The 56,121-nt window shown below is 67.6% G+C and carries 52 protein-coding genes and 1 tRNA gene (2 of these 53 cut by a window edge); 21 read left to right on the top strand and 32 right to left on the bottom strand.

Features of this window, described 5'->3' with window-relative positions; genetic code table 11:
* Positions 1-4,055, bottom strand: partial view of an Ig-like domain-containing protein gene (locus ACFFU4_RS09950; RefSeq protein WP_377069610.1) — the 5' portion only. 2,230 nt of this gene lie to the left of the window's left edge; 4,055 of the gene's 6,285 nt are visible here — the first part of the coding sequence; it begins with the start codon at positions 4,053-4,055; its stop codon lies off the left edge, out of view.
* Positions 4,056-4,361: 306 nt separating this feature from the next.
* On the opposite strand from ACFFU4_RS09950, the gene ACFFU4_RS09945 reads away from it, so the two are divergent.
* Positions 4,362-6,503 (top strand): hypothetical protein, encoded by a 2,142-nt coding sequence (locus tag ACFFU4_RS09945; protein ID WP_377069608.1) that lies wholly within the window; start codon positions 4,362-4,364, stop codon positions 6,501-6,503.
* Between the two features lie 19 nt (positions 6,504-6,522).
* Here the strand turns inward: ACFFU4_RS09945 and ACFFU4_RS09940 are convergent, their stop codons facing one another.
* The 7 genes from ACFFU4_RS09940 to ACFFU4_RS09910 form a co-directional block, all read right to left on the bottom strand.
* On the bottom strand, positions 6,523-8,196 hold the full coding sequence (locus ACFFU4_RS09940; RefSeq protein WP_377069606.1) for a CAP domain-containing protein: 1,674 nt from the start codon (positions 8,194-8,196) through the stop codon (positions 6,523-6,525).
* A 213-nt stretch (positions 8,197-8,409) separates the two neighbouring features.
* Positions 8,410-8,541: a hypothetical protein gene (locus tag ACFFU4_RS09935; protein WP_377069604.1), complete on the bottom strand. Its 132-nt coding sequence runs from the start codon at positions 8,539-8,541 to the stop codon at positions 8,410-8,412.
* Between the two features lie 445 nt (positions 8,542-8,986).
* Positions 8,987-9,550: a hypothetical protein gene (locus ACFFU4_RS09930; protein WP_377069602.1), complete on the bottom strand. Its 564-nt coding sequence runs from the start codon at positions 9,548-9,550 to the stop codon at positions 8,987-8,989.
* Entirely contained in the window at positions 9,543-11,513 is a 1,971-nt protein-coding gene (locus ACFFU4_RS09925; protein ID WP_377069600.1) for a DNA gyrase/topoisomerase IV subunit B, read from the bottom strand. Before ACFFU4_RS09925 ends, ACFFU4_RS09930 begins: the two co-directional genes overlap by 8 nt.
* A gap of 159 nt (positions 11,514-11,672) precedes the next feature.
* Positions 11,673-12,293 (bottom strand): class I SAM-dependent methyltransferase, encoded by a 621-nt coding sequence (locus ACFFU4_RS09920; RefSeq protein WP_377069598.1) that lies wholly within the window; start codon positions 12,291-12,293, stop codon positions 11,673-11,675.
* Between the two features lie 22 nt (positions 12,294-12,315).
* Positions 12,316-13,056: a CDP-alcohol phosphatidyltransferase family protein gene (locus tag ACFFU4_RS09915; RefSeq protein ID WP_377069596.1), complete on the bottom strand. Its 741-nt coding sequence runs from the start codon at positions 13,054-13,056 to the stop codon at positions 12,316-12,318.
* Entirely contained in the window at positions 13,053-13,730 is a 678-nt protein-coding gene (locus tag ACFFU4_RS09910; protein WP_377069594.1) for a phosphatidylserine decarboxylase, read from the bottom strand. Before ACFFU4_RS09910 ends, ACFFU4_RS09915 begins: the two co-directional genes overlap by 4 nt.
* A gap of 108 nt (positions 13,731-13,838) precedes the next feature.
* Between ACFFU4_RS09910 and ACFFU4_RS09905 the strand changes: the two genes are divergently transcribed.
* The 4 genes from ACFFU4_RS09905 (at position 13,839) to ACFFU4_RS09890 (ending at position 16,665) form a co-directional block, all read left to right on the top strand.
* Positions 13,839-14,777 (top strand): aldo/keto reductase, encoded by a 939-nt coding sequence (locus tag ACFFU4_RS09905; RefSeq protein ID WP_377069592.1) that lies wholly within the window; start codon positions 13,839-13,841, stop codon positions 14,775-14,777.
* Positions 14,774-15,433, top strand: coding sequence for a DUF938 domain-containing protein (locus ACFFU4_RS09900; RefSeq protein WP_377069590.1), 660 nt, complete (start codon positions 14,774-14,776; stop codon positions 15,431-15,433). Before ACFFU4_RS09905 ends, ACFFU4_RS09900 begins: the two co-directional genes overlap by 4 nt.
* A 72-nt stretch (positions 15,434-15,505) precedes the next feature.
* Positions 15,506-15,847, top strand: a complete 342-nt coding sequence (locus ACFFU4_RS09895) for a carboxymuconolactone decarboxylase family protein (RefSeq protein ID WP_377069588.1) — start codon at positions 15,506-15,508, stop codon at positions 15,845-15,847.
* A gap of 80 nt (positions 15,848-15,927) precedes the next feature.
* Positions 15,928-16,665, top strand: coding sequence for a GH25 family lysozyme (locus ACFFU4_RS09890; RefSeq protein WP_377069586.1), 738 nt, complete (start codon positions 15,928-15,930; stop codon positions 16,663-16,665).
* A 30-nt stretch (positions 16,666-16,695) separates the two neighbouring features.
* Here ACFFU4_RS09890 and ACFFU4_RS09885 read toward each other — a convergent pair whose 3' ends face one another.
* Complete coding sequence (locus ACFFU4_RS09885; RefSeq protein ID WP_377069584.1) at positions 16,696-19,203, bottom strand: GcvT family protein; 2,508 nt, start codon at positions 19,201-19,203, stop codon at positions 16,696-16,698.
* A 193-nt stretch (positions 19,204-19,396) separates the two neighbouring features.
* On the opposite strand from ACFFU4_RS09885, the gene panB reads away from it, so the two are divergent.
* Both panB and panC read left to right on the top strand, forming a co-directional pair.
* A complete protein-coding gene (gene panB / locus ACFFU4_RS09880) occupies positions 19,397-20,221 on the top strand; it encodes a 3-methyl-2-oxobutanoate hydroxymethyltransferase (protein WP_377069582.1) in 825 nt (274 codons plus the stop codon).
* A complete protein-coding gene (gene panC, locus ACFFU4_RS09875; RefSeq protein ID WP_377069580.1) occupies positions 20,218-21,063 on the top strand; it encodes a pantoate--beta-alanine ligase in 846 nt (281 codons plus the stop codon). The genes panB and panC overlap by 4 nt, the downstream gene beginning before the upstream one ends.
* A 205-nt stretch (positions 21,064-21,268) precedes the next feature.
* On the opposite strand, the gene ACFFU4_RS09870 is transcribed toward panC, so the two are convergent.
* The gene (locus ACFFU4_RS09870) at positions 21,269-22,261 is read right to left on the bottom strand and encodes a P1 family peptidase (protein WP_377069578.1); all 993 of its coding nucleotides are present in this window, start codon (positions 22,259-22,261) and stop codon (positions 21,269-21,271) included.
* 151 nt (positions 22,262-22,412) lie between these two features.
* Between ACFFU4_RS09870 and ACFFU4_RS09865 the strand changes: the two genes are divergently transcribed.
* The gene (locus tag ACFFU4_RS09865; protein WP_377069576.1) at positions 22,413-23,621 is read left to right on the top strand and encodes an aminopeptidase P family protein; all 1,209 of its coding nucleotides are present in this window, start codon (positions 22,413-22,415) and stop codon (positions 23,619-23,621) included.
* A 38-nt stretch (positions 23,622-23,659) separates the two neighbouring features.
* Here ACFFU4_RS09865 and ACFFU4_RS09860 read toward each other — a convergent pair whose 3' ends face one another.
* The 4 genes from ACFFU4_RS09860 to ACFFU4_RS09845 are packed head-to-tail and all read right to left on the bottom strand — an operon-like array spanning position 23,660 to position 27,167.
* On the bottom strand, positions 23,660-24,802 hold the full coding sequence (locus ACFFU4_RS09860) for a saccharopine dehydrogenase family protein (RefSeq protein ID WP_377069574.1): 1,143 nt from the start codon (positions 24,800-24,802) through the stop codon (positions 23,660-23,662).
* 3 nt (positions 24,803-24,805) lie between these two features.
* On the bottom strand, positions 24,806-25,861 hold the full coding sequence (locus ACFFU4_RS09855; RefSeq protein ID WP_377069572.1) for a saccharopine dehydrogenase: 1,056 nt from the start codon (positions 25,859-25,861) through the stop codon (positions 24,806-24,808).
* A gap of 11 nt (positions 25,862-25,872) precedes the next feature.
* On the bottom strand, positions 25,873-26,499 hold the full coding sequence (locus tag ACFFU4_RS09850) for a glutathione S-transferase family protein (RefSeq protein ID WP_377069570.1): 627 nt from the start codon (positions 26,497-26,499) through the stop codon (positions 25,873-25,875).
* A gap of 17 nt (positions 26,500-26,516) precedes the next feature.
* The gene (locus tag ACFFU4_RS09845) at positions 26,517-27,167 is read right to left on the bottom strand and encodes a histidine phosphatase family protein (RefSeq protein WP_377069568.1); all 651 of its coding nucleotides are present in this window, start codon (positions 27,165-27,167) and stop codon (positions 26,517-26,519) included.
* A gap of 190 nt (positions 27,168-27,357) precedes the next feature.
* Here ACFFU4_RS09845 and ACFFU4_RS09840 point away from each other — a divergent pair.
* Positions 27,358-27,433: transfer RNA gene (locus ACFFU4_RS09840), tRNA-Thr, on the top strand.
* A gap of 294 nt (positions 27,434-27,727) precedes the next feature.
* On the opposite strand, the gene ACFFU4_RS09835 is transcribed toward ACFFU4_RS09840, so the two are convergent.
* The 4 genes from ACFFU4_RS09835 to ACFFU4_RS09820 form a co-directional block, all read right to left on the bottom strand.
* Positions 27,728-28,801, bottom strand: coding sequence for a BMP family ABC transporter substrate-binding protein (locus ACFFU4_RS09835; protein WP_377069566.1), 1,074 nt, complete (start codon positions 28,799-28,801; stop codon positions 27,728-27,730).
* Positions 28,802-28,821: 20 nt separating this feature from the next.
* Entirely contained in the window at positions 28,822-29,736 is a 915-nt protein-coding gene (locus ACFFU4_RS09830; protein ID WP_377069564.1) for an ABC transporter permease, read from the bottom strand.
* Positions 29,736-30,818 (bottom strand): ABC transporter permease, encoded by a 1,083-nt coding sequence (locus ACFFU4_RS09825; RefSeq protein ID WP_377069562.1) that lies wholly within the window; start codon positions 30,816-30,818, stop codon positions 29,736-29,738. Before ACFFU4_RS09825 ends, ACFFU4_RS09830 begins: the two co-directional genes overlap by 1 nt.
* A 135-nt stretch (positions 30,819-30,953) precedes the next feature.
* A complete protein-coding gene (locus ACFFU4_RS09820) occupies positions 30,954-32,471 on the bottom strand; it encodes an ABC transporter ATP-binding protein (RefSeq protein WP_377069560.1) in 1,518 nt (505 codons plus the stop codon).
* 132 nt (positions 32,472-32,603) lie between these two features.
* On the opposite strand from ACFFU4_RS09820, the gene dnaE reads away from it, so the two are divergent.
* Complete coding sequence (dnaE, locus tag ACFFU4_RS09815; RefSeq protein ID WP_377069558.1) at positions 32,604-36,104, top strand: DNA polymerase III subunit alpha; 3,501 nt, start codon at positions 32,604-32,606, stop codon at positions 36,102-36,104.
* 151 nt (positions 36,105-36,255) lie between these two features.
* Entirely contained in the window at positions 36,256-36,687 is a 432-nt protein-coding gene (locus ACFFU4_RS09810) for a hypothetical protein (RefSeq protein ID WP_377069556.1), read from the top strand.
* On the opposite strand, the gene ACFFU4_RS09805 is transcribed toward ACFFU4_RS09810, so the two are convergent.
* On the bottom strand, positions 36,627-37,106 hold the full coding sequence (locus ACFFU4_RS09805) for a GNAT family N-acetyltransferase (protein ID WP_377069553.1): 480 nt from the start codon (positions 37,104-37,106) through the stop codon (positions 36,627-36,629). The two genes, ACFFU4_RS09810 and ACFFU4_RS09805, sit on opposite strands and share 61 nt — an antisense overlap.
* A gap of 158 nt (positions 37,107-37,264) precedes the next feature.
* Between ACFFU4_RS09805 and ACFFU4_RS09800 the strand changes: the two genes are divergently transcribed.
* Positions 37,265-40,738, top strand: coding sequence for a chromosome segregation SMC family protein (locus ACFFU4_RS09800; RefSeq protein ID WP_377069551.1), 3,474 nt, complete (start codon positions 37,265-37,267; stop codon positions 40,736-40,738).
* A gap of 379 nt (positions 40,739-41,117) precedes the next feature.
* On the opposite strand, the gene rpmE is transcribed toward ACFFU4_RS09800, so the two are convergent.
* From rpmE to ACFFU4_RS09745, 11 genes are all read right to left on the bottom strand, one after another.
* Complete coding sequence (rpmE, locus tag ACFFU4_RS09795; protein ID WP_377069549.1) at positions 41,118-41,339, bottom strand: 50S ribosomal protein L31; 222 nt, start codon at positions 41,337-41,339, stop codon at positions 41,118-41,120.
* 11 nt (positions 41,340-41,350) lie between these two features.
* The gene (rplS, locus tag ACFFU4_RS09790) at positions 41,351-41,734 is read right to left on the bottom strand and encodes a 50S ribosomal protein L19 (protein WP_377069547.1); all 384 of its coding nucleotides are present in this window, start codon (positions 41,732-41,734) and stop codon (positions 41,351-41,353) included.
* Positions 41,735-42,038: 304 nt separating this feature from the next.
* Positions 42,039-42,833, bottom strand: coding sequence for a tRNA (guanosine(37)-N1)-methyltransferase TrmD (gene trmD, locus ACFFU4_RS09785; protein WP_377069545.1), 795 nt, complete (start codon positions 42,831-42,833; stop codon positions 42,039-42,041).
* Positions 42,834-42,837: 4 nt separating this feature from the next.
* Positions 42,838-43,341 (bottom strand): ribosome maturation factor RimM, encoded by a 504-nt coding sequence (gene rimM / locus ACFFU4_RS09780; protein WP_377069542.1) that lies wholly within the window; start codon positions 43,339-43,341, stop codon positions 42,838-42,840.
* 25 nt (positions 43,342-43,366) lie between these two features.
* Positions 43,367-43,996, bottom strand: coding sequence for a 5,6-dimethylbenzimidazole synthase (bluB, locus tag ACFFU4_RS09775; RefSeq protein WP_377069540.1), 630 nt, complete (start codon positions 43,994-43,996; stop codon positions 43,367-43,369).
* Positions 43,997-44,014: 18 nt separating this feature from the next.
* Positions 44,015-44,380, bottom strand: a complete 366-nt coding sequence (gene rpsP, locus ACFFU4_RS09770; RefSeq protein WP_377069538.1) for a 30S ribosomal protein S16 — start codon at positions 44,378-44,380, stop codon at positions 44,015-44,017.
* Between the two features lie 48 nt (positions 44,381-44,428).
* Positions 44,429-44,728: a chorismate mutase gene (locus ACFFU4_RS09765; protein ID WP_377069536.1), complete on the bottom strand. Its 300-nt coding sequence runs from the start codon at positions 44,726-44,728 to the stop codon at positions 44,429-44,431.
* 95 nt (positions 44,729-44,823) lie between these two features.
* On the bottom strand, positions 44,824-45,432 hold the full coding sequence (locus ACFFU4_RS09760) for a GNAT family N-acetyltransferase (protein ID WP_377069533.1): 609 nt from the start codon (positions 45,430-45,432) through the stop codon (positions 44,824-44,826).
* Complete coding sequence (locus ACFFU4_RS09755; RefSeq protein ID WP_377069531.1) at positions 45,429-45,989, bottom strand: GNAT family N-acetyltransferase; 561 nt, start codon at positions 45,987-45,989, stop codon at positions 45,429-45,431. The genes ACFFU4_RS09760 and ACFFU4_RS09755 overlap by 4 nt, the downstream gene beginning before the upstream one ends.
* A gap of 60 nt (positions 45,990-46,049) precedes the next feature.
* The gene (gene ffh, locus ACFFU4_RS09750) at positions 46,050-47,549 is read right to left on the bottom strand and encodes a signal recognition particle protein (protein ID WP_377069529.1); all 1,500 of its coding nucleotides are present in this window, start codon (positions 47,547-47,549) and stop codon (positions 46,050-46,052) included.
* Positions 47,550-47,748: 199 nt separating this feature from the next.
* Positions 47,749-48,249 (bottom strand): hypothetical protein, encoded by a 501-nt coding sequence (locus ACFFU4_RS09745; RefSeq protein ID WP_377069527.1) that lies wholly within the window; start codon positions 48,247-48,249, stop codon positions 47,749-47,751.
* Positions 48,250-48,441: 192 nt separating this feature from the next.
* On the opposite strand from ACFFU4_RS09745, the gene ACFFU4_RS09740 reads away from it, so the two are divergent.
* A complete protein-coding gene (locus tag ACFFU4_RS09740) occupies positions 48,442-49,329 on the top strand; it encodes a LysR family transcriptional regulator (protein WP_377069525.1) in 888 nt (295 codons plus the stop codon).
* A gap of 9 nt (positions 49,330-49,338) precedes the next feature.
* On the opposite strand, the gene ACFFU4_RS09735 is transcribed toward ACFFU4_RS09740, so the two are convergent.
* Together ACFFU4_RS09735 and ACFFU4_RS09730 are read right to left on the bottom strand one after the other, a co-directional pair.
* On the bottom strand, positions 49,339-50,313 hold the full coding sequence (locus ACFFU4_RS09735) for a glycosyltransferase family 61 protein (protein WP_377069523.1): 975 nt from the start codon (positions 50,311-50,313) through the stop codon (positions 49,339-49,341).
* Positions 50,303-50,638 (bottom strand): ArsR/SmtB family transcription factor, encoded by a 336-nt coding sequence (locus tag ACFFU4_RS09730; protein ID WP_377069521.1) that lies wholly within the window; start codon positions 50,636-50,638, stop codon positions 50,303-50,305. The genes ACFFU4_RS09735 and ACFFU4_RS09730 overlap by 11 nt, the downstream gene beginning before the upstream one ends.
* 178 nt (positions 50,639-50,816) lie before the next feature.
* Between ACFFU4_RS09730 and ACFFU4_RS09725 the strand changes: the two genes are divergently transcribed.
* The 8 genes from ACFFU4_RS09725 to hflK all read left to right on the top strand — a co-directional run.
* Positions 50,817-51,230, top strand: a complete 414-nt coding sequence (locus ACFFU4_RS09725; RefSeq protein WP_377069519.1) for a universal stress protein — start codon at positions 50,817-50,819, stop codon at positions 51,228-51,230.
* A 201-nt stretch (positions 51,231-51,431) separates the two neighbouring features.
* Complete coding sequence (locus tag ACFFU4_RS09720; protein ID WP_377069517.1) at positions 51,432-51,773, top strand: AtpZ/AtpI family protein; 342 nt, start codon at positions 51,432-51,434, stop codon at positions 51,771-51,773.
* The gene (locus ACFFU4_RS09715) at positions 51,763-52,545 is read left to right on the top strand and encodes a F0F1 ATP synthase subunit A (RefSeq protein ID WP_377069515.1); all 783 of its coding nucleotides are present in this window, start codon (positions 51,763-51,765) and stop codon (positions 52,543-52,545) included. Before ACFFU4_RS09720 ends, ACFFU4_RS09715 begins: the two co-directional genes overlap by 11 nt.
* Positions 52,546-52,646: 101 nt before the next feature.
* A complete protein-coding gene (locus ACFFU4_RS09710; protein WP_104020126.1) occupies positions 52,647-52,883 on the top strand; it encodes a F0F1 ATP synthase subunit C in 237 nt (78 codons plus the stop codon).
* 91 nt (positions 52,884-52,974) lie between these two features.
* Complete coding sequence (locus ACFFU4_RS09705; RefSeq protein ID WP_377069513.1) at positions 52,975-53,520, top strand: F0F1 ATP synthase subunit B'; 546 nt, start codon at positions 52,975-52,977, stop codon at positions 53,518-53,520.
* 5 nt (positions 53,521-53,525) lie between these two features.
* The gene (locus ACFFU4_RS09700) at positions 53,526-54,086 is read left to right on the top strand and encodes a F0F1 ATP synthase subunit B (RefSeq protein WP_377069511.1); all 561 of its coding nucleotides are present in this window, start codon (positions 53,526-53,528) and stop codon (positions 54,084-54,086) included.
* A gap of 141 nt (positions 54,087-54,227) precedes the next feature.
* Positions 54,228-55,583: a glutathione-disulfide reductase gene (gene gor / locus ACFFU4_RS09695; RefSeq protein WP_377069509.1), complete on the top strand. Its 1,356-nt coding sequence runs from the start codon at positions 54,228-54,230 to the stop codon at positions 55,581-55,583.
* Positions 55,584-55,651: 68 nt separating this feature from the next.
* Positions 55,652-56,121: the 5' end (the start) of an FtsH protease activity modulator HflK gene (gene hflK / locus ACFFU4_RS09690; protein WP_377069507.1), read on the top strand. Its footprint extends 694 nt past the window's final position; the window shows 470 of its 1,164 coding nt (coding positions 1-470); it begins with the start codon at positions 55,652-55,654; its stop codon lies off the right edge, out of view.

The raw sequence follows: 56,121 nt of genomic DNA, 5'->3' as shown, positions 1-56,121 counted from the left end.
GTCCGCGTCACCGGTGCGGACCGGTTGCCCGCCGCGTCTATGACCACCACGGCGAAATCCACGGGTCCCTCGCCATTGGCGACCGGGAAGAAGACCGGAACCGGTCCGCTTTCAAAACCGATTCGCCATGACCCGTCCGCCTGAACCGTGGCGCTGCCGACACCAAAATCGTCGATATCTCCGAAACCGCTGCCTGCGAAGGACAATTCGACAGTGTCGCCTGCCTGCGCGTTCGTTGTGCTGCCGATGAATTCGATGCCGTCGGTGCGCGCAGCGGCGTTCAGGAAGCCGTCATCGCCGGGATCGTCGGAGCCGGCGATGTTCTCGCGGATGATGTCGAAACTTATGCCGGGTGCCGTGAGATCGGCGGAGAGGGTTTCGCTTGCCTGCGGGGCCGCGATCCCGTCATCGTCCGAGACATCCGCCGTGATGCTCACGGACGCGCCGTCGGCTGGCAGATCGGCTTGCAGCAAGGTGACCTGCCACGCGCCGGTCGGGTCAGTCTGAACGGTCGGCAGCGGCGTTCCGTCAACGCTCACGGTGACGTCCTGCCCCTCTCCGACCCGCTCGGTCGACCCGGAGATGGTGACATCGCCACCGCTTTCCTCGGCGTTGATCACGTTGTCGCCGGTGATCGGGTCGATGGTGATCGAGGGGGCGTTGAAATCGGCGCCGATCATGCTTGTGGCGGGTGTGGTTGCCGGGTTGCCTGCGACGTCGGTGACGGTGGCAGTGACGGAAATGCCGTTCAGAGTTCCGTCGCCCGCATCGGCTTGCGTCTGAAGGGCCTCGATCACGCTTTGCGGGACATCCACACCCCAGAAATTCGGCAGCCCTGCGGGCAGGCCACTGCCGAGCACGGAGCCGGTGAAGGTCTGCCCGTTGAAGGTCAGCGTGACCTCCTGGCCGACCTCGGCATCGGTGGTGCCGCTGATCTCCAGGTCGCCCTGCACGTCGAGCAGACCGATCTCGTCGTCTCCCGAGATCGCATCGATCAGGATCTCGGGCGGGGTGACGTCGAGGGTCACGGTGCGCGTCACCGGGTCGGAGCGGTTGCCCGCCTCGTCGACGGCGACGACGATGAAGTCCTGCACGCGGTCGCCCGCCCCGGCGGGGAAATTCGAGTCGACCACATTGCCGGTGAAGCCCAGCGACCAGTTTCCATCGGAATCCACGTTTGCGATTGACGGGAATTGGTCACCAGCCCCGAAGAAGATTTCCACGGTGCCGTCCGTCGCGCCGGTTGCGTGCCCGGACAAATCGATACCGTTGGCGAGGGCGTCTTCGTTGAGGAAATTGTCGGTATCATCCCCCGGAGAGACGGATTCGGCGATGGTGTCGAAAAACACCTCGGGCGCGGTGAAATCCGCGGTGATCTGGGCCGTGGCCTGCGGGGCGGGCACGCCGTCGCCGTCGGTGACATCCGCCGTGATATCGACAGTCGCGCCATCCGTGAGGCCGGCGTCTGTCGCCTGTTGCGGGGTTAGCGAGGTTTGCCAGAAGCCGCCGGATATCCCGACGCTCAGTTCCAGCGATCCGACATTCAGCGTCACTTCCTGCGTGTCGGGCACGTTGTTGACGGTGCCGGAGAAGATGATGTTTTCGCCAGCCTCCGTGGCGTTGACGATGTTGTCGCCCGCGATGTCGTCGATGGTGATCGAGGGGCCGTTGAAATCGGCGTCGATGGTGGTTTCGGCAGGCGCCGTCGCCGCGTTGCCCGCGAGATCGGAGACGGTGACGGAGACAGGAATGTTGCTCAGTGTTCCGTCACCGGTGTCGGCCTGCGTCTGAATGGCCACAACGGCGCTTTGCGGGACGGTCACGGACCACGCATTCGGCTCGGCACCGCCGAGGCTGTTGCTGATGACGGAGCCGTTGAAGTCCTGCCCGTTGAAGGTCAGCGTGACCGGCTGGTTCACTTCGGCGGAGGTGGTGCCGGTGATCTCGAGATTGCCCTGCACGTCGAGCAGGCCGATCTGGTTGTCGCCGGAAATGTCGTTAAACGAGATGGTGGGTGCGGTGAGGTCGCGGTTGAAGCTTTGCTCGTCCTCGGGGGCCGCGTTGCCCGCCGCGTCCGATACGTTGGCGGTCACCTCAATGGTGCCGTCGCCGCTGAACTGAGCAAGCGTGGTGTCGGGAATGACGACCGACCAGTCGCCATTTCCGTCTACATCGGCGAGATAGAAATCACCGCCGCCGCCGGGAACGAGGATGCCGCCGTCGAAAAGCCGCACTTCGACCTGTTGGGTGTCTTCGACGCCGGTCGTGGTGCCGGAGATGGTGATGCCCGCGTCCTGCTCCGCGAGGTTGAGGGTATTGTCGTCGCCCACGCCCGTGTCGGTGATGGTGACGGCCGGCGCTTCGAGATCGGCGTCGAGTTCGAGCGGGGCGGCGGACTCCTCAAGGCCGGACTCGTCGTCGGTGACATCTGCCTCGATCGTGACCGGGCCGTTTTGCGGGAAGGTGCCGCCGTCGCCCTGATCGACGATGACTGACCAGTCGCCATTCGCGTCAACGGTGACGGGACCGGCAAGCGGCTCGCCATTCACCGTGACGGTGACGGTGCTGCCCGGGGCCACGCGGTCGGTGGTGCCGGAAATCTCGAAGCCGTCTGCGCGTTCTTCGATATTGAGGGTGTTGTCGCCGTCGGCGGTGGGGATCGGGTCGATGGCGATCGACGGACCGGTGAAATCGGCGGCGATGCTGGCGGGCGGGGTGGTGGCCTCGTTGCCCGCCTCGTCCGTGACGCTGGCCGAGACGTTGAGGGTGGTCGGCCCGTTGCCGAGGCCGTCGAGGAAAGCCTGGTCGTCAATTTCAACCGTGAAGGCTCCGCCCGCGACGGTCCCGGCGAAATCCTGGCCGTTGATCGTGACGGTGACGGGCTGGCCGTTCTCCACATCCTCCACAGTGCCGACAACCTCGAAGCCGCCCACGCGGTCGGCTGCGGTGATTTCGGTTCCGGCGTCGCCCACATCCTTTCCGGCGATGGTATCGAGGGTGATCCCGGCGCTGAGGTCGGTGGTGAAACTGTCCGTCGCCTCGTCCGCCGTGTTGCCCGCGGCATCCTCGACATTGGCGGTGATGTTGACGGTGGCATCGTCCCCGAGCCCTGCGAGGCTGCCAGCCGGAACGGTGACACTCCACTCGCCACCCGACGCTGTGGCGGTGAATTCCTCGGCCCCCACCGTGACGGTCACGGTTTGCCCGTCCTCGGCATCGGTGGCGCCGGAGATGGTGATGCCCGCGTCCTGCTCGGTGATGTTGAGCACACCATCGCCACCCACGCCGGTATCACCGATCGTGATTTCCGGTGCCACCGTGTCAACGACAAAGTCCTGCGTGGTGCTGTCGAGCTCTTCGCCACCCTCGTCGAGCGATCTGACGGTCACGGTCACGTTGCCTTGCGGGGGCGAATCGTCGCCAAGGTCGGGAGTGGTCCAGTTGCCGTCTTCGTCCGGTTCGACTTCGAAAAACGTTTCCCCGCCTTCTTCGTCGGTGATCGTGACCTCGATCGTGGTGGTGCCCTCGGGCGGCGTGATGCCCGTGTTCTCGCTGTTGAAACCGCCGCTGATTCCAAGGACCTGGGACTGAAAGCTTTCGCCGTTGAGCACCGGTGGCGGCGCCGAGCCACCGTCGCTGCCGCCACCGCCGCCGGCGGCTGCCGCGGCCACGGCTGCGCCGCCAAGCCCGGCGGCAATGGCCCCGCCGCCCAACCCGCCGCCCTCGGCCGCGGCCATGACGTCTGCCGCCACCTCGACGATGCGGTCGCTGACCAGAACGTCGCCCGCATCGGTGATTCGCACGTCGCTCGCCGGGACCGAAACGGTCATCCCGTTGGACATCTGCAATTGCACCGAGCCGTCGTCCATGACCTGCACATCGCTCACCCCGGCGATTCCGTCGGCCCTGACGAATTGCTGCGCGGCCTGCGCGGCGGCCACCATCGGCAGGCTCAGGACCGTGCCAAGCAGGCCCGTGGCCGCCATGGCCTTGCCGTTCAGGCGGCGTGCGATCCAGTCCCGCACATAGGCGCGCCGATCCGCGTCGGTTGCCACGCGGGAGGGTTCATTATGCTTGGAATTGGAAATCTCGTTCACGACAGCCTCACAAGTTTATGCCCGACAGGAAACAACGTCTGATACATCTGTTTCGCGTGCGGGGATTGCCATTTCAAGGTAAAAAGTCCCCCCGGGTACCTTCATCCGCGAGTTGTGGCGTTTGCGCCAATCCAGGCACTTGAGGCGTTTGTGCCAATTCAAATAAATGTGAGCGGAAAGTCCTCTCCGCGACCATGATTCCGGGCCGTCCCGTGCCATCCGGGCCGTTCAGTTTCTCCGCAACGCGTGTTTGCGGAGGGTGGCATGCGCCTGCATTTCGAGGGCGGCTCGACCGTGGGAGACGATCTTCTGGACGTGGGGATCGAGGCGCTTTCCGCGGTCGATATCGCCGGGACCATGATGGTGATCGCCGCCACCGGCGCCGGGGGCGGGATGAGCGTCCGGCGGCTGCGGCCCGACGGCACGCTCGAGGTCGCAGACAGCGCGCGCTTCGATGGTGCTTTCGGCGGAAACATCAGCGCCCAACTCGCTGTGCTTCAGGACGGTGGTGCCGGGGCGCAGGTGGTGCTGGGCGGGTCGGCCACTGGCCTGTTTGTCCTGCCGGTCGATACGGACGGGCGGATCGGGGACAGGATCGGCTCCGGGCCGTTGACGGACGGGCCCGCCGCGGTGGTCACTCTGGCGCATCTCGCCGGTGCCCCGGGCGGGGATATCCTCGCGCTCGCCGGTGCTGCCGAGGAGATCGCGGTTTACCGTGCCGCGGCGGATGGCGGGTTCGAGCAGATCGCGTCGCTGCCCGGGCAGAGCGCGGCGCTGGCGCTGGGCTCCTCGCAGCAGGGGACGGTACTGTTGAGCGCCGAGGCGCTGCTCGACCGGGTCACGGGGGTTGTGCTGGATGACGCAGGCACCGCAACCGTCACCGGCACGGGCGGGCCCGACGAGGGGCTGGGCATCCATGCCGCCACCGCGCTGCTCCTGACCGAGGCACATGGTCAGGACTTCGCGATCCTCGCGGCGGCCGGCAGTTCCTCGCTCAGCGTCCTGCAGATGCGGGCGGACGGGACGTTCGTGCTGCGCGATCACCTGATCGACAGCCGGGGCAGCCGGTTTGCCGATGTCCAGGACATCGCCGTGGCGGAGGTGGCCGGGCAGGTCTTTGTCGTTGCGGGGGGCGGCGATGACGGGATCAACCTGCTGACACTCCTGCCGGACGGGCGTCTGGTGCATCTCGATGCCATCGCGAACGGACCGGCGGGCGGGCTGGACGGGATCACCCGTCTGAGCATGACACAGGCGCAGGGCGCGCTGCAGATCCTTGCTGCCACGCAGGGCGATGCCGGTCTGGCGCACCTGACCGTGCCGATGGCCGGTATCGGCACGGTGATCCGTGGCGGCGGCACGCTGACCGGCACTGCGGGGCATGACCTGATCGTGGCAGAGGCGGACGGGGCGACCATAGACGGGGGTGCGGGCGACGACATCCTGGTCGCCGGCCCGGGCGGAACCACCATGACCGGTGGGTCGGGGGCGGATCTCTTCGTGCTGCACCGGGTCGGTGGTGAGGTCCGCATCACCGATTTCAACCCACATCTCGACCGGCTCGACCTGTCGGATTTCAGTTTCCTGCGCAACCCGGAGCAATTGGCGGTGATCGCGCGGGAGGGGGGCGCGCGGCTCACCTTCCGCGACGAGGTGATCTTGCTGGACAGCCACGACGGCAGCGGGCTGGAGCGGGCCGACCTGTTCGATCTTGCCTTTGACGGCCCGGACAGGCTCGGGGTTGTGACCGTGCGGGACCAGCCTGCGCCGTCCGATGACCCGGACCCGGACCCGGGCGCCGTCCCGGACCCGACCCCCGGCCCGGACCCGGCACCCGGTCCCGCCCCCGACCCGGCACCGCCGCCGAGTCTCGAAAACGACCGGCTTCTGGTGATCGACCCCGACGGCCTCAACCCATGGCTCACCGGCGCGCAGGTGCGCTTCGTCCCCGATGATGGCCCGCCACTCTTGGTGAGTGCCGATGCGCTGGGCCGGTTCGACCTGTCGGCGGCGGCGGGGCAGAGCGGGATGCTGCACATCTCGCGCGACTATTCCCCAGGCGATCCGGGCATCGGTGTGGCCGACGCGCTGGATATCCTGCGGCTTGCCGTGGGTCTCGCGCCGGCCTTCGGGCCTGCCACCCCCTACGATCTGATCGCAGCCGATCTCGACCGCGACGGCGCGGTGACGGTGGCCGATGCGCTGGATACGCTCCGCTTTGCCGTAGGGCTGCAAACGCCCAGTGCGCCGGAATGGGTGTTTATGGACGCGGCTGCCGATATGTCGATGATCGCGGAAGGCGGTGCACCACCGACCGAGGGGATGCGTCTCACGCTGCCCGTGCCCGGCGAGCCGGGATTCGAGACCACGGCGATCCTACTCGGGAATGTCGACGGCTGGGCCTGAGCCTGGCGCGACACCCTGTTCAGACCGCCAGCGTCGCCCCCGGATCGCCGAGGATCACCAGCGTCAGCTCCACATGCGCGTCCGCGGTCAGCCCGTCGAGCTGAACGCCGCCGGAATAGCTGACATCCGACGGTGTCAGATGATCCAGCGGTTGATCGGACCCGAGCAGAACGGCGTCGCCCACGCCATCGGCCCCGAGACCCACCGCCACACGCAGGACATCGAGCGCGTCACTGACCCCGACCTGACCGGAGCGGTCCACATCCGCCGCGATCAGGTCATGCGGCGTGGCCGGCCCGAAGGACGGCGCGAGGCCGACGGCGAGCCGCAGGATATCGAGCGCGTCGGTCACGGTGGGCTGGGCGTGGGGCCCGTTGCCATCGGCAAGGTCGAGATGACCGGTGGCCCCGTCCGGCAGGTCGAAGCCGAAAGCGCCACCGGCATCGGTGAGCGTGTCCAGCACGGTGCCGTCCGACAGCGTAAAGCGCAGCCCGGCCTCGCCGACCGCGGTGCCGTCCGCCGCGCGGAGCGTGCCGCCAAGCGCAACCGTGCCCGTGGCGGGCGGCCCGATCGTCTGCGTCTCGTCGGCAAACCGCAGGAACGTGATGTCCGTCAGCAGGTTGGTGCCATTCGTGTCCGGCCCGCCGCGCAGGTCGGCCACCTCCGTGCGGCCATCGGCCAGGGTGGTGATCCGGTATTCCGTGCTCAGGCCGGTGAACACGGCCGTATCCGCCCCGCCGCCGCCGATCAGGGTGTTGTCGCCACCTCCAAGATGGAACTGATTGTCGAGCGCGTTGCCGGTGACCGAATTGTCCACCGCGCCCAGCATCTCCACGTCGGTCGCGCCCGCCCCCAGCACGATATTGCCGGAGGTCAGGATGCGGTTGCCGTCGACCAGATCGAGCTTCACGTTGTCGCCCGACATGTCCACGATCAGCTCGATCGCCCCCGCCCCGTCGCCGAGTGTCACCGCGACCGCCGGGTTGCTGTCGAGCGCAAGGCTGTATCCGCCCGCGGCCCATGTCGTCGTGACAGCCCCGCCCGCGGCGACGGGTGCGGCCCCCACCCCCTCGCCGACGGAATAGAAGCCGTCCGCGTCCTGATCGTCATAGACCACGCCGGTAAGAAAGACGCTGCTGCCCGACAGGCCGAACTTGTGGGTCAGCATCGACGTGTTCCAGTCGCGGACCACGCCGTCGCTGTCTGCCGCCGTGAACACCCCCAGGCTCTGCGCCACGCCAGTCTCGCGGAAATTACCGTCGAACATGTTCACGCGGTGGCCGGGGCTGGCGTAGAGGTCGCCGAAGTGGGGTCCGATCGCGGCCTCCGTATCGAGAGCGCCGGTGGTGTTGACCATCGCGAGGTTCTCGCCCCAGGCCCAGTTGCCCTCAAAGACATAGCCCGCCGCGATCATGCGATCCGCGGGATTCGACCCGCCCGCGCCGGTATGCGCGAACGTGTCGGTGTCGAGCATCCATTGCCCGTGACCCGCCGCCGCCTGCTGTATTTGCGCGTTGGGGGCGAGCGCCTGAACCGGTGCCGGGCCGATCTCTTCCAGCCCCTGGCCCGGATCCGGCAGACCTGCGTTCAGGTCGATCCCCTGACGCGCGGCCTCGGCCAGCGGATCGAGCCGCGCCCTGTTCACCAGTTCGAGGAAAAGCTGTTCATTGGCGGTGAGCATTGCGGCAGACATGTCCTTTCGACCGAAACGGTACCTTCACATGCGATTGTCCTGAGGAATGACAAACGATCAAGGCCATTATCGGGCGAGGATGCGGAAACGGACAAGCAGAATGCGCGCGCACGCGCCGGAAACCGCCGAGCGCAGGCCGCGCGTCTGCCCGCATCGCCGGAGGGGACGGCGCGCGGGACGGGTATCACACCGCCCCGCGCGTGGGGGTCGGTGTTACTTGACCGCTTTGCCCCCGATCACGGGGGCGGTCTTGCCACTGTTGGAATTCGCGGTGGCGAGGACCTTGGGCTTTTCCTTCTTCGGCTTCTTGGCCTCGCGGTTGTTCTGGCTTTTACCTTTGGACATGGGAGCGTCTCCTGAAAGATCCCGTCCGGGCGGGATGCCGGGCCGGTCCGTGCTCAGGGGATCAGGGGAGCCTGACAGGGTCAGGGCGATGAGCCCTCGGGCGCAGCAGGCACGGCGCGGGGCCGGTGCTGCATCGTGGAAGATAAGCGGGCGGGGGCGTGGCGGCAAGAGGGGTGATGGGGCATTCGCCCGCACCCGTCATCCCCGCGAAGGCGGGGATCTCGTGGAGCCTGTCGCGCCCTGTCCGCGGAAGGGGCAGCCGCGCGGTCGACGGGCCGTCACGCCAAAGGCGTGTCGATTATCAATGACGTACCTCCGGTGCGACGGGCGACCCGGCGATTAGCTTAGGTACTTCGTTTATGCGAACAAGGCGGGTGAATCCCAACGAGATCTGGGCGATGTTGGAAGGAATCTGTTGTGCTGACACCCATCCTACGTTTTCGGGTTATTCATCAAGCCCAATACAATTGCGAAGAGCATTCATCATGTCAAAGTAAGTCTGTTGGAATTTCTTAGAGGATGCGATAGTATTTTCTTGAAACATGTCATCATACGCCGCTTCCCACTTGTAGTTGGCATGTATCCGGCGATCTGCCATGCCATTGGCAATCCAAGCTTGTATTTTTGCGTCTTCACCCCATCCAGTGAACGTCGTGAACGCCAAGTGAATAAATTCGTTATAAAGTTCGTAGAAATCATCAGATAGCAAGTGCCTATAGATATTTACCTTTTTGTCCAAGTTTCGCTTAGTCGTGAGCACATCTTGGGGTGATATATCTTTCCAGTAACCGAGAAAGGTGCAGAAGCAGAAAACTTTATTCAGGTCTGGCGCTATGTCATCATACAGCTCAATTCGCTTTTCAGTAATTTTTCTACTCTGCCATTGAGCATTGTCGATACTCTTCAGTCTTTGATTGAGAAAGTATCCAACGAAAGCGACTGTTATTGGAGTCAAAATACTTATTACTAACTTGGCGGCATCCAAAGAATACTCGGCCGGGTTAAACATCCAACTCCTCCACGAACCTCGCATTCTCCGAGATATACTGGAACCGCAGTTCCGGTTTTTTCCCCATCAGGCGCTCCACCAGATCACCCGTCTGCCCCGGCTCGTCCTCGTCGATGGTGACGCGGATGAGTTTGCGGGTGGCCGGGTCCATCGTGGTTTCCTTGAGGTCCTTGGCGTCCATTTCGCCCAGACCCTTGAAGCGGCTGGACTCGATCTTGCCGCCATTCTTTCCCTTGGGGCCCCCCAGCCCCTTTTCCATCCACAAATCACGCTCGGCCTCGTCGAGGCAATAGACCCGCTTTGCCCCCTGCGTCAGCCGGTAGAGCGGCGGGCAGGCCAGATACAAATGCCCCGCGTCGATCATCGGGCGCATCTGGGTAAAGAAGAAGGTCATCAGGAGCGCCGCGATATGCGCGCCGTCGACATCGGCGTCGGTCATGATGATGACCTTGTCATAGCGCAGATCGTCGAGGTTGAATTTCGTCCCCAAGCCCACGCCGAGGGCCTGCGTCAGGTCGTTGATTTCCTGATTGCTGCCCAGTTTCGACGAGGCCGCGCCCAGCACGTTGAGGATTTTGCCCCTGAGCGGCAAAAGCGCCTGCGTCTTGCGGTCCCGCCCCATCTTGGCGGAGCCGCCAGCCGAATCCCCCTCGACGATGAACAACTCCGTGCCGTCGCGGGTGTTCGACGTGCAATCCACCAGCTTGCCGGGCAGGCGCAGTTTCTTGGTGGCGGTCTTGCGGGCGGTTTCCTTTTCCTGCCGCCGACGCAGCCGTTCCTCGGCGCGCAGCACGAGGAAATCGAGAATCGCGCCGGCGGATTTCGTGTCGGCGGCGAGCCAGTTGTCGAAATGGTCGCGCACCGCGCCCTCGACCATGCGCTGCGCGTCGGTGGTGGCCAGCCGGTCCTTGGTCTGGCCGACGAATTCCGGCTCGCGGATAAAGCACGAAACCAGCGCGCAGCCCCCCGATATGAGATCCTCGCGGGTGATCTGCGCGGCCTTGCGGGTGTTGCTCAGCTCGCCATAGGCCTTGATGCCCTTGAGGATCGCGGCCCAGAACCCGGCCTCATGCGTGCCGCCCTCGGGCGTGGGGACGGTGTTGCAATAGGACTGGATGAAGCCGTCGCGCGCGGGCGTCCAGTTGATCGCCCATTCGACCTTGCCGGGCACGTTGTACTTGTCGCGGAAATCGACCGTCCCGGCAAACGGGCGCGCGGCATAGGTGGTGGCACCACCCAGCGTCTCGTTCAGGTAGTCGGCAAGACCGCCGGGGAATTTGAACGTCGCCTCCTGCGGCGTCTCGCCATCGGCGATCTCGGTTTTCCAGCGGATTTCCACGCCGGAGAACAGGTACGCCTTGGAGCGCGCCATCCTGAAGAGCCGCGCGGGCTTGAGCGTGAGCGTGCCGAAGATCTCGGGGTCGGGGTGAAAGGTGACGGCGGTGCCGCGCCGGTTGGGGGCCGCGCCCACCTTTTCCAGCGGGCCCTGCGGCAGGCCGCGCGAGAATGCCATGCGATAGAGTTCGCGGCCCCTCGCCACCTCGACGCTCAGGTGATCGGAGAGCGCGTTCACCACCGAGGAGCCGACCCCGTGCAAGCCGCCCGAGGTCTGGTAGCTGTCGCCCGAGAACTTGCCGCCCGCGTTGAGCGTGCAAAAGATGATTTCCAGCGCGGTCTTGCTCGGGTCCTTGGGGTGCGGGTCGATGGGGATGCCGCGCCCGTTGTCGCGCACGCTGACATGGCCGTTGGCGTGCAGCTCCACCTCGATCCATGTGGCGTGCCCCGCCACCGCCTCGTCCATCGAGTTGTCGACGATCTCGGCCACCATGTGATGCAGCGCGCGGTCGTCCTTGCCGCCGATATACATGCCGGGACGCAGGCGGACATGCTCCATGTCCTCCAGAACCTGGATCGAGGAGGCGTCATACTCGGATTTCGGGGTGGGCGAGAGAAGATCGTTCATGCCGCTGCTCTTTGTTTTATGGCTTGGGCGGCAGTATGGCAGAGCGCGCGGAGCGGGGGAAGTGGGCGCGGTGGCGGGCGTCGGCCGGATACCCGTATCCGCGAGTGTCCGGCACACGCCGCGCCGCCGGGGGGCGGACCATGCCGCCGGTCCCGGGGATCAGTTCATCCGTTTTTCCAGAACCAGAAAGGTCATCATCCCCATCGGCGGCAGGTCGCGGCGGGCGACGACATGCAGGCGCGGGTCGCACAGCACCGTGTCGATCTCGAAATCCGAGTGCCAGCCCAGCACACGCTCCAGCGGCGCGGCGGCGCGTGCAAGCCCCGCCCAGACGCCGCGCTCGTGGCGGAAATGGTTGGTGATGACGACCTGCCCGCCGGGGCGCAGCACGCGGGCGATCTCGGCCATCACGCGGTCGGGTTCGGGCACCACCGACAGAACGTGCATCGCCGCCACGGTGTCAAAGCTGTCATTGGGGAAATCTAGGTCGCGCGCATCCATCTGCCGCAGTGCCGCGACATGGGCCAGCCCCAGCCTCGACACCCGCGCCCGCGCCTTGCGCAGCATGTCCTCGCTATAGTCCACGCCGGTGACGCGCAGCCCGCGACCGTAGGCCGCGAGCGACAGCCCGGTGCCCACCCCCACCTCCAGCACATCTCCGCCACGGGCGTCGATATGGGCCACCGCCGCGCGCCGCCCGGCATGGGTGATCTTGCCGAAGGTCGCGTCATAGACCGGGGCCCAGCGGGCGTAACTGTTCCTGACCGCGTCGAGCTCCATCACCAGTCCCCTCTGTCACTCATCAGGATCGGTTCGCTGGATACCAGATCAAGGCCGCCCAGATCACGACCGCCACATAGGCGAGGCAGATCACGATCAATGCCGCCCAGGTAAAGAGCGTCAGCGCCGCGGCCACGCAGGCAAAGGCGAGCAGGAAGAACTTGACGTTCTCGCGTGAGATCTTGGTGCGTTTGAAGGACCACACCGGCACCGGCGAGATCATCAGCAGGCCCACCCCGGCCATGTAGAGCCCCACCAGCGGCGCGGGCGGCGGCGACATGCCCGGCAGCGCGAAGGTAAAGAACATCGGCAGCATCGCCAGCAGCGCTCCGGCGGGCGAGGGCAGGCCCTGGAAATACGCCCCCGATCCGCCCTTGGCCCCCTCCTCGCGGGAGCTGACGTTGAACCGCGCCAGCCGCATCACGCAGCACACGGCAAAGAACAGCACCGCGATCCAGCCCGCGTGCCGCATGTCCTGCAGGCCCCAGAAATAGATCACCAGCGGCGCGGCCACGCCGAAATTGACGAAATCCGCCAGCGAATCGAGTTCCGCCCCCATCGCCGAGGTGCTGCGCAACAGCCGCGCCAGACGCCCGTCCAGCCCGTCGAGCACCCCGGCGATGAGCAAGAGTTGCACCGCGCGCACGTAATCGCCCTGCACGCCCATGCGGATCGCAGTGACGCCGGCACAGATCGCCGCCACCGTCAGCATGTTGGGCAATAGCTGCGCCAGCGTGAGTTCCTTGCGCGGGGGTCGGCTCATGCGCCCGTCTCCGCACGTCCGGTTTCCGCGATCACCGTCTCGCCGGCGATCATGGTCTGGCCCACGCGCACCAGCGGCGTCACGCCTTCGGGCAGGTAGACATCGAGCCGCGAGCCGAACCGGATCAGGCCGAACCGCGCGCCGCGCGCGATCTCGTGCCCCTCGCCGGTAAAGCACACGATCCGCCGTGCCACCAGCCCGGCGATCTGCACCACCGGCAGCGCGCGGCCATCCTCCATCTCGATGACGATGCCGTTGCGCTCGTTATCGGCGCTCGCCTTGTCTAGCGAGGCATTGAGAAACTTGCCGGGGCGGTAAGCCACCTTCGCCACCCGCCCCGCCACCGGCGCGCGGTTCACATGGCAGTTGAACACGCTCATGAACACGCTGACGCGGGTGAGCGGCGCGTCCGGCAGGCCAAGCTCGGCGGGCGGCACGGCGGGCTCGATCAGCGACACGATGCCGTCCGCCGGGCTGACGATCAGGCCGGGGCGCGCGGGCGTCACGCGCTCGGGATCGCGGAAAAAGTAGTAACACCAGAGCGTGAGCCCCGCGCCGATCCAGCCCAGCGGCTCCCATGCCAGAAACAGGAGCAGCGTGACCCCGGCAAAGATCGCGACAAAGCGGCGCCCCTCGGGGTGCATCGGCTTGATGAAGGTCTCGTGCATCTTCATGCGGGCGGCGTCCTCGGGCGCAGTCTTTCCTGAATCGCCTAAGCCTCATGCCCTCCGGATGCAAGGCGGCACCTTTTCTTCGGTCTCGCCGCGTGGCACCTTGCCGCCATGAATAATCCGATCACCTCCGCCGACGGCACCCCCGCGAGCCGCTTTGCCTTTGGCACCATGCAATTCGGCGGCACGGCGGACGAGGCGGCCTCGCGCGCCATGTTCGACGCCTGCGTCAATGCCGGCATCACCCATTTCGACACCGCGCATCTCTATACCGACGGCGCGGCGGAGACGCTGCTCGGCCGCTTTGCCGCACCGCATCGCGAGCGCCTCGTGATCGCGACCAAGGCGGGCTATTCGGGCGGGGCGGGGGCCGCCAATATCCGCGCGCAGTTCGATCTCTCGCGGCAGCGGCTCGGGATGGATCACGTCGATATCCTCTACCTGCACCGGTTCGACCCCGACACAGCCCTGGAGGAAACGCTGGAGTGCTTCGCCGACCTGAAATCGCGCGGGCAGATCAGCCATGTCGGCCTATCCAATTTCGCCGCATGGCAGGTGATGAAAGCCGCCTGCATCGGTGCCCGGTTCGATCTGCCCATCTCGATCCTGCAACCTTTGTATAGCCTCATCAAGCGGCAGGCAGAGGTGGAGATCCTGCCGATGGCGGCCGCTGAGGGGATGGTGGTGGCGGGCTACTCGCCGCTCGCGGGCGGGCTGCTCACCGGCAAATACGCGCGTGGCGAAACCGGGCGGCTCACCGGCAACGAACGCTACGCGATCCGCTACGGTCAGGGCTGGATGCAGGACGCCGCCACCGCGCTCGTGGACATCGCCGCCGGGCTTGGCACCGATCCCGCGACGCTCGCCGTCGCCTGGGCCGCGCACCATCCCGCCGGGACGGTGCCGATCATCTCGGGCCGCTCGGCGGAGCAGATCGCGCCCTCCCTCGCCGCGATCGGCTTCGCCATGGACGATGCGCTCTACCACCGCCTCGCCGCGCTCACCCCCGCGCCGCCCCCGGCGACCGACCGCACCGAAGAGGGCGCATGACCCCGCGCCGCACCCTGCCGCCGATGGCCTCGGTCGCGCATCAGGCCGAGGGGGCCAAGCTGCACGCCCCCTCGGCCGAGCGCAACGCCGGACCGATCGCCGAGGCGTTGCGCGAGATCGCGCCCGGGACGGGCCGGGCGCTGGAGCTGGCATCGGGCACCGGGCAGCACGCGGTGGCCTTTGCCCGCGCCATGCCGGGGCTCGACTGGCAGCCGACCGAGATCGACCCCGCCCGTCGTGGCAGCATCGACGCCTACGTGTCCGAAGCAGCCCTTCCGAACCTTTCTCCCGCCCGCCCGCTCGACGCGACCGCACCGGGATGGGGGGCAGAGCATGGCGGACAGACGATGGTCGTGCTGGTGAACCTGTTGCACCTCATCACCACGCCCGAGGCGCGGACGGTGGTGCACGAGGCGGCGCAGGCGCTCGTACCCGACGGCTGCCTCGCCCTCTATGGCCCGTTCCTGCGCGACGGTCAGGCCACGTCGGAGGGCGACGCCCGATTCGACGCCAGCCTGCGCGCGCAGGGCCACGGGATCGGCTACAAGGACCTGGCCGAGGTCTCGGGATGGATCACCGCCGCCGGGCTGCCCCCGCCACAGACGCGCGAGATGCCCGCCAACAACCTTCTTCTCACCGCCCGCCGCCCGGCCTGATCTGGATCAAGGCCCCGCGCCCCTTCCGGTGCTTTTTGCAACCGCAGAAACCACCGGCAGAAGGACGCGGACATGCACTGGCAGGATACGATCGACGGTCAAAGAACGGAGTTGCGCGCGCTCAATGCGCTTATCCCCGACACCGCCCGCGCCTTTGGCGGGCTGGGAAAGGCGGTGAAGGAGGGTGGCACGCTCGATTTCAAGACCAAGGAGTTCCTCGCCCTCGGGATGTCCATCGTGATCCGATGCGAGCCCTGTATCGGTCTGCATGTCGAGGCGCTGGTGCGCGCCGGGGCCACCCGCGAGGAGGTGGGAGACGTGCTGGCCATGTCGATCCAGATGGGCGGCGGCCCGGCGATGATGTATGCCGCGCATGCGCTGGCCTGTTTCGACGAGGTGTCCGAAAATCCGTGACGCCGGCGGGCGAAACCTGCTGACCGGCCCTCTGCGGATGTATAGGATCGGCGCACGCCCCCGCCCGGAGATGCCCGCCGATGCTGCGTATCCTGTCCCTCTGTGCCTGGTTTGCGGCCCTGCCCGCGTTCGCCGCCGGGCCGTTCGGCGATTACGAGCCGGTGGATTTCGGTCCCGAAGGACCGGCGCGCTACCCGGTGCATGGCATCGACGTGGCGCGCTTTCAGGAGGCTATCGACTGGCGGCGCGTGGCGGCATCGGGCGTGGCCTTTGCCTGGATCAAGGCGACCGAGGGCGGCGACCTCAAGGACCCGCAATTCGACCGCAATTGGCAGTTGGCGGCGCGCCACGGCATCCCGCGCGGGGCCTATCATTTCTATTATTTCTGCACCGACCCGGAGGTACAGGCGCGCTGGTTCATCCGCAACGTGCCGCGCCGGGGCAAGGCATTGCCACCCGTGCTCGACATGGAATGGAACCCGTTCTCGCCCACCTGCACGGTGCGCCCGTCGGGGGAGGAGGTGCGCAGGCAGGCGCGGATTTTCCTTGATATCACAGAGCGTTACTATGGCCAGCGCCCGATCGTCTACACCACGCCGGAATTCTACGCCGCCACCGGGATCGGGCAGGTGCGGGCCGAATTCTGGCTGCGCTCGGTGGCGAAAACGCCCGACCGGGTCTATCCGGGGCAGCCCTGGGTTTTCTGGCAATACACCGGCACCGGCGTGGTGCCGGGGGTCGCGGGCGGCGTCGATATCAACGCCTTTCGCGGCACACGGGGCGCGTGGCGCAGGTGGCTGCGACGACACCACAAATGAAGGGACGCCCGAAGGCGCCCCTGTCGTCTCTCACCCGTCCTTGCGGATGGTTTCGTTCTTCGGATCGTAGGGGCTGTCGCAGGTGACGGTCGCGTCCCACAGCTTGTCGAACATGCGAACCTGTAGCCTCACACCCTCAACCGCAAGGTTCGGACGGACATAGCCCATGCCGATGGACTGACCGAAGGCCACCGAGTAGCCGCCCGACGTCAGGCGGCCCACCCGCTCGCCCTCGGGGGTGTAGAGCGCCTCGCGGCCCCAGGGGTCGGCGTCCTCGGGCCCGTCGATCAGCAGCGTGCAGCACTTCACGCGCACGCCGGTCTCGACCAGCTTGTCCTTGCCGCGGAACTCCTTGTCGAGATCGACGAAGCGGGGCAGGTCGGCCTCAAGCGGCGTGGCATCGCGGCCCAGCTCGTTGCCGAAGGCGCGATAGGATTTCTCCTGCCGCAGCCAGTTCTGCGCGCGCGTGCCGACCAGCTTCATGCCGTGCTTCTCGCCCGCCTTTTCCAGCAGGTCGAAGAGGTAATTCTGCATTTCGATGGGGTGATGCAGCTCCCAGCCCAGCTCGCCGGTATAGGCGACGCGGATCGCGTTGACCGGGCACATGCCCAGCTCGATCCGCCGCGCTGAAAGCCACGGGAACCGCTTGTTGGAGAGCGCCGTTGCCGGGTCGGCATCCTTGATCACCTCATTCAGCACGTCGCGCGATTTCGGCCCGGCGATGGCAAAGACGCCGTGCTGTGTGGTCACGTCCTGGATCTCGATATAGCCGAATTCGGGGGCCATATCCTCGGCGGCCTTGCGCATGTAGTCGGCGTCGTATTCCGTCCATCCGCCGGAGGAGACGAGGTAATACTCGTGCTCTTTCAGCCGAACGATGGTGTATTCCGTGCGGGTCGTGCCGTGATCGGTGAGCGCATAGGTCAGGTTGATGCGGCCGACGCGTGGCAGCTTGTTGCAGGTGAACCAGTCGAGAAAGGCGGTCGCGCCGGGGCCCTTGACCATGTGCTTGGTGAAGGCCGAGGCGTCGATCAGGCCGACGCCCTCGCGGATCGCGCGCGCCTCTTCCACGGCATATTGCCACCAGCCGCCGCGGCGGAAGCTGCGGGCGTCGTGGTCGAAGGTGTCGGGCGCGCCCACGGGGCCGAAATAGTTGGGCCGCTCCCAGCCATTGACCCAGCCGAACTGCGCGCCGCGCGCCTTTTGCCGGTCATAGGCGGGCACGGTGCGCAGCGGACGGGCGGCGGGGCGCTCCTCGTCGGGGTGGTGGAGGATATAGACGTGGTCATACGCCTCCTCGTTCTTGCGCGCGGCGAATTCGGTGGTCATCCAGTTCGAGGAATAACGCTTGGGGTCGAGGCTCGCCATGTCGATCTCGGCCTCGCCATCGACCATCAGTTGGGCGAGGTAATAGCCGGTGCCGCCCGCGGCGGTGATGCCGAAGGAAAAGCCCTCGGCCAGCCACATGTTGCGCAGCCCGGGCGCGGGGCCGACCAGCGGGTTGCCGTCGGGAGTGTAGCAGATCGGGCCGTTGAAATCGTCCTTGAGGCCGCTTTCCTCGCAAGACGGGATGCGGTGGATCATCGCCATGTATTGCTCTTCGATCCGCTCCAGGTCGAGCGGGAAGAGGTCGGCGCGGAAGCTGTCGGGCACGCCATATTCAAAGCAGGCGGGGGCGTTTTTCTCATAAACCCCGAGGATCCAGCCGCCACGCTCTTCGCGCACGTAGGATTGCGCGTCGGCGTCGCGCACCACGGGGTGCTCCTTGCCGCCATCCGCGCGGTACTCCACGAGTGCCGGATCCTTGTCCATCACGATGAACTGGTGCTCGACCGGGATCGCGGGGATCTTGATGCCCAGCTTGCTGGCGGTGGTCTGTGCGTGGTTGCCCGAGGCTGTCACGACATGCTCGGCGGTGATCACGATCTGCTCGTCCGAGGGCACGAGGTTGCCGCCCTTTTCGACCATCCTGGTGCAGGTCACTTCCCAATGGGTGCCATTCCAGTGGAACGCATCCGCCTGCCACTTGCGCTCGATCATCACGCCCCGCTGGCGCGCGCCCTTGGCCATCGCCTGGGTCACATCGGCGGGGTTAATATAGCCGTCCTCGGTGTGATAGATCGCGCCCTTGAGGTCGGAGGTTTCGATCAGCGGCCAGCGCTCCTTGATCTGGTCCGGGGTCAGCCATTCATAGGCCACGCCGCAGGTCTCGGCGGTGGAGGCGTAGAGCATGTATTCGTCCATGCGCGCGTCGGTCTGCGCCATGCGCAGGTTGCCGACCACGGCGAACCCGGCGTTGAGCCCGGTCTCTTCCTCAAGCGTCTTGTAGAAATCGACCGAATACTTGTGGATGTGGGTCGTGGCGTAGGACATGTTGAACAGCGGCAGGAGCCCCGCCGCGTGCCAGGTGGAGCCGGAGGTCAGCTCATCGCGCTCCAGCAGCATGACATCGTCCCAGCCCGCGCGGGCCAGATGATAGGCGATGGAGGTGCCGATCGCACCGCCGCCGACGACGAGGGCTTTGACTTCGGTTTTCATGGCGTGCGACTCCCTTGGGAAAACGTCTTTGGAATGGTGTTTATCAATCCTGTGAAATCACGCGCAGCCCATCCGACACTACGCCGCACGAAAGCGACGCGGACCCGGATCGGCGTGCGATAACAGAGAGGTGGATTTCCCCCGCGCGGCTTGATACCTAGCGCGCCAGCACGACAGCACGGAAGCCCACGCCATGAGCGCCACTGCCCGCAAGACCGCCCCCCTGCCCGAGGACATCCGGGCGATGAAGGGGCGCGCGCCCATCGTCAGCCTCACCGCCTATACCACGCCGATGGCGCGGATGATGGATGCGGCCTGCGATTTCGTGCTGGTGGGCGACAGCCTCGGGATGGTGGTGCACGGCATGACCTCGACCCTAGGTGTCACGATGGAGATGATGATCCTGCACGGGCAAGCCGTGGCGCGGGGGCTGTCGCGCGCGATGCTGGTCATCGACATGCCCTTCGGCAGCTACGAGGAAAGCCCCGAGCAGGCGTTTCGCAACGCCGCCCGCATCATGCGCGAAACGGGGGCGGCGGCGGTCAAGCTCGAAGGCGGGCAGCACATGGCCGAAACCATCGCATTCCTGGTGGCGCGCGGTGTGCCGGTGATGGCGCATATCGGCCTCACGCCGCAATCGATGAACACGCTCGGCGGCTACAAGGTGCAGGGCCGCGGCGAGGCCGCCGAGCGGCTGATGGCCGATGCGCGGGCCGTGGCCGGGGCAGGGGCGTTCTCGGTGGTGCTGGAAAAGCTGCCCTCGGTGCTGGCCGACCGGATCACCGCCGGGATCGACATCCCCACCATCGGCATCGGCGCGGGGGCGGGCTGTGACGGGCAGATCCTCGTGGTCGATGACATGCTGGGCCTGTTTACCGCGTTCAGGCCGAAATTCGTCAAGCGCTATGCCGAGTTGGGGGATGCCGGCGAGGCCGCCATAGCGGCCTATGCCGAGGAGGTGCGGGCGAGGGCGTTTCCCGCGCCGGAGCACGGATTCGCCGAGGAGGCGCCGAATTGAGCGCGCCGATCCTGCGCCGTCTCGACGATCTGCGCGCCGCCACCCGCCCCTGGGTGCTGGCGGGTGAGCGAATCGGCGTGGTGCCGACCATGGGCGCGCTGCATGACGGGCACCTGTCGCTGGTGGCGGCGGCGCGGGAGCGGTGCGACCGGGTGATCGTGACGATCTTTGTCAATCCCAAGCAGTTCAACAACCCTGCCGATCTGGAAAAGTATCCCCGCACCGAGGAAGAGGACGCGCGCAAGCTGGCGCGCTTCGGGGTGGATGCGCTTTGGGTGCCGGAGGCGGACCAGATGTATCCGGCGAATTTCGCCACGACCGTTTCGGTCAGCGGGCTGACCGATGTGATGGAGGGATCGTTCCGGCCCGGCCATTTCGACGGGGTGGCCACGGTGGTGACCAAGCTGTTTACCCAGACCAGCGCCACCGACGCGTTCTTTGGCGAGAAGGATTTCCAGCAACTGCTGGTGGTGCGGCGGATGGCCGCCGATCTCGACCTGGGCGTGACGGTGCATGGCTGCCCGACGATCCGCGATATCGACGGGCTGGCGCTCAGTTCGCGCAACCTGCTGCTGTCGGACCGCGCGCGCACCACCGCGCCGCGCCTGCACGAGGAGATGGAGGCGCTGGTCGAGGGGCTGCGCGCGGGCGAGGATTTCGCTGACCTGCGCGCGCGGGCGGTGGCGCGGCTGGAAAAGGCGGGGTTCACCCGTGTCGATTACCTCGATTTGCGGGCGCAGGACGATCTTGCCGCGCTCGACGCGCCCGACCGGCCCGCGCGGCTGTTTGCCGCCGCGTGGCTGGCGGGGGTACGGCTGATCGACAACATCGCCGTCTCGTAAACATCGCCGGGTGACGCAACGTCATGCGCATTCGCCGGGCAAAGGTCAGGATTCCCTGACCAGACATATGCAGATCCTGTCCCCATGTGACATGCGCCGGGTGCGTTCGTTTCCAGAGTGTCCCAGTGAAGACACCCGGCGCGCCACCACTCACGACTGTTGTGTACCCCAAGGCCCCGGTGGAAACGCCGGGGCCGCGTTTCGTTCAGCCGAAGCGTGCCTGCCACGCGGGCAGCGAATCGCCCGGCAGGGGCTTGGCCGCGTGGATCGCGCGGGCGATGGCGCGGGCCATCGTGCAGGCGGCGGCGTGACCCAGGAGCACCTGCGCGGGCAGGTCGGGCGCAGGCCGCGCGCCGGTGGCGGCGGCAAAGAGCAGATCGCCATCCATCGCTGTGTGCGACGGCATCAGCGCGCGGGCCAGCCCGTCCTGTGCGGCGGTGGCGAGGCGGGTGCACTGCGCCTGTGAGAGGGCGGCATCGGTGGCGACGATGCCGATGGTCGTGTTGCCGTGCTGCGCAAGTTTCGTGGGGGCGCGCAGCGCGTCGGGATGATGCGGCGCGGGGCCAAGCCCGCCGAACTCGTCGCCGATCTCGAAGGGCGCGGCCCGGAAATGCGGTCCGTCCCCCACAATGGCCGACCCCAGTGCATTCACGGCCACCAGCGCGCCCACCGTGCTGCCATCGGGCAGGCGGGTCGAGGCAGAGCCGAGCCCGCCCTTGAGATCGGCGGTGGTGGCGCCGGTCCCGGCACCCTCGCTGCCGATGGCGAACTCGTCCGACGCGGCGGCGAGGGCCGTGCGGCCAAGCGTCTTGTAGGGGTTGTCGGACCAGCCCTGGTCGCCGCCGTTCAGCAGATCGAACAGGATCGCGGCGGGCACGATGGGCACGCGCATCCCGCCCACGGCAAAGCCGCGCCCCGCCGCGCGCAGCCCGTCGGTCACGCCCGAGGCGGCGTCGAGACCGAAGGCCGAGCCACCCGACAGCACCAGCGCATCGACCTGCTCGACCACGCGGTCGGGGGCCAGCAGGTCGGTCTCGCGCGAGCCGGGCGCGCCGCCCATGACATGCACCCCGGCGGTGAACGGCGCGTCGGCGGTGAGCACCGTCACGCCCGAGCGCAGCGCGCCATCCCCGGCATTGCCCACGCGCAGCCCGGCCACGTCGGTGATGAGGTTGCGCGCGCCCGTCCGCGTCTTCATGCCGCAAATCTCCGTTCCGGCCACAAATCACCTTGCCAGAGCGCGCGCGATCGGCAAGAAAAGAAACCGGCCCGGGCGATGGCGTCGCCCCGATCGGGGCCGTTCCCAACAGTCCTGAACGCCGGGACCTTCTTTTGCAAGGAGGGTCACAATGACTGCACGTCCAGACTTCTACCGCTTCCACAACGGCGAAAAGGCCCCGCTGCCCTTTGCCGTCCCCGAATACGAGGCCCGGGTCGCGGGCCTGCGCGCGATCATGGAGGCGGCGGGGGCGAGCGCCGTCGTCCTCACCTCGATGCACAACATCGCCTATTACTCGGGGTTTCTCTATTGTTCGTTCGGCCGTCCCTACGGCCTTGTCGTCACCGAAACCGCCTGCGTCACGATCAGCGCGGGGATCGACGCGGGCCAGCCGTGGCGGCGCTCGTTCTGCGACAACATCACCTATACCGACTGGCAGCGCGACAATTTCTGGCGCGCGGTGCGCGAAGTCGCGGGCGAGGGCGGTGTCATCGGCTACGAGGGCGATCACCTGACGCTGATGCAGCGCGACAGCCTGGAGGATTTCCTCAAGCCGCTGACGATGGTGGACCTTGCGCCCGCCACGATGCGCCAGCGGATGCGCAAATCCGAGGCCGAGATCGCGCTCATCCGCTCCTGCGCGCAGGTGGCCGATGTGGGCGGCTATGCTATCCGCGACGCCGTTGAGGTCGGCGCGCGCGAGATCGACGTCGCCATGGCAGGGCGCGACGCGATGGAGGTGGAGATCGCCAAACGCTTTCCCGATGCCGAGTATCGCGACACATGGGTGTGGTTCCAGTCGGGCCTCAACACCGACGGTGCGCATAACCCGGTGACGGCGCGGGCGATCGGGCGCGGCGATATCCTGTCGCTCAATACCTTCCCGATGGTCTCGGGCTATTACGTGGCGCTGGAACGGACCATGTTCGCGGGCGAGGTGGACGCGGCGAGCCGAGCGATCTGGGAGGCGAATGTCGCCGCGCATGAATACGGCATGTCGCTATTGAAGCCGGGGGTGAGTTGCGCCGAGGTCACGCACAAGATCAACGATTTCTTCGAGGAACGCGACCTGCTGCAATACCGCACCTTCGGCTACGGCCACAGCTTCGGCATCCTGAGCCATTACTATGGCCGCGAGGCGGGGCTGGAACTGCGCGAGGATATCGACACGGTGCTGGAACCGGGCATGGTCATCTCGATGGAGCCGATGCTGACGCTTGGCGCGGATCAGCCGGGTGCGGGTGGCTACCGCGAGCACGACATCCTCGTCATCACCGAAGACGGCAACGAGAACATCACCGGCTACCCCTACGGCCCGGAGTTCAACGTGGTCGGCTGAGTCGGGTACGGGGCGGCCCGGTGCCGCCCCGCAGACCGTCAGGCGAGGTGATCGACCACCTGCAAATGCTGCGCCAGCCGATCCACCTCGCCGAGATACCGCGCCACCAGCTTTGGGTCATGCGGCGCGGGGCTGACGCCCGCCGGGATCTCGCGCGCCAGCACCGATTCGACCGCCAGCGAGACCGGGATCGACACCAGCCGCGCCATCGCCGTGCCGCGCGCATCGCCCCAGGCATCCATCACGTAGGTCTTGTGCCAGACCGGCTGGCCGGCCTTTTCCGCCTTGAGATCGACACAGAGTACGACGCGGTCCGGCTCGCCCTCGTCATACGCATGCTCTTGCCAGAACTGATCCGACATTTCCTTGAGCCGCGCCTCGCCCGCGTCTCCTTCGAGCGTCTCGATTTCGGCAAAGATGTCCTTCCACGCCTCCGACCAGCCATTCAGCCGCAACGTGCCGCGCACGAAATCCCTGACCCGCCAGTCGGGATCGAACCGGTAATCGGCGATAAAGGGGATGGAATCGCGGTTGGGGTAGACCTCGAAGGTCTCGGGCGTGGGCAGCGGTGCCTCGTAGGACGACAGCGCATCCCATGGCCGCGCGACATTCAGCTCCGCGAATTCGCGGATCGAGCGCGACGGTGAGCGCAGCGCCTTGAGCACGCCGAGGGGCGACCAACTGAACTTGTAGCGGAACGCATTGGGCACCTTGGGCACGCCGCCGCAATAGGAGGTGAACGACAGGTCGTTGGCCGCGTCGCACACCCCAGAGGCGCGGTAATCGGCCACGAGGTGATGCGCCATCAGGTGGTCGATGCCGGGGTCGAGGCCGATCTCGTTGACAAGGCTCAGCCCCTTGTCCCGTGCGGTGGCGTCCAGCGCCCGCATCTCCGGCGCGATGTAGGAGGACGAGACGAAATGCGCGCCTTTCTCAAGGCACAATTCCGCCAGCGGGACGTGCCAGTCGCCGGGCAGCATCGAGACGACGACATCGCCGGGCGCGAGCGCCCCGGCGAGCGCGTCCCTTTCAAAGGCGTTGATCCGGTCGGTCAGGTCGCCCACCGCCGCCTGCGCCTTGTCGGTGGAGCGGTTCCACACGGTCACGTCGTGCCCTGCCCCGATCAGCCGCCGCAGGCCGGGAATGGCCGAAAGGCCGGTGCCGCACCAATGGATTGTCATATCTCAGACCTCCTTCATATGAGTTCGATAGGTTGCTTCCGCCCGCGCCCAGACCCCCTGATCCAGCGCGTCGAGTGTCAGCAGCGAGGGCAAAAGCTGGCTTGCGTAATCCTGCGAGGATTCCACCGGCAGCAGCGAGGGCAGGTTGTCGATGGCCATCACGTCGAGCGGCGGCGCATCGTGGACCCGCACCGCCGGGTCGGCCCATGTGGTGGCGCGGTCATAGACCGGCACCGGGTTGTAATCGCTGTCTGGATCACAGGCGACGTCGCCGATCACGGTCAGGCGGCGGGGCTGATCGAGCGCGGATTTCGGCACGAAAACCGGCGTGCCGGGGCGCGCGAAGATGCAGTTGAGGAAGATGTCGTGGTCGAGGATTTCCGGGAACGGCCCGCCCTTGGCGGTCTCGGCCATGTCCCAACGGGTCACGGATACGCCCATGGCCTCGCACAGATCCGCAGCACCCGTGCCGACGCGGCCAAGCGCGCCGATGACGATGGCCGTGGGGCGGTCCGTGGCCGCGGTGTCGAGCTGCGTGCCGAGGGCGGCGAGCAGGGCATCGCGCCCCGGATAGGTCGCGACCGGCGGGCAGGTGCCGCCGCCGTGCTGCGCCGCCCATGTCATCAGCGACACCGCCGCCCCCGCGTAGCCCGCCCAATAGCCGAAGGCGGCAACGCGCCGCCCGTCCGCGTCCACCAGATATTCCAGATCGTAGAGCGTGCCGCCGCCCTCCCTGAACCGCGTGAGCAGGCGCTTGCCCGCATGCTGCCCCTTGAAGGCATGACCGAACATGATGTGGCGATGCGGCAGGGGGGTGCCGTCCTCGGGCAGCTCCTTGAGGCCGAAGATGATCGCATCCGAAGGGGCGGAGGGCCAGGAATTCTCCGCCGCGATCTCGCAGCCCGCGTCGCGGTAGCCGCTCATCGGGATGGCGCGGGTGCGGCTGTCCTCCACCGTCACGCGGATGCCGCGCGCGATCAGGTGCGCCGCCCCCTCGGGGGTGATCCCGACCCGTTCCTCATTCGGCCGCTGCTCGGCCCGGACCCACAGATGTGTCATGCGCCCCCCCCTCAGAGCATGTCGTCGATCATGTCGTCGGCGATCACCTGCGCCACCGAGGCACGGGTGCGCATCGCCTCGACAAAGGCCCTGATCCCGGGGAATGCCGCCATGTCGACCCCGTCGCCGGGAAGCCAGCTACAGGCGACATAGAGATAGGGATCGGCCAGCGAAAGCGCCTCGCCCAGCACGTAGGGCCCCTTGAGCATGTGGGTCTCGACATGCTCCGCGCTCGCGGTCATCGTCTCGACCGCCCTGGCCTTCATGTCCTCGATCGAGCTGTCCTCGGTCGCCCAGCGGTGGCCGCGCGCGCGATGCGCGTGGTTCACATGCATGGTCGAGGCGAGATAGCACATCGCCTCGCGCATCCGGGCGGCCTGCCACGGATCGGACGGGCGCAGCCCGGCGGCGGGCGCGAGATCGGCGATATGTTCGAGGATGGCGGCGGTCTCGGTCAGGATGCCCTGATCGGTGACAAGCGCGGGCACGCGGCCCTTGGGGTTGATAGCGTGGTAGTCCGGGCGGGTCTGCTCGCCCGCCTTGAAATCGAGCCGCACCGGCTCGAATTCCAGCCCCGCCTCGTGCAGTGCGATGGCCGTGGCAATGGCGATGGTGCCCCTGGCATAATAGAGTTTCATGGTGCGTGTCCTCTTGTTCAGATGAAGGTGCGGGCATGGGCCCGGTCCGGCGCGTCGAGATGCGGCGTGGCGTTGAACGCCCCCACCATCAGCATGTCGTGGACATGGTGCACCCGGTGCAGCGAGCTGTTCATCACCTGCAGCATGACCTTGGACATGGCCCCGATATCGAGCCCGAGCGCGTGGCGCATGGCCATGCCGATCACGCCCCCCGAGGTGACGACGAGAACGCGCCCGCCGCTGCCCGACAGCTCGTCGAGCAGGTCGGTCACGCGGGTGGAAAAGCTCTCGTAGCTCTCGGGCAGCCCGTCCAGATTGTCTTGCGCCCAATGCTCGATCACCCGCGGCAGGTAGCGGGCGAATTGCGTGGCGTCCTGCGGGGCGGGGATGCCGTGCTGCGCCTCGACCGCGTGGGCCAGCGCGAAATAGCTCAGTTCGTCGAGCCGCGCATCCACCTCGCCGCCGCCATAGCCCATCGCCTGCGCCGTGCCGCGCTGCCGGGCGAGCGTGCCGGTGATGACACGGTCGAAATGCGGGTCGGTGGCGCGCATATGCGCGCCGAGCCAGTCCGCCTGCTGCACGCCAAGGGGCGAGAGCCGGTCATAGCCCGTCTCGTCGGTGGCCCTGTTATTGGCCTGCCCGTGCCGCACCAGAACGATCTCGGTCACTTTGCGCCCCCCGTCTTGCGGCGCGACGTTAGCGCCCCGCGCGACCGGGGGAAAGGTGGCGCGGGCGGATTTTCCGCCGCGCTTCGTCGGTGGTGGCACAAGGCGCAATTCCTGTTGCGCCCCCCGCGCGCCTCGGTTAAAGCGGCACCCGGTCCCGCCGCGCCAGACCCGGCCAGCGGGCGAGAAGGTGGCCGCTGTAGCTCAGCTGGTAGAGCACGTCATTCGTAATGATGGGGTCGGGGGTTCGAGTCCCTTCAGCGGCACCACAATTCTCCAGTCACCCCACGAAACGCCCGGGGGGCCGGCGTGGAGCGTACCCGCGTTCATTCGCAGTCACGCGCCACGCTCCAACTCCTTGATTTTGCATGTCCGCAGCGCGTCTGCCGGACCAGCGTGGGACGGGGGTGTGCCAGCGTGCCCTCGGTCTTGGGGCGTTTCATGCTCCGGCCCGGTGATCCGCGCTGCACGGCAAGATCGGCCGCACCCTTCGACAGGTCTGGTAAAGGCGTCGGAGCGTGCCCGCGTCGATGCGAACGAACGCGGGCACGCTTTGAGCAGGATCAGTTCGGGATCTGCCCGCTCAGACCCTCGACATAAAAATCCATGCCGAGAAGCGTGCCGTCATCGGCAACCTCGCCCTCGGCCAGCCACGCGCTGCCGTCCTGACGGTTGATCGGGCCGGTGAACGGGTGGTATTCGCCCGCCGCCATCGCCTCTTTCAATGCCAGCGCCCCCGCCCTGACGTCCGCGGGCACCGCATCGGTGATCTCGCCGATCCCGACCATGCCCTTGCCGATGCCGTGCCAGACCTGTTGGCTCTGCCACGTCCCGTCCATGACCGCCTGCGTGCGGGCGATGTAGTAGGGGGCCCAGTTGTCGATGATCGAGGAGACGCGCGGGAACGGCGCGTATTCGGCCATGTCCGAGGCCTGCCCGAAGGTCACGACATCGCCGGCCTTTTCCGCCGCCGCCTGCGGCGCGGTGGAATCGGTGTGCTGCAGGATCACGTCGGCGCCCTGTTCGATCAGCGCCTGCGCGGCGTCGGCCTCCTTGGCCGGGTCGAACCACGTATAGGCCCAGATGATCTTGAACTCGACATCGGGGTTGACCTTTCTGGCATGAAGATAGGCCGAATTGATGCCGCGGATGACCTCGGGGATCGGGTAGGAGGCGATGTAGCCGATGATGTTCGATTGCGTCATCCTGCCCGCGATATGGCCCTGCACCGCGCGCCCCTCGTAAAAGCGGGCGGAATAGGTCGAGACATTGGGCAGGGTCTTGTAGCCGGTGGCGTGTTCGAATTTCACGTCTGGAAACGTCTTCGCCACCTCGATCGTCGGCTCCATGAAGCCGAAGGAGGTGGTAAAGATCAGGTCCGCGCCCTGAAGCGCCATCTGCGTGATCGCGCGCTCGGCATCGGCGCCTTCGGGCACGCTCTCCTGATAGACGGTCTCGACGGCATCGCCGAAATGGTCCTCGATGGCGAGGCGGCCCTTGTCGTGCTCGTAGGTCCAGCCGCCGTCGCCGATCGGGCCGACATAGATGAAGCCGATCTTGGTCTTGTCCCCGGCGGTGGCCACGGTGGCGAGGCCGAGCGCGAGCGCGACGGTCGTGAGCAGGCGGGTGAGGGTCATGTGGGTCTCCCTGTTGTGGGTCATTGCGAGGCGTGGAAGATGCGCCCGAGCGAGCCGGGCGCGCGCGAGCGGTCGGCCGACATGATGACCAGCACGAGGATGGTGATCAAGTAGGGCGACATGGAAAGATACTCGACCGGGATCGCGAGGCCGGTTGCCTGAAGATTGAGCTGCAACACCGTGACCCCGCCGAAAAGCCAGGCACCGAGCAGAACCCGCCCCGCCTTCCACGAGGCGAACACGACGAGTGCCAGCGCGATCCAGCCGGCACCGGCGGTCATGCCCTCGGTCCATTGGGGTACGCGGATCAGGCTGATATAGGCCCCGCCGAGGCCCGCGCAGGCCCCGCCAAAGAGGATCGCGAGGACGCGCACGCGCACCACCCGGTAGCCCAGCGCGTGGGCGGCGTCGTGGTTCTCGCCCACCGCGCGCAGGATCAGGCCGGTGCGGGTATATTTCAGCATCGCCCAGACTGCCGCGACCAGCGCCAGTGCCAGATAGACCATCGGATCGTGGGAAAATACCACCCGACCCAGGAAGGGAATGTCGCTCAGCGGGCCGAGGTCGAGCCGCGGGACGGGCGGCGGCTTGATGCCCTGATAGCCCTGCCCAAGCAAGGACGACAGCCCCAGCCCGAACAGCGTGAGCGCGAGGCCCGACGCCACCTGATTGGCCAGCGCCAGTTGCGTGAGGGCCGCGAACAGGAGCGCCAGCACCGCGCCGCCCGCCGCCGCCGCGACGAAGCCCGCCACGGGCGAGCCGGTGTTCACGGCCACGGCAAAGCCGCAGATCGCCCCGGTGACCATCATCCCCTCGACCCCGAGGTTGAGCACGCCCGCGCGCTCCACCACCAGTTCGCCCAGCGCGGCCAGCAAGATGGGCGTCGCCGCCACCACCAGCGCGGCCAGCAGCAGGGCCGGATCTATGGCGCCCATCACGCGGCCTCCCCGTGTCGCAGGCGGACGCGGTAATTGGTCAGCAGGTCCACCGCCAGCAGGAAAAACAGCAGCATCCCCTGGAAAAGCTGGATCGCGGCGGCGGGCAGGCCGAGCGTCGATTGCGCCATCTCGCCGCCGATATAGGTGAGCGCCATCAACAATCCCGCCAGCGCGATCCCCACCGGGTGCAGCCGCCCGAGAAACGCGACGATGATCGCGGTAAAGCCATAGCCCACGTTGAAATCGATGCTGACCTGCCCCGCGGGCCCGGCCACCTCGAACATCCCCGCCAGCCCGGCCAGCGCGCCCGAGGTGCCGAGACAGATCACCACCAGACGCCCGGGCCGCACGCCCGCAAAGCGCGCCGCGCGCGGCGCCTGCCCGGCGAGCCGGATGTGAAAGCCCATGAGGTGACGGCTCAGCAGCACGTAGGCGAGGATCACCGCGATCACCGCCGCGGCCACGCCCCAGTGCATGCCGGTGCCCTCGATGATCTCGGCGTTGTGGGCGGCGGGATAGTCGCGCAGGTTGCGCGAGCCGGGAAAGCCGCGCCCGTCGGGGTTGCGCATCGGACCCAGCGCCATCGCCGCCAGAAGCTGCTCGGCCACGTAGACCAGCATCAGCGACACGAGGATCTCGTTGGTGCCGAAGCGCACACGCAACAGCGCCGGGATCATCGCCCAGGCCCAGCCGCCGAGCGCGCCGGCGAGCACCATCAGCGGGAACACCACCGCGCTGTCAAGCGGATAGAAGGCCAGCCCCACCGCTGCCCCGGTGAGCGCGCCCGCGATATACTGCCCCTCGGCCCCGATATTCCAGACACCGGCGCGAAACCCGAGGCTGAGCCCGATGGCGATGAGGATGAGCGGTGCCGCCTTGATGAGAAGCTGTGGCCGGTAATAGAAGGCGAACTCGCCAAAAAGCGGCTTCCAGAAGATCGTGGCAATCGCCTCGACCGGGTCCTTGCCCAGCGCGGCAAAGAGCGCGCCGCCCGCGAGCATCGTCACCACCACCGCCAGCGGCGGGGTGGCCCAGGTCCAGACCCGCGAGGGTTGCCGCCGCTTTTCCAGCCTCACCATGGCCAGCGCCCCGCCGCGCCGAGGGGGCGCTGCCCCCGCCGCCCTTCGGGCGCCTCCCCCGGAGTATTGCGACCAAGAAGAAGCCGTGCGCGCGCACGCGGCTTCTTCCTGGCAAAAATACTCATGTCCGCCGCCTCAGACATGCGCCACCTCCATGTCGTGCGCGCCGCCCATCATCAGCCCGATCTCCTCCACGTCCAGCCCGGCGGTGGCGCGCGCCGGTGACAGCCGCCCGGCGTTGAGCGCGGCGAAGCGGTCGGAGATTTCCATGAGTTCGTCAAGGTCCTGGCTGATGCACAGGACCGCCGCGCCCCGGGAAGCGAGGTCGAGCAGCGCTTGCCGGATGGCGGCGGCGGCGGCGGCATCGACGCCCCATGTGGGCTGGTTGACGACGAACACCTCCGGGCGCTGCAGCACCTCGCGCCCGATCACGAATTTCTGCAGGTTGCCGCCCGACAGCGCGCGCGCCGTCGTGCCGGGGCCGGGGGTGCGCACGTCGAAGCGCGCGATCACCGCCTCGGCGAAGGCGCGCGCCGCGCCCCACCGGATGAGGCCGCGGATAACGAGCCGCTCGCGGTCGGCCCCGGTCAGCAGCGCGTTCTCGGTGAGCGTCATGTCCGGGGCGGCGGCGTGGCCGAGGCGCTGCTCGGGGGCGGCGAGCAGGCCGCGCCGCCGCCGCGCGGCGGGCCCGAGCCGGCCAATCGGCGTGCCGTGCAGCCGGATCACCGAGTTTGCGGTCGTGATCTCGCCCGACAGCGCGGCGAGCAACTCGTCCTGCCCGTTGCCCGCGACACCGCCGATCCCGAGGATCTCGCCCTGCCGGACCGCGAGGCCGATATCCCGCAGCGCGGTGCCGAAGGCCGAGGGCGCGGGCAGCGACAGGCCCGCGACCTCGAGCGCCACCCCGCCCGCCGCGTGCGCGGTGCTCCGGGGCGCGGCGAAGCTGGCCCCCACCATCATCTCGGCCATCGCGCGCGCCGGGGTCTCGCGCGGGGTGCAGGTGCCCGCGTTGCGCCCCTGCCGCAGGATCGTGGCGTGATCGCAGAGCGCGCGAATCTCCTCGAGCTTGTGCGAGATGTAGAGGATCGCCACCCCCTCGGAGGCGAGCCTGCGCAGCGTCCCGAACAGGATGTCCACCTCCTGCGGCGTCAGCACCGAGGTCGGCTCGTCCATGATCAGCAGGCGCGGCTCCTGCAACAGGCAGCGGACGATCTCGACGCGTTGGCGTTCGCCCGCCGAGAGATCGCCGGCGAGGCGGGCAGGGTCCAGCGGCAGCCCGTAGGTTTCCGACACCTCGCGGATGCGCGCGGCGAGCGCGCGCATGGGCGGCGGGCGCTCCATCCCCAGCGCCACGTTCTCGGCCACGCTGAGCGCGTCGAACAGCGAGAAATGCTGGAACACCATCGCCACCCCCGCCGCCCGCGCCGCCGACGGGTTCGCCGGGGCGAAGGGCGCGCCGCGCAAGCTCATCGTGCCGCTGTCGGGCCTGACGAGGCCATAGATCATCTTGACCAGGGTGGACTTGCCCGCGCCGTTTTCGCCCAGCAGCGCGTGCACTTCGCCCTCGCGGATGTCGAAGCTGACCGCGTCATTGGCGATCACGCCGGGATAGGCCCTGGTCAGGCCCGAAATGCTCAGCAATGGCGCGGTCATGCGGCCTGTCCCTGTGGCCCGCGGGGCCGTCTCGTTTCTGTCGCGGGCACATTAGACCAGCGCCGGGGGTGGCGGCAATGCGCCGTCGCGCACAGGCTTTCGTTCCGTGCATGGCGGGGCTAGGTTGCCTGCATGTCCAGCACTCCCCGATTCATTCACCTGCGTGTCCACACCGAATATTCCCTGCTCGAAGGGGCCGTGCGGCTCAAGAAACTGCCCGGTCTGTGCGAGGCGGCGGGCATGCCCGCCGTGGCCGTCACCGACACGAACAACATGTTCGCAGCCCTGGAATTTTCCGTCTCGGCGCAGGCGGCGGGGGTGCAGCCGATCATGGGCTGTCAGGTCGATCTCGAATATGTCGCCACAAGCCCCGGCGAACGCATGAAGCCGCCAGCGCCCGTGGTCCTGCTGGCGCAGACCGAGCGTGGCTACGAGAACCTGATGAAACTCAATTCCTGCCTCTACCTGCGCGGCGACGGGCAATTGGCGCATGTCACGGTGGAGGAACTGGCCGCCCATGCCGAGGGCGTGATCTGCCTGACCGGCGGGCCCGACGGCCCGGTGGGGCGGCTCTTGCAGGGCGGGCAGCGCCCGGCGGCGGAGGCGCTCATGGGGCGGCTGGCCGCGGCCTATGGCGACCGGCTCTATGTCGAGTTGCAGCGCCACCCCGGTGAAAGCGGCGCGCCCGAGGCCGAGCGGCTGACCGAGCGCGGCCTGGTCGAGATGGCCTATGCGATGGACCTGCCACTGGTGGCCACCAACGATGTCTATTTCCCAAAATCCGACATGTACGAGGCGCATGATGCGCTCTTGTGCGTGGCCGACGGCGCCTATGTCGATCAGAGCGCGCCGCGCCGCCGCCTGACCCCGCAGCACTATTTCAAGTCGCAGGAAGAGATGGCGACGCTTTTCGCCGACCTGCCCGAGGCGCTGGAGAATACCGTCGAAATCGCCAGGCGCTGCGCCTTTGGCTGTTATCGGCGCGACCCGATCCTGCCCCGCTTCGCGGATGACGAGGTCGACGAATTGCGCCGACAGGCACGCGCGGGGCTTGCGGCGCGGCTTGCCGTCATCCCCCATGCCGCCCCGGTCGAAGACTATGAAAAGCGGCTGGAGTTCGAGCTTGGCATCATCGAGGGGATGGGCTTTCCGGGCTATTTCCTGATCGTCGCCGATTTCATCAAATGGGCCAAGGAGCAGGATATCCCGGTGGGTCCGGGGCGTGGCTCGGGGGCCGGCAGCCTCGTGGCCTATGCGCTCACCATCACCGATCTCGACCCACTGCGCTACAACCTGCTGTTCGAGCGGTTTTTGAACCCCGAGCGGGTCTCGATGCCCGATTTCGATATCGACTTCTGCATGGATCGCCGCGAGGAGGTGATCGCCTATGTGCAGCGCAAGTACGGGCGCGACCGGGTGGGGCAGATCATTACCTTCGGTGCCCTGCTGTCCAAGGCGGCGGTGCGCGATATCGGCCGCGTCCTGCAGATGCCCTACGGGCAGGTGGATCGCCTCAGCAAGATGATCCCGGTGGAGGGAGTGAAGCCGGTCTCGATCGAGAAGGCACTCGCGGACGAGCCGCGCCTCGCCGAGGCGGCGAAATCCGAGGAGGTGGTGGATCGGCTGCTGACCTGCGGCCAGCAGGTCGAGGGGCTGTTGCGCAACGCCTCCACCCATGCCGCGGGGGTGGTGATCGGCGACCGGCCATTGGATGAGCTGGTGCCGCTCTATCAGGATCCGCGCTCCGACATGCCCGCCACGCAGTTCAACATGAAATGGGTGGAGCAGGCGGGGCTGGTGAAGTTCGACTTTCTGGGGCTGAAGACCCTGACCGTGATCCAGAACGCGATTCAACAGATCCACAGCGAGGGGCGCGACCTGCACATCGCCGCCGACGGCAGCACCATCTACGAGCCCTTTCCGGGGGCCGAGAACGATATCGGGCAGATCCCGCTCGATGACGCCAAGACCTACGAGCTTTATGCCCGCGCCCGCACCGTCGCCGTGTTCCAGGTGGAAAGTTCGGGCATGATGGACGCGCTCAAGCGCATGAAGCCCACCTGCATCGAGGATATCGTGGCGCTCGTCGCGCTCTACCGCCCCGGCCCGATGGAGAACATCCCGAAATACTGCGAGGTCAAGAACGGGCTGAGCGAACGCGACCACCTGCACCCGTCGGTCGATCATATCCTCGACGAGACGCAGGGCATCATCGTTTATCAGGAACAGGTGATGCAGATCGCGCAGGAAATGGCGGGCTATACGCTTGGCGGCGCCGACCTCTTGCGCCGCGCCATGGGCAAGAAGATCCAGGAGGCGATGGATGCCGAACGGCCCAAGTTCATCGCCGGGGCCAAGGACAACGGCGTTGACGATGCCAAGGCGCTGGAGGTGTGGAACCTTCTGGACAAGTTCGCCAATTACGGCTTCAACAAGTCCCACGCCGCCGCCTATGCGGTGGTCAGCTATCAGACCGCGTGGCTCAAGGCCAACCACCCGGTGGAATTCATGGCCGGTGTCATGAATTGCGATATCCACCTCACCGACAAGCTGGCGGTCTATTTCGAGGAGGTGAAGAAGGGCCTCGCGCTCGATTGGGCGGCCCCTTGCGTCAACCGCTCGGACGCTGTGTTCGTGGTGCGCGGCGGCGTGCTGCATTATGCGTTGGGCGCGCTCAAGAACGTCGGCGTCGAGGCGATGAAGCTGATCGTGGAGGGGCGCGGCGAGCGGCGCTTTGCCACGCTCTACGATTTCGCGCGGCGGGTCGATCTCAAGCGGATCGGCAAGCGGTCGCTGGAGATGCTGGCGCGGGCGGGGGCATTCGACGCGCTCGACCGCAACCGCCGCCGGGTGTTCGAGAGCATCGAGGCGCTGATGAACTATTCCGCCGCGATCCACGAGCAGAAGAATTCGACGCAGGTTTCGCTCTTCGGCGACGCGGGCGAGGATCTGCCCGAACCGCGCCTTGTCCCGGTCGAGGATTGGCTGCCCGCCGAACGCCTGACCGAGGAATTCAGGGCCGTCGGCTTCTACCTCTCGGGCCACCCGCTCGACGATTACATGACCGTGCTCAAGCGGCAGGAGGTCAGGACGCTTGACGAGGTCATGGCACGCGCAGGACGTGGGCCGTTCCTCGCCAGGATGGCCGGGGTGGTGGCCGGGCGACAGGAGCGCAAGTCGGCGCGCGGCAACCGCTTTGCCTTTGCCCAGCTCAGCGATCCGACGGGCAGCTACGAGGTCACGCTGTTCTCGGAGGTGCTGGAGAAGTCCCGCGATTTTCTCGAGGCCGGTGCGCAGGTGGTGATCACCGCCGAGGCGACGATGGAGGCCGATCAGTTGAAGCTCTTGTGCCGCACGGTGCAGCCCGTCGATGGCATGGTCGCCGATGCCGGGGCCGTGGGGCTGTGCGTGTTCGTCGATCAGGCGGAGGCGATCGGCTCGGTCGCGGCGGTGCTGGACGGCGCGGCCAAATCTGTGCGCGGGGCGCGGCCCGGTCCGATCCGGTTCCGCCTCATGGGTGCCGGGCTGCCCGGCGAGGTCGAGATCGACAGCGGCGCTGAATACCCCGTCAACCCGCAGATCAAGGGCGCGATCCGAAGCCTGACCGGCGTGGTCATGGTCGAGGAAATCTAGACCGGCGCGGCTGGAACGCCGCGTTCATTCGCAGTCCCGCGGCACGCTCCGACGGCCTGATTTCGCATGTCCGAGGCGCTCGAAACCGGGTCCCGCCTTTGGAGCAACGTGCTTTAAGCTGATGTTAACCGGCGCGCGGCAAGGCTTGGCCATGCGATCTGTCGCGCTCCTCCTCATGGCCGTGCTGGCCGCCTGTTCGCATCCCTCCCCGGCATTCTACGGCGTGGCCCCGGTGCGCGTCGGCGTCGGGCAGAGCATGTTCGATGTCCGGATCGTGGGGCGGCACGCGCAAGCGATCCGGCTCAGCCGCGAATGGGCCCCGCGCACGATCATGGTCGCGCCCCGCGCCGCCGCCGCCATCGCCGCCGTCAGCGGGTGCGCGGTGCCGCGTCTCTGGGGCGATCAGGCGATGATCGAGGCGGCGCTTGTCTGCGGGCCGGACGCAGACGCGCGGCGCGGCGTGCCGCAGGCGCATGACTGTCGCGTGGTGCCGACGCGCAGGCGGTGGACCAAAGTGGCCTGTCAGCCGCGCGCCGGGCCGAGCGCCTTTTCCATGAAGACCGAGGTTGCCGCATCCGGGTAATCGCCGAACGGCCCGCACCGCTCGAAGCCGTGCCGCGCATAGAGCCGCAGCGCCGGGCCGAGCCGGTCGCCGGTCTCCAGCCGCAGCAGGGGCAGGCCGTTTGCCCGCGCCTCGGCCTCGATCCGTGCAAGCAGCGCCTCGGCCACGCCCTGTCCGCGCGCTGCCTCGCTCACGAACATGGATTTCACCTCGCCATAGCCGTCGCACAGCGCGAGCGCCCCGGTGCCGAGCGTCTCACCCGCGCGCGTCGCCACGAAAAAGCGGATGTCAGGGGTGCAAAGCGCGTCTGTGTCGAGGAAGAAATTGTCCTCGGGCGGAAACAGCGCGCGCATGAGATCGTGCGATTGCCGCAGCAACGCTGCGGCCCCCGCATCGCGCGGGTCTCCAGGGATAACGGTAAGGTCGGACGGGTCCTGCATGGCGCAGGTTTACGCCGGGTCCGCGCATCCTGCAAGCGGCCTATCAGCGGGAAGGCGCGCAATATGCTGTGGATAATGGGTCAGTGTTCCCCATATCCTGTGTTTGTATATTGACAGCCCGGCCTCCCGCCAAGCACAGTTTCCCCTTAGCGGAATCAATGATCGCAGGGGTGCGCGTGCAGTTCTCCAGGCTCAGACTGACCGGCTTCAAGAGCTTCGTCGATCCCACCGATCTGGTGATCGCCGACGGGCTCACCGGCGTCGTCGGGCCCAATGGCTGTGGCAAGTCCAACCTGCTCGAGGCGCTGCGCTGGGCGATGGGCGAGAACCGCCCCACCGCGATGCGCGGCGACGGGATGGAGGACGTGATCTTTGCCGGGGCGGCCAGCCGACCGGCGCGCAACTTTGCCGAGGTGGTGATCCAGCTCGACAATTCCGACCGGCTCGCGCCCGCCGGGTTCAACGACGCCGATTACCTCGAGATCACCCGCCGCATCACCCGCGACGTGGGCTCTGCCTACAAGCTCAACGGCAAGGATGTGCGCGCGCGCGACGTGCAGATGCTGTTTGCCGATGCCTCGACCGGCGCGCATTCCCCGGCGCTCGTCCGGCAGGGGCAGATCGCCGAGTTGATCAACGCGCGCCCCAAGGCGCGGCGGCGCATCCTGGAAGAGGCGGCGGGGATTTCCGGGCTCTACCAGCGCCGCCACGAGGCCGAGCTGAAGCTGCGCGCGACCGAGACCAACCTCACCCGCGTCGATGACGTGATCGAGCAGCTTGCAGGGCAGCTTGCGCAACTGGCGCGGCAGGCGAAACAGGCGGCGCGCTATCGCCGGATCGGCGAGGAACTGCGCCACGCCGAGGGGCTGCTGCTGTGGCGGCGCTGGACCGAGGCCGACGAGGCCCGGATGGCCGCCGAGGCGGCGCTGCGCGAGACCACCACCGAGGCCGCCCGCGCCGAGAGGGCGGCGCGCGAGGCCGCGCGCCTGCGCGCCGGGGCCGATGACGCGCTGCCCGCGCGACGCGAGGAAGAGGCGGTCGCCGCCGCGATCCTTCAGCGGCTCGGGGTGCAGCGCGACACCATCGCCGAGCAGGAAAACACCGCGCGCGAGCGGATCGCCACGCTGGAGGCGCGCATCGCGCAGCTTGACCGCGACATGGAGCGCGAGGCGGCGCTGAACCGCGATGCGCAGCAGAGCGTCGAGCGGCTCGACTGGGAGGCGGCGGAACTGGCCAAGGCGTCTGACGGGCACGAGGAGCGCCTTGCCGCGGCGGTGGAAGAGGCTCGCGAGGCGGCCCGTATCCTTGAGACGCGCGAGGCGGACCTGAGCCGCCTGACCGAGGACATGGCCCGCCTGTCGGCCCGGCACCAATCGGCGCAGCGCCTGATCGACGACAACCGCAAGACGCTCAAGCGCAGCGAGGCCGAGGCCGAGCGCGCGCGCACCGCGCAGGAACAGGCCCGCGCGGCAGAGCAGGAGGCCGGGGCGAAACACGCCGCCGCGCAGGAGGCCGAGACCGGCGCAGTGGCCCGCGCGCAGGCCGCCGAGGCCGCGCTGGTGGCCGCCGACGAGGCGCGCGCCGATGCGCAGACCCGCGAGGCCGAGGCCCGCGCCGCCCGGTCCGAGGCCGAGGGAGAGCTTGGTGCGCTGCGCGCCGAGGCCGCCGCACTGGCCCGGCTGGTCGAGCGCGACACCGCCGAGGGCGGCCAGATCATGGATGCGCTGCAGGTGGCCCCCGGCTTCGAAAAGGCGCTGGGCGCGGCGCTTGCCGACGATCTGCACGCCCCCGAGGTGGCCGCGGACGGGCCGTCGGGCTGGCGTGACCTGCCCGGCTATTCCGCGCCGCAGCCGCTCCCCGACGGGGTGGTGGCACTTGGCAACCACGTCACCGTGCCGACCGTGCTGGCGCGCCGGATCGCGCAGATCGGCCTTGTCGATGCCGAGGACGGCCCGCGCCTTCAGCCCCTGCTGAAGCCGGGGCAGCGGCTGGTGAGCGCGGATGGCGACCTGTGGCGCTGGGACGGGTTCCGCACCTGGGCCGAGGACGCGCCCTCCGCCGCCGCGCTGCGGCTGGAGCAGCTCAACCGGCTGGAGGACCTCAAGCAGCAACTGGAACGGGCCGAGGCGCGCGCCGACGGGGCGCAGCGTGCGCACGAGGCGCTGCGCGCCGAACTGACCGCGCGCACCGAAGAGGACCGCGCCGCGCGCGAGGCGCGCCGCGCCGCCGATGCCGCCGTGACCGGGGCGGGCCGCGCGCTGAGCCGGGCCGAGGCCGACCGCACCCTCGCCGCGTCGCGGCTCGAGTCCCTGGGGCTCGCTGCCGCGCGCCACGAGGAAGAGGCGCAGGCGGCGCGCGCCGCTCTTTCTGAGGCCGAGCAGGCGCTCGCGGAGCTTGGCGACCTGTCCTCGGCGCGGGCCGAACTGGAGGATATCAAGACCACCGTCGAGGCCGCGCGCATCACCATGATGACCCGGCGCAGCGCGGCGGACGAGTTGCGCCGCGAAGGCGAGCGGCGCACGGCGCGCGGGCAGGAGATCGCCCGCGAGGTGAGCGGCTGGCGGCACCGATTGGAAACCGCCGAGACGCGCGGTGCCGAACTGGCCGAGCGCAGGGCTACCTCGGAGGAGGACCTGGCAGAGGCCCGCGCCACGCCCGAGACGCTGGCCGTGAAACGCGCCGAGTTGAATGCCGAGATCACCCGCGCCGAGGCGCGCCGCGCCGCCGCGGCGGATGCGCTTTCCACTGCCGAGGCGCGCGCGCGTCAGGCCGCCACCGACGAGCGCGACGCCGAGCGCGCGGCATCCGAGGCGCGCGAGGCCCGCGCCCGCGCCGAGGCGCGCCGCGACGGCGCCCGTGAGGGCTGTGACCTGGCCGCCGAGCGGATCATGGAGGCGCTTGGCCTGACACCCGAGGCGCTGTGTGACACCCTCGATACCGACCCTGCCGAGATGCCCGCATCCGAGGCGATCGAGGCCGACGTGGCGCGGCTCAAGCGGCAGCGTGATGCGCTTGGCGCCGTAAACCTCCGCGCCGAGGAGGACGCCCGCGAGGTCGAGGTCGAGCATGACGCGCTGACCGGGGAAAAAGCCGACCTCGAAGAGGCGATCAAGACGCTGCGCGGCGGCATCGCCAGCCTCAACCGCGAGGGGCGCGAGCGGCTGCTGACCGCATTCGAGCAGGTGAACTCGAACTTCACCCTGCTGTTCCGGCACCTCTTTGGCGGCGGCGAGGCCAATCTCGTGCTGGTCGAGAGCGACGACCCGCTGGAGGCCGGGCTGGAGATCATGTGCCAGCCGCCGGGCAAGAAGCTCTCGACGTTGAGCCTGCTGTCGGGGGGCGAGCAGACGCTGACGGCGCTGGCGCTCATCTTCGCGGTGTTCCTCGCCAATCCCGCGCCGATCTGTGTGCTCGACGAGGTGGACGCGCCGCTCGACGATGCCAACGTCACGCGGTTCTGCGACCTTCTGGATGAAATGTGCCGCCGCACCGAGACGCGGTTCCTCATCATCACGCACCACGCCGTGACGATGAGCCGGATGGACCGGCTCTTTGGTGTGACGATGGCCGAGCAGGGGGTAAGCCAGCTCGTGTCGGTCGATCTCAACAAGGCCGAGGCGATGGTGGCGTGAGCAAATCCACGCCATTCTAAGGCGAATTTTAACCTTTCCTTCACTCCATCCGCGAAGTGTAATGGTGCTGCAATCCATTGCAGCGGAAGGAGGTGATCAGACTGAATGAAAACAGTTTTCGAAAATGGATGGTCTTTCTGGCAGCGGGAACGCTGTTGATCACGGCCATCCGGCTTTTGACGGGACTGTGAGTTCCTGAAAAAGAAGACCCTGCGGAGTCGCACCTCCGCAGGGTCGCGTTTTCGGTGCTCAGACTGAAAACAACTTTCGAATGACTTGTATATTGGCGATTCCTTAGCAAAAAGTAAAGCGCGCCCCGCACAAACAGAAAACGCCGCCCCTGGAGGCGGCGTGATCCATCTGCGGTCTGAGCATCGCTTCAGAAGCCGAGGCCCGCGTACTTGTTCTTGAACTTCGACACGCGACCGCCGGCATCGGTGAGGCGGGTGCCGCCGCCGGTCCAGGCCGGGTGCACCGACGGGTCGATGTCGAGCGCGAGCGTCTCGCCCTCGGACCCGTAGGTGGAGCGCATCTGCACGACGGTGCCATCGGTCAGCTTGACGTCGATGACGTGGTAATCGGGGTGGATGTCTTTTTTCATCGTGCCAGTCCTTACGCCGACTTGCCCTTGAGGGGCTTGTAGGTGGTGTCTTCCGCGATCCGGGCGGATTTGCCCCGGCGCGAGCGCAGATAGTAGAGCTTGGCGCGGCGCACGCGACCGCGGCGGATCACCTCGATCTTGTCGATATTGGTCGAGTAGAGCGGGAACACGCGCTCCACCCCCTCACCGAATGAAATCTTGCGGACGGTGAACGAGCCTGCGATGCCCTTGCCGTTCTTGCGGCTGATGCAGACGCCTTCGAAGTTCTGCACCCGGCTGCGGGTGCCTTCTGTCACCTTGTAGCCGACGCGAATGGTGTCGCCGGCCTTGAAATCGGGAATCTCCTTCCCGAGCGAGGCGATCTGTTCCGCCTCCAACTGAGCGATAATGTCCATCGCCGTGTCTCCTGGTTTGCTTGCGGTTTTCCCGCAAGGATGTGTCGCGTCCTCGAGAGCTCTTGGTCTTCTTCCGGGTCCGCTGATGCGCCCGCCAGAGTTCAGGCCGTCATTTCGTTTGTCATCGTCTCCCGCGGCGACCACGTTCGGCCGAAGAAAGCCGGGCGGAAAGGCTGCAACAGGACACAGGCCCGCAACCGCCGAAGCGATTCCAGACCCGTGGCGTATAAGCGGGATCGCGGCGGCGATCAACCCTTCGGTTCATGGCCCTGCATGATCCGGTGGCATGGCGCAATCGCGCAGGTCACTCGGCGTCGCTGCGCCTGGCGCGCCACAGGTCGGGGCGGCGTTCGGCGGTCAGGCGTTCGGACATCTCGCGCCGCCATGCCGCCACCCTGCCGTGATCGCCCGAGGTGAGCACCTCGGGGATGGTGTGCCCCCGCCATTCGGCGGGGCGGGTGTAGTGGGGATGCTCCAGAAGCCCCTCGGAAAAGCTCTCTTCCTCGGTGGAGGATTCGTTGCCGAGCACGCCGGGCAAAAGCCGCACGCAGGTGTCGATCAGCGCCTGCGCGGCGATCTCTCCGCCCGTCATCACGAAATCGCCGAGACTGATTTCCTCGATGTCGTAATGGTCGATAACCCGTTGATCCAGCCCCTCGAATCGCCCGCAGATGAGGGTGACGCCGGGGCCCGCCGCGAGACTGCGCGCACGCGCCTGCGTCAGCGGCGCGCCGCGCGGACTGAGATAGACGAGGGGGCTGCCACGCGGTGCGCCCGCCGACGCCGCGTCGATGGCGCGGCCCATCACGTCGGCGCGCAGCACCATGCCCGCGCCGCCCCCGGCGGGGGTGTCGTCGACGTTGCGGTGCCGCCCCTCGCCGAAGTCGCGCAGGTCGATCGTGTCGAGCGACCACAGCCCCTCGCGCAGGGCGCGGCCTGTCAGGCTCTCTCCCAGAACGCCGGGGAAGGCTTGCGGCAGCAGGGTGATGACCTGCGCGGTCCACGCGCGGGCGAGCGTCGGGTTGGGTGTCAGCAGATCGCGGGGCCTGACCGAGGGGCGGATGCTCTTGCGTCCGTGGGAGCGGGGGGTGTCGGCCATGGCGTCAGAATATCCCCTCGGGCGGGTCGGCGACGATGCGCCCCGAGACGAGATCGACGGTCGGCACCGCCTCGCGGGTGAACGGCAGGAGCACGGTCCCGCTCTCGCCCGGGACCTCGACTTCGAGCAGGTCCGCGGCCCCGTGATTGAGCACCGCGCGCACCCGGCCCAGCAGCGCGCCGCCGCTGTCATGGACGGAAAGACCAATGAGATCAGCGTGATAGAATTCGTCCTCAGGCAGCTCCGGCAGCCGCTCGCGGGGCACATAGAGGCGCGTGCCGCGCAGGGATTCGGCCTGTTCGCGCGTCCTCACCCCCGACAGCCGCGCGGTCAGCGCGCCCGAGGTCTGCCCGGTCAGCGTGACCTCGAAGCTCCGCGCGCCATCCTCGGTGGCGAGCGCGCCATAGGCGGCGATGTCCTCGGGGTGGGCGGTAAAGCTCTTGAGCCGCACCTCGCCGCCGGTGCCGAAAGCCCCGGCGATGGCACCGACGCAGACCGTGTCGCTCATGGACCAACCCTTTCGTTGCGGGGCATCATCGTGTCTCCACCGGCACATCCTGACGGCGGTCTTCCCATCCGGCAAGCGCAAGCTCGGGGGTGTCGCTGTCGGCCTCGGGCCAGCCGATGCAGAGATAGGCGACGAGCCGCCAATCGTGTGGAATATCAAGGTCTTGGGAAAGGCGGTCGGGGTCGAGGATCGACACCCAGCCAAGCCCCAGACCGCGGGCGCGGGCGGCAAGCCAGAATTGCGCGATCGCGCCCACCACCGAATAGCGGCGCGCCTCGGGCATGGTCTGCGCCCCGAGTCCCGCGCCCTTGTCGGTCGACTCGTCGCAGAACACGGCGAGCTGCACCGGGGCCTCGCGCATACCGGAAAGCTTCAAGCTGCTGTAAAGGCGCGCCTTTTCGCCATCGTAGCCGTCAAGCGCGGCGGCGTTGGCGGCCTGGAAATTGGCCAGCGCGGCGGCGCGGGCGGATGCCGAGGCGACGCGCACCACGCGCCACGGCTCGCTCAGCCCGACCGAGGGGGCAAGCGTGAACGTGGCGAGGCAATCGCGCAGGATCGCCTCGTCCACCGGGTCGATGCGAAAGCGGCGCACATCGCGCCGCCAGCGCATAAGGCGCAGCAGATCAGCCTGGAAGTCGGCGGAAAACTCTGACATTCCAGTGCCTTACATGCCTTACTCTTCGGCCGGGGCCTCGGCGGCGGCGGCGGCTTTCTCGGCCTTCTGGGCGGCGCGTTCCTGGGCCTTCTTGCCGGGCTGGGCCTTTTTCATGTTGGCGCGCTCGGTCTTGTCGCGGACGCCGGCGGCCTCCAGCATGCGGGCGATGCGGTCGGTGGGTTGCGCGCCCTGTGCCAGCCAGTACTGGATGCGCTCGACATCCATCTTGACGCGATCCTCGCTGTCCTTGGGCAGGAGCGGGTTGTAGATGCCCAGCTTCTCGATGAAGCGGCCGTCGCGCGGCATGCGGCTGTCGGCCGCCACGATGCGGTAGAAGGGGCGCTTTTTCGAGCCACCACGGGCAAGGCGGATTTTCATGGCCATTTTGATTTCTCCTTTAATGGCGGGGGGTTGGTGGGGGCAAACCCCACCTTACGATTGATGCTTGTGGTGATGCCGGATCACCTCGGCGATGATGAAGTTGAGGAATTCGCGGGCGAATTCCGGGTCGAGGTCGGCGGATTTCGCCAGGTCTTCGAGCCGCTCGATCTGCGCGGCTTCGCGCGCCGGATCGGACGGGGGAAGGTCGTGCGCGGCCTTGAGCCGGCCCACCGCCTGGGTGTGCTTGAACCGCTCGGCGAGGGTAAAGACGAGGATCGCATCGAGCCGGTCGATGCTCTCGCGGTGCTCGGCCAGAAGCTCGGCGGCGCGGGTGGTCGTGGCGTCAGGCATCGGGGCCTCCATCGAGGGCGAACCGCAAGGTTCGCGCGGCGAACCGCGAGGTTCGGGCCCTGCGGCGGACGGTGCGGCGAACGGTGGGGCAGGGATCAGTCAACAGGCATCCCCTTCGGGCGGAACAGCGGGTCGCAGTAATGGCTGATTTCCAGCTCGATCCCGTCGCGGATCTGGCCGGAGGCGGCGGCGGAGGGCACCGGGTGGCGATAGACCGCGTCACTGCCGTCGATGGTGGCTGCGTCGCGGTCCCTGATGCAGCCCAGCCGTTCGGCCAGCCGGATGCTGTCGAGGTTCTTGGGGTCGATATAGCTCACCGCCCCGTCCCAGCCCTGCACCTCGTAGAAATGCCGGCGCACGGCGTGGGTGGCCTCGAGCGCGTAGCCGTGGCCCGCCTTTTCGGGCCAGATGATCCAGGCGATCTCGCGCTCGGGCCATTTCGCCGGGAACCAGCCGCCGGTCATGCCGAGGGTCTCGTCGCTCGCCTTGTCGTGGATCATCCACATGCCGAAGCCGCGGATCGCCCAATGGCCGATCTCGGCGGCGTAGAGCATCCACGCCTCGTAGCCATTGAGCGGCCCGCCCATGAAGCGCGAGCGGTAGGAGGCGAAGGTCGCCTTGAAATCGGGGTAATCGCCCACCTCCGGCCCGCGCAGCCGCAGGCGGCGGGTCTCGATCACCGGGATGTCGGGGTAGTGGGTCATGCGTAAGCCTCGACCGAGCCGTCGTCATCCGCACCGAGCGCATCGGGGCCGGGGTGGCGGTAGAGGAAATCGCGGCCCATGTGGATGTTTTCATATTCGCGCTCGAACCACGCACCGAGGCGTTCGGCCAGCGCGATGGAGCGGGTGTTGCCCGGCACGATGTTGGAGGTGAGCGTGGTCAGGCCGAGATCCTCGTAGGCATGGCGGCGGGCGCGCGTCGCGGCCTCACAGGCGATGCCGCGGCCCTCGAACCCGTCGAACACGACCCAGCCCAGCTCCGGCTCGGGCCAGCCCTCGGGGTTCCAGATGCCGGTGATGCCCGCCGGTTGACCGCTGGCCTTGTCCTCGATCGTGAAATAGCCGTAGCCGTGGATATGCCAGTGGCCGACGTTGAGCGCGAACCAGCGCCAGGCATCGCCGCGATCGGGCGAGGCGCCAAAGCCTGCCGCGCGCTCCTGATCGAGCAGGAAGGCGATCATCGGCTCGATGTCGCGCGGTTCCGGCCCGCGCAGGATCAGGCGCGGGGTGTCGAGCACGGGGGCGGCGGTGAGGGTCATGGGGCTGCCCCTGTCCGCGCCGTGGGATTCGAGTATTTTTGCCAAGAAGAAATCATGGGATCACTTCTTCTTGCCGAAGCCGGAGAGGCCCGGGGGCAGGCCCATGCCGCCGCCGCCCATGCCGCCCATGCCGCCGGGCAGCTTGCCGCCCATGGCGCGGGCGGCCTCTTCCATCGCGCGTGGGTCGTTCATGTCGGGCATGCCGCCGCCCTTGCCCATCATGCCGCCGAGCGCCTGCTTGAGCATGTTGCGACCGCCCTTCTTGCCGAGTTTCTTCATCATGTCGGCCATCTGGCGGTGCATTTTCAGCAGCTTGTTGAGATCAGACACCTCCTGCCCGGCGCCCGCCGCGATGCGTTTCTTGCGGCTGGCCTGCAACAGGGCGGGGTTGGCGCGTTCCTTTTTGGTCATCGACTGGATGAGGGCGATCTGGCGGGCGATCACCTTGTCGTCGAATCCCGCCTCCTGCACCTGTTTGGCCATCTTGCCCATGCCGGGCATCATGCCCATCAGCCCTTCCATGCCGCCCATCTTCTGCATCTGTTCGAGCTGGCCGCGCAGGTCGTTCATGTTGAACTGACCCTTTTGCATCCGGCGCATCATGCGTTCGGCCTGTTCGGCCTCAAGCGTTTCCTGCGCCTTTTCCACGAGGCTGACGATGTCGCCCATGCCGAGGATGCGGCCGGCGATGCGCTCGGCCTCGAACGTCTCGATGGCGTCCATCTTCTCGCCGAGGCCGACGAAGCGGATCGGCTTGCCGGTGATGGCGCGCATCGACAGGGCGGCGCCGCCGCGCCCGTCGCCGTCCATCCGGGTGAGGACGACGCCGGTGACGCCGATCTTGTCGTCAAACTCTGTCGCGACGTTGACGGCGTCCTGACCGGTCAGGCCATCGACGACGAGCAGCGTCTCGCGCGGGTTGGCGACATCGCGCACGGCGGCGGCCTGCGCGATCAGCTCGGCGTCGATATGGAGCCGGCCGGCGGTGTCCAGCATGTAGACGTCGTAGCCACCCAAGGAGGCCTGGGTCTTGGCGCGTCTGGCGATCTGCACCGGGTCCTCGCCCTTGACGATGGGCAGGGTATCGACGCCGATCTGACGCCCGAGGATGGCGAGCTGTTCCATCGCGGCGGGGCGGTTGGTGTCGAGCGACGCCATCAGCACGCGCTTGCCGTCGCGATGCGTGAGCCGCTTGGCGAGCTTGGCGGTGGTGGTGGTCTTGCCCGAGCCCTGAAGGCCGACCATCAGGATCGGCGCGGGCGGGTTGTCGATCTTGAGCGCGCCGGGATCGCCCTCGCCCCTGAGCGTGTCGATCAGCGCGTCGTGGACGATCTTGACGACCTGCTGGCCGGGGGTGACGGATTTGGTGACCGCCTGTCCGGTGGCCTCTTTCTCCACCCGCTTGATGAAGCTGCGCGCGACCGGCAGCGAGACGTCGGCCTCCAGAAGCGCGACGCGCACCTCGCGCAGGGCGGTCTTGACGTCGTCCTCGGAGAGCGACCCCTGCCGGGTGAGCCGGTCGAGCACGCCGGACAGGCGTTCGGACAGGTTTTCGAACATCGCGCGCGCTCCTTCGCCGGTTGCTGTCTGTCACCCGATATAGGGGCAACGGTTCAAACGATAAACGCCCCCGTGGGCGCGACGCGCTGACGGGGGGCGATCCCGGGCCGCGCCCGGGACCGGAAGCAGGCGGCTTCCGGGGTGTTGGGGGCGCGTTTATGGCGTGGCGCGGCACAAGTCAACCCATCGGGCGCGCCGGTCACTCCGGCGCGGGTGCAAGGCGGCGCAGCACCTCGGCCATCGCGCGCGCGTCCTCCGGGGTGAGGCGGCCATGGCCCGGCAGAAACCGCGCCACGTCGCGACCCGAATAGCGGCCGGTGAGACGGCCGTCGCGCAGGATCAGGTTCAGCCGGACAAACTCGCGGGCGCGGTCATGGCAGAACCGGCAGGTGCGTTCGAACAGCGCGCCCGAGGTCAGGTTCTGCCGGAAGAGGATTTCAAGCGTGGCGATCTCCGGATCGGTCAGGCCGCCCATGTGGCGGCTCAGAAACGCGCGCAGGGGCAGCCCCCCGGAGGTCGTCAGACCGGTGTTCCCGAGCAGAAGGCGGTCGCGCGCAAACGGCCCGGCATGGCCATGGCAGGTCAGGCACTTGTCCTCGAACAGGACATGGGGATCGGACGCGCGCTGCGCTTGTGCACCGCCGCTTGTGAGCAGCGCAGCCAGAACGATGCAGGGAATTGCAGAAAAAATCCGGGACATTCCGTTTTCCACGACGCAGGTGTGCGGCAGACTACCGGCCCTGTGGACCCCTGCCTTGTCCAAAGTCAAGCTGGCCTGCCGATGGTCGGTGTCGATCGCCCGGGTTCTATTTACACCGCGCCTGTACGGTGCGACATTCGCAAATCGGCATCTTGTGTTGGGATTTGCACAGAGGTTTGCACAGAGGGTTACATGGAAAACTGGGACGAGGTGCGCACCGCCTATCATGTGGCGCGGATCGGCACGGTGAGCGGCGCGGCCGAGGTGCTGGGCGTGCACCATGCCACCGTGATCCGCCATATCGACGCGCTGGAAGAGCGGCTGGGGGTGCGCCTCTTTCAGCGGCACGCGCGCGGCTATACGCCGACGGAGGCCGGCGATGATCTGTTGCGGGTGGCGCAGGCCACCGACGACCAGTTCCATCAGCTCGCGGGCCGCATCAAGGGGCGCGGCAACGAGGTGTCGGGCGAGTTGGTGGTGACCTCGATCGGCGGGCTGAGCCATCTGCTGGCCCCGGTGCTGGCGGATTTCCAGCAGGATTACCCCGATCTCGTGGTGCGCTACCTGACCGGCGACCGCCTGTTCCGGCTGGAATACGGCGAGGCGCATGTGGCGGTGCGCGCGGGCTCTGCGCCGGAGCAGCCGGACAACGTGGTGCGGCCGTTCTTCAGGCAGGATTTCGCGCTTTATGCCAGCGAGGGCTATGTCGCGCGCCACGGGATGCCGGCGGGCTGCGAGGATTTCGGGCGGCACCGGTTCGTCGGGGCCGACGATCCCGAGGCGCGGGCGCCGTTCCAGCGCTGGCTGAAGCAGGCCGTGCCCGCCGACAACATCGTGTTTCGCTCGGGCGATGTGCACGCGCAGCGCAACGCCATCCTTGCCGGGGCGGGGATCGGTTTTGCCTCGGTGTTGCAGGCGGCGGAGGTGCCCGGGCTGGTGCAGGTGCTGCCGCCGCGCTCCGAATGGGCGGCACCGCTGTGGCTGGTGACGCATATGGACCTGCACCGCACCACCAAGGTGCAGGCGTTCCTGTCGTTTCTCAAGGCGCGCGCGCGAGGCTGGCAGGCGGAGAAAGGGTGAGCGACGCGCTCAGAGAAAGCCCGCCGCCTGAAGCTCGCGCCGCAAGGCGCGAAGCTCGGGCGGCAGGGCGGTCTCGCCTTCGGCGGGCGCGGACAGGTCGCAGAGCGCGGCGGTGGTCCACGGTGTGACCCCGGCGAATCCGTGCACCTGCCGCGCGATGGCGTCGAACGCCGTCTGCCGCGTGCGGCGCTGGATCAGGGCCACGCGCGCGCCCCGGTCCATCACGAAGGGCGCGAGGTGAAAGGCCGAGCCGTCGGGGCCCGCGATCACCCGGGCGGCGCGGTAGCAGGCGATCTGTTCGGCGATGCTGTGGCGTTCGGGGTGCAGGATGCCATAGCCGGCGCGCGACATCCATTTCTCGATCCGCCGCTCGAACGGCACCTGCTTGGCGGCCGGCTTGAGCCTTCGCCGCGAGATGTAGAGCCGCTCGGGGCCGTCGGGCGCGATGGCGGCGCAAAGGTGGCGGCGCATGTAGGCGCGCGCCTCGGGCGTGCCGTGGCTCCATTCGCGGTGGCCAAAGCCCTGGCCGGGCACGAGCGCCGCGTCCACGCGGGTGGGCCGCTGGACGAGATGCACCGGCAGCCCCTGCCCGAGGATATCGAGCAGCGGGCCAAGACGGCGGGCGAGCACGGCGGCGATGTCGCGCCCGGCCATCGGGATCAGGGCGATGCCGTCGGGGCGGTCGCCGATATGGTCGAGCGCCCAGAGCCGGGGCAGCGCCTCGAACAGGAAATGACCGAAATGGTGCCGCCCGACCCCGGCAAAGAGCCAGCGACCGGGCAGGCGGGCGGGCGGATCGGCGGGCGCGGCGGGATCGGCGGTGAACCGGCGCGGGCCGATGCGCGTGCGCGCCGCCGCCACCGGCGCGCCGCCGGCATCGAGCACGCCGCAGGCATGGCCGCGCCCCGGCGTCATCGGCATGAGGATGGCCCCCGGCACGCAATCGACGCGCGGCGCGGGCAGGTGCCCGGGGTCAGGGATCATTCGGCAGCTCATCCCGCAGGAAGCGCTCGAACGCGTCGAGATGCACCGCCTCGAACTGGCCGAAGCCCTGCATCCAGATCGAGGCGTCGCGCAGCGCGTCGGGCTCCAGCTTGCACCACTTGACCCGGCCCCGCCGCTCCTGACTGATGAGGCCGGCACGGGTGAGGATGCCCAGATGCTTGGAGATCGCCGCCAGGCTCATCTCGAAGGGTTCGGCCACGTCGGTCACCGCCATGTCGTCCTCGAGCAGCATGGCGAGGATCGCGCGGCGCGTCGGATCGGCGAGCGCGGCAAAGACCGTGTCGAGTTCCTGGGCCCTGTCCATGCCGGTCTTAAGCCCGAGGGCACGGCCCGCGTCAACGCCCCTCGCGTCCGGTTCGGGGCGAAACGTGCCGTTTTTCGCGGCATTTTGGCCGGAAAGGGGGTTTGATCTGGGACAAGGCAATGTCAGGCTGGGGTGACTACGGTCCGCAGACCAACAAGGAAACGCGAAAGGAAGTAACATGTTCTCAAAAATCATGGTTCCCGTCGATCTGGTGCACAAGGACACGCTGGGCAAGGCGCTCAACGTGGCCGGCGAGATTGCCAGGCTCTACGGCGCGAGCATCGACGTGGTCAGCGTGGGCGGCGAGCTGCCGAGCGAGCTGGGGCACACGCCGCGGGAATTCGGCGATCGGCTTCAGGGCTTCGCCGATGATCTGCGCTCGAAATTCGACGTGACCGTGAAGGCCGACCCGCTGATGGCGCATGACCCGGCGGTCGAGACCACCGCGGAACTGATGAAGGCGATCGACAAGGTTGGCGCGGACCTCGTCATCATGGCCAGCCACGAGCCCGGCTTTTTCGAGCATATCTTCAGCTCGCATGGCGGCTATATCGCGCAGCACGCCAAGTGCTCGGTTTTCGTGGTGCGCTGACACTCAACCATACGGTTGAACATGGCGCGGCCGCCGGTATCCCGCGATACGCGGCCGCGCCACGCCGACACTCCTGCTTCATCTTTCCAGAAATACTCATTATATCAATGCCTTGATAGGCGCATCCCTGCGCGGATCGGGTGCTTGACTCTGCGCCCCGCTGACCGTAGCACATGGCGCAGGTTCCTCAGGGGGGTGCGGGTGTCCGAGCCAGACGACAGCGAGCGGCTCCGCCAGCTCGAGGCGCGGATCGCAAAGCTGCGCGACAGCAAGGCGAAACGCCCCCACCAGGAAGAGCACTACAGCCAGGCGCAGCACGCCTGGCGGATGGTGATCGAGCTTGTCGCCGGTCTGTTGATCGGCTTCGGCATGGGATACGGGCTGGACAGCCTGTTCGGCACGATGCCGGTATTCCTTGTCGTGTTCACATTGCTGGGCCTCGCGGCGGGCATCAAGACGATGATGCGCAGCGCCGCGGATCTCGCGAAGGACATGAATGCGCCCGGCAGGGGCGGGGACGAAGGGACAAAGGATGGCGACTGAAGCGCAAGGGGCCGACAGCGGCGGTCTGGTGTTCCACCCGATGGATCAGTTCATCGTGCGGCCGCTCTTTGGCGATGGGCCGGTGGGCCTGTTCACGCTGACCAACGTGACGCTGTGGATGGCGATCGCGGTGGCGGCGGTGTTCGCGCTGCTGGTGCTGGGCACGTCGCGGCGCGAGATCGTGCCGGGGCGCACGCAATCCATCGCCGAGCTGGCCTATGACTTTGTCCGCAAGATGGTCGAGGACGTGGCGGGCAAGGACGCGCTGCCGTTTTTCCCCTACATCATGACGCTGTTCATGTTCATCGTGTTCGCCAACTTCCTCGGCCTGCTGCCGATGGCCTTTACCACGACAAGCCACCTTGCGGTGGCCGTGGTGCTGGCGCTTCTGGTGTTTTTCACGGTGACGATCCTCGGCTTTGTCAGGCATGGCGTGGGGTTTCTCGGGCTGTTCTGGATCACCGCCGCGCCGTTGCCGCTGCGCCCGATCCTGGCGCTGATCGAGGTGATTTCCTACTTCGTGCGCCCGGTCAGCCACTCCATTCGTCTGATGGGCAACATGATGGCCGGCCACGCGGTGATCAAGGTGTTCGCGGCCTTCGCGCCGATGATCGCGCTGTCGGTGGGGGTGGGCATCCTTGTCACGCCGCTGTCGATCCTCGCGATTTCCGCCATCTACGCCCTCGAGGTGCTGGTGGCGTTCATTCAGGCCTACGTGTTCACCATCCTGACCTGCGTGTATCTGCGCGACGCGCTGCATCCGCATCACTGACACAAGTGCCGGGGAAATCCCCGGCCTGCGAGACAACCGGCGGGCCCGCCCGCCGCACGACCAACGGACCAATGCCAATTCCAGCGTAAGGAGAGATCGAAATGGAAGGCGATATCGTACAAATGGGTGCTTACATCGGTGCCGGTCTGGCGTGTACCGGCATGGGCGGCGCCGCCGTCGGTGTGGGCCACGTCGTCGGCAACTACCTGTCGGGTGCGCTGCGCAACCCGTCGGCCGCCGGCGGCCAGATCGCGACCATGTTCATCGGCATCGCGTTCTCGGAAGCGCTCGGGATCTTCTCGTTCCTCGTCGCGCTTCTGCTGATGTTCGCCGTCTGATCGCTCAGGTCCCGATCCTTGCGGCCGGGTGGTGGACATGCTTGCCTGCCACCCGGATTTCGCGGAAAGTTCCTGAGGGAGGACGAACGTCATGGCAACCGAAACGCATGATGCCGTAAGCGCCTGTCTCGACAGCCACGGCGGGGCCGTCGGAATGCCGCAGCTTTGCGGCGACTGGTTCGGCAACCAGATTTTCTGGCTGGCGATCGCGCTGGTCGTGCTCTATTTCATCCTGTCGCGCATCGCGCTGCCGCGCATCGCGGCGGTGCTGGCCGAGCGGCAGGGGTCGATTACAAACGATCTCGCCGCCGCCGAGGATCTCAAGGCCCGCGCCACAGAGGCGGAAGAGACCTACAAGCAGGCGCTCGCCGACGCGAGGGCCGAGGCGCAGAAGATCATCGCCGAGACCAAGGCCGCGATCAAGGAGGACCTCGACCGCGCCAACGAAGAGGCCGATGCCGAGATCAGGGCAAAGACCGAGGAAGGCGAGAAGAAGATCGCCGAGATCCGCGCCGGTACGCTCGACGCCGTCAAGGAGGTGGCCAAGGACGTCACCAGCGAACTCGTCGCGTCGATGGGCCAGAAGGCCGACGGGCGCAGCGTCAGCGCGGCGGTCAACGCCCGGATGAAAGGATGAGTGCGATGCGCAAGCTGACCCTGACCGTGGCCGCCACGCTCGCCGCGAGCCCGGCTTTCGCCGCGTCCGGCCCGTTCTTCTCGCTGTTCAACACCAATTTCGTGGTGCTGATCGCGTTCCTGATCTTTGTGGGCGTGCTGGTCTATCTCAAGGTGCCGGGCCTTCTGGGCCAGAAGCTCGACGAGCGCGCCGCCTCGATCCGCTCCGACCTCGACGAGGCCCGCAGGCTGCGCGAGGAGGCCAAGAAGGTGCTCGTCGACTACGAGCGCAAGCAGAAAGAGGCGCAGGAGCAGGCCGACCGCATTGTCGAGCAGGCCCGCAAGGAGGCCGAACAGGCCGCCGTCGAGGCCAGGGAAGACATCAAGCGCTCGATCGCGCGGCGGCTTCAGGCTGCCGAGGATCAGCTCGCCAGCGCCGAGGCGCGCGCGGTCCGCGATGTGCGTGACCAGGCCATCGCCGTCGCCACCGCCGCGGCGCGCGACGTGATCGCCAAACAGATGAGCGACGCCGACGCCGACGCGCTCATCGACGCGGGCATCGGCGAGGTCGAAGCCAAGCTGCACTGACGCGGCATCGCAACACACCGCAGGCGGGGCCGCGTTCCGAATGGATCGCGGCCCCGTTGGCATTGTGCGGCACGATTGAGGGTTTCACATTGGTGTGCCGCTGCGATATGTGACCGGAGACAAGAAAGGGAGCCGACTGGCATGGCATTCGACTACGACCTTTTCGTGATCGGCGGCGGCTCGGGCGGGGTGCGCGCGGCGCGGGTGGCGGCGCAGGGCGGTGCCAGGGTCGCGCTTGCCGAGGAGAGCCGCTATGGCGGCACCTGCGTGATCCGCGGTTGCGTGCCCAAGAAGCTGATGGTGTTTGCCTCCGAGTTCCCCGAGGCCATCGCCGAGGCGCAGGCATTCGGCTGGACGGTGCACGCCGGCGGCTTTGACTGGGCGGCGTTCCGGGGCAAGCTCGACGCCGAGCTCGACCGGCTGGAGGGCGTCTATCGCGGCATCCTGTCCAACAACGGTGTCGAGACCTTCGACATGCGCGCGCGGCTCGCCGATCCCCACACGGTCGAGCTGGCCGACGGCACGCGGGCCAGCGCGCGGCATATCCTGATCGCGGCGGGCGGCCACCCGGTGCGTCCCGATCTGCCGGGGGCGGAGCACGCGCTGGTGAGCGACGACATCTTTCACCTCGACCGGCTACCGAAATCCATCCTCGTGATCGGCGGCGGCTATATCGCGTGCGAGTTTGCCTGCATCCTCAACGGCCTCGGCGTCGAGGTGACGCAATTCTATCGCGGCGCGCAGATCCTGCGCGGCTTTGACGACGAGGCGCGGGGGCTGGTGTCGGACGAGATGATCCAGTCGGGGGTGAACCTGCACCTGGGCACCAACATCGCCGAGATGACGCCCGTGGACGGTGGCTATCGCGTGGTGGCGACCAACGGGCAGGAGGCCACCTACGAGCAGGTGATGTTCGCCACCGGACGCGCCCCCAACACGCGCGACATGGGGCTGGAAGCTGCCGGGGTAACGCTGGGGCGCAAGGGCGAGATCGTGGTGGACAGGTACAGCCAGACCAGCGTGCCCTCGATCCATGCCATCGGCGACGTGACCGACCGGGTCAACCTCACGCCGGTGGCGATCCGCGAGGGCATGGCCTTTGTGGAAACCGTCTTTAACGGCAACCCGACACCGGTGGATCACGACCTGATCCCCACCGCGATCTTTACCCAGCCCGAGATGGGCACCGTGGGCCTCAGCGAGGAGGACGCGCGCGAGCGCGGGCCGGTGGAGATCTACGCGACCTCGTTCAGGCCGATGCGCGAGAGCTTTGCCGGGCGTTCGGCGCGGGTGCTGATGAAGCTGGTGGTCTGCTCTGAGACGCGCCGCGTGCTGGGCTGTCATATCGTCGCCCCCGGCGCGGGCGAGATGATCCAGCTTGCCGGGATCGCGGTGAAGATGGGCGCCACCAAGGAGGATTTCGACCGCACCGTGGCGGTGCATCCGACCATGTCGGAAGAGATCGTGACGATGAAAACGCCGACGCGAACCGCTTGATTTTCCGGGGTTCGCGCACAGGTAAGGATCAGGTCCGCCCGCGGGCGGAACAGCAAGGGAAGGTTAGCATGGCTGGAAACAATGGCGGCCCCTGGGGCGGCGGCGGAAATCGCGGCGGCGATGACGACCGGCGACCGCCGAATGGCGGCAGGCGTCCCCCCGAAGGCGGGCAGATGCCCGAGATCGACGAGCTTGTCCGCAAGGGACAGGATCAGCTTCGCGTGCTGATGGGCGGGCGCGGCGGCGGTGGCCGCGGCGGCGCCGGCGGCGGCGGTGGCGACGGCCCGCAATTCGGTCGCGGCACCATCGGTCTCGCGGCGCTTGGTGCCGTGGCGCTCTGGCTCTTTGCCAGCGTCTATACGGTGAAGCCCGAAGAGCAATCGGTCGAGCTTTTCCTCGGCGAATACTACGCCACCGGCAATCCCGGCCTCAACATCGCGCCGTGGCCGGTGGTGACCTACGAGATCGTCAACGTCACCTCGGAGCGGACCGAGAACATCGGCCAGCGCAGCAATGTCGGCAACGAGGGGCTGATGCT

The organism is Roseovarius ramblicola (assembly GCF_042430665.1).
In the GTDB taxonomy this organism is placed as follows: Bacteria; Pseudomonadota; Alphaproteobacteria; order Rhodobacterales; family Rhodobacteraceae; genus Roseovarius; species Roseovarius ramblicola.
Note: the sequence above shows the minus strand (reverse complement) of the source record. Positions and strands in the feature narration are given on the sequence as shown.

Coding starts and splice junctions, on each gene's coding strand:
- rplS (WP_377069547.1), bottom strand. CDS start 41,734: ATGGACATTATCGCTCAGTTGGAGGCGGAACAGATCGCCTCGCTCGGG.
- rpsP (WP_377069538.1), bottom strand. CDS start 44,380: ATGGCCATGAAAATCCGCCTTGCCCGTGGTGGCTCGAAAAAGCGCCCC.
- gor (WP_377069509.1), top strand. CDS start 54,228: ATGGCATTCGACTACGACCTTTTCGTGATCGGCGGCGGCTCGGGCGGG.
- ACFFU4_RS09755 (WP_377069531.1), bottom strand. CDS start 45,989: ATGACCCTCACCGCCGCCCCCGTGCTCGACACCCCGCGCCTGATCCTG.
- ACFFU4_RS09855 (WP_377069572.1), bottom strand. CDS start 25,861: ATGACACATCTGTGGGTCCGGGCCGAGCAGCGGCCGAATGAGGAACGG.
- ACFFU4_RS09865 (WP_377069576.1), top strand. CDS start 22,413: ATGACTGCACGTCCAGACTTCTACCGCTTCCACAACGGCGAAAAGGCC.
- ACFFU4_RS09910 (WP_377069594.1), bottom strand. CDS start 13,730: ATGAAGATGCACGAGACCTTCATCAAGCCGATGCACCCCGAGGGGCGC.
- trmD (WP_377069545.1), bottom strand. CDS start 42,833: ATGGCCGACACCCCCCGCTCCCACGGACGCAAGAGCATCCGCCCCTCG.
- ACFFU4_RS09760 (WP_377069533.1), bottom strand. CDS start 45,432: ATGACCCACTACCCCGACATCCCGGTGATCGAGACCCGCCGCCTGCGG.
- ACFFU4_RS09700 (WP_377069511.1), top strand. CDS start 53,526: ATGCGCAAGCTGACCCTGACCGTGGCCGCCACGCTCGCCGCGAGCCCG.
- ACFFU4_RS09820 (WP_377069560.1), bottom strand. CDS start 32,471: ATGACCGCGCCATTGCTGAGCATTTCGGGCCTGACCAGGGCCTATCCC.
- bluB (WP_377069540.1), bottom strand. CDS start 43,996: ATGTCAGAGTTTTCCGCCGACTTCCAGGCTGATCTGCTGCGCCTTATG.
- ACFFU4_RS09830 (WP_377069564.1), bottom strand. CDS start 29,736: ATGGGCGCCATAGATCCGGCCCTGCTGCTGGCCGCGCTGGTGGTGGCG.
- ACFFU4_RS09740 (WP_377069525.1), top strand. CDS start 48,442: ATGGAAAACTGGGACGAGGTGCGCACCGCCTATCATGTGGCGCGGATC.
- ACFFU4_RS09730 (WP_377069521.1), bottom strand. CDS start 50,638: ATGGACAGGGCCCAGGAACTCGACACGGTCTTTGCCGCGCTCGCCGAT.
- ACFFU4_RS09920 (WP_377069598.1), bottom strand. CDS start 12,293: ATGGAGCTCGACGCGGTCAGGAACAGTTACGCCCGCTGGGCCCCGGTC.
- ACFFU4_RS09725 (WP_377069519.1), top strand. CDS start 50,817: ATGTTCTCAAAAATCATGGTTCCCGTCGATCTGGTGCACAAGGACACG.
- ACFFU4_RS09940 (WP_377069606.1), bottom strand. CDS start 8,196: ATGTCTGCCGCAATGCTCACCGCCAATGAACAGCTTTTCCTCGAACTG.
- ACFFU4_RS09810 (WP_377069556.1), top strand. CDS start 36,256: ATGCGATCTGTCGCGCTCCTCCTCATGGCCGTGCTGGCCGCCTGTTCG.
- ACFFU4_RS09935 (WP_377069604.1), bottom strand. CDS start 8,541: ATGTCCAAAGGTAAAAGCCAGAACAACCGCGAGGCCAAGAAGCCGAAG.
- ACFFU4_RS09735 (WP_377069523.1), bottom strand. CDS start 50,313: ATGATCCCTGACCCCGGGCACCTGCCCGCGCCGCGCGTCGATTGCGTG.
- panB (WP_377069582.1), top strand. CDS start 19,397: ATGAGCGCCACTGCCCGCAAGACCGCCCCCCTGCCCGAGGACATCCGG.
- ACFFU4_RS09925 (WP_377069600.1), bottom strand. CDS start 11,513: ATGAACGATCTTCTCTCGCCCACCCCGAAATCCGAGTATGACGCCTCC.
- ACFFU4_RS09745 (WP_377069527.1), bottom strand. CDS start 48,249: ATGTCCCGGATTTTTTCTGCAATTCCCTGCATCGTTCTGGCTGCGCTG.
- ACFFU4_RS09905 (WP_377069592.1), top strand. CDS start 13,839: ATGAATAATCCGATCACCTCCGCCGACGGCACCCCCGCGAGCCGCTTT.
- dnaE (WP_377069558.1), top strand. CDS start 32,604: ATGTCCAGCACTCCCCGATTCATTCACCTGCGTGTCCACACCGAATAT.
- ACFFU4_RS09835 (WP_377069566.1), bottom strand. CDS start 28,801: ATGACCCTCACCCGCCTGCTCACGACCGTCGCGCTCGCGCTCGGCCTC.
- ACFFU4_RS09930 (WP_377069602.1), bottom strand. CDS start 9,550: ATGTTTAACCCGGCCGAGTATTCTTTGGATGCCGCCAAGTTAGTAATA.
- ffh (WP_377069529.1), bottom strand. CDS start 47,549: ATGTTCGAAAACCTGTCCGAACGCCTGTCCGGCGTGCTCGACCGGCTC.
- ACFFU4_RS09870 (WP_377069578.1), bottom strand. CDS start 22,261: ATGAAGACGCGGACGGGCGCGCGCAACCTCATCACCGACGTGGCCGGG.
- ACFFU4_RS09705 (WP_377069513.1), top strand. CDS start 52,975: ATGGCAACCGAAACGCATGATGCCGTAAGCGCCTGTCTCGACAGCCAC.
- ACFFU4_RS09860 (WP_377069574.1), bottom strand. CDS start 24,802: ATGACAATCCATTGGTGCGGCACCGGCCTTTCGGCCATTCCCGGCCTG.
- ACFFU4_RS09885 (WP_377069584.1), bottom strand. CDS start 19,203: ATGAAAACCGAAGTCAAAGCCCTCGTCGTCGGCGGCGGTGCGATCGGC.
- ACFFU4_RS09800 (WP_377069551.1), top strand. CDS start 37,265: ATGATCGCAGGGGTGCGCGTGCAGTTCTCCAGGCTCAGACTGACCGGC.
- ACFFU4_RS09915 (WP_377069596.1), bottom strand. CDS start 13,056: ATGAGCCGACCCCCGCGCAAGGAACTCACGCTGGCGCAGCTATTGCCC.
- ACFFU4_RS09900 (WP_377069590.1), top strand. CDS start 14,774: ATGACCCCGCGCCGCACCCTGCCGCCGATGGCCTCGGTCGCGCATCAG.
- ACFFU4_RS09945 (WP_377069608.1), top strand. CDS start 4,362: ATGCGCCTGCATTTCGAGGGCGGCTCGACCGTGGGAGACGATCTTCTG.
- ACFFU4_RS09825 (WP_377069562.1), bottom strand. CDS start 30,818: ATGGTGAGGCTGGAAAAGCGGCGGCAACCCTCGCGGGTCTGGACCTGG.
- ACFFU4_RS09710 (WP_104020126.1), top strand. CDS start 52,647: ATGGAAGGCGATATCGTACAAATGGGTGCTTACATCGGTGCCGGTCTG.
- rpmE (WP_377069549.1), bottom strand. CDS start 41,339: ATGAAAAAAGACATCCACCCCGATTACCACGTCATCGACGTCAAGCTG.
- ACFFU4_RS09895 (WP_377069588.1), top strand. CDS start 15,506: ATGCACTGGCAGGATACGATCGACGGTCAAAGAACGGAGTTGCGCGCG.
- ACFFU4_RS09890 (WP_377069586.1), top strand. CDS start 15,928: ATGCTGCGTATCCTGTCCCTCTGTGCCTGGTTTGCGGCCCTGCCCGCG.
- ACFFU4_RS09765 (WP_377069536.1), bottom strand. CDS start 44,728: ATGCCTGACGCCACGACCACCCGCGCCGCCGAGCTTCTGGCCGAGCAC.
- ACFFU4_RS09805 (WP_377069553.1), bottom strand. CDS start 37,106: ATGCAGGACCCGTCCGACCTTACCGTTATCCCTGGAGACCCGCGCGAT.
- rimM (WP_377069542.1), bottom strand. CDS start 43,341: ATGAGCGACACGGTCTGCGTCGGTGCCATCGCCGGGGCTTTCGGCACC.
- ACFFU4_RS09850 (WP_377069570.1), bottom strand. CDS start 26,499: ATGAAACTCTATTATGCCAGGGGCACCATCGCCATTGCCACGGCCATC.
- ACFFU4_RS09715 (WP_377069515.1), top strand. CDS start 51,763: ATGGCGACTGAAGCGCAAGGGGCCGACAGCGGCGGTCTGGTGTTCCAC.